The organism is Paraburkholderia silvatlantica (assembly GCF_003096715.1).
GTDB lineage: Bacteria > Pseudomonadota > Gammaproteobacteria > Burkholderiales > Burkholderiaceae > Paraburkholderia > Paraburkholderia silvatlantica.
The window spans coordinates 1-57377 of record NZ_QEOL01000013.1 but is presented as its reverse complement, the minus strand read 5'-3'; the positions used below and the strand labels follow the sequence as shown (position 1 = coordinate 57377).

At 61.4% G+C, this 57377-nt stretch carries 53 protein-coding genes and 8 pseudogenes (1 of these 61 running past the window's edge); 36 read left to right on the top strand and 25 right to left on the bottom strand.

What is annotated here, in order from left to right:
• The 11 genes and pseudogenes from C7411_RS18295 to C7411_RS18250 form a co-directional block, all read left to right on the top strand.
• On the top strand, nt 1-578 hold the 3' portion of the coding sequence (locus C7411_RS18295; protein ID WP_110385732.1) for a M20 family metallopeptidase. It extends 832 nt beyond the left edge of the window; the window shows 578 of its 1410 coding nt (coding positions 833-1410); the start codon falls outside the window, past its left edge; it ends in the stop codon at nt 576-578.
• A gap of 44 nt (nt 579-622) precedes the next feature.
• Entirely contained in the window at nt 623-1387 is a 765-nt protein-coding gene (locus C7411_RS18290; RefSeq protein ID WP_309147582.1) for an amidohydrolase, read from the top strand.
• A 326-nt stretch (nt 1388-1713) separates the two neighbouring features.
• A complete protein-coding gene (locus C7411_RS18285; protein ID WP_110385795.1) occupies nt 1714-3123 on the top strand; it encodes a sigma 54-interacting transcriptional regulator in 1410 nt (469 codons plus the stop codon).
• Entirely contained in the window at nt 3023-3232 is a 210-nt protein-coding gene (locus tag C7411_RS38260) for a hypothetical protein (protein ID WP_243413220.1), read from the top strand. The genes C7411_RS18285 and C7411_RS38260 overlap by 101 nt, the downstream gene beginning before the upstream one ends.
• A pseudogene (locus C7411_RS18280) lies at nt 3222-4151 on the top strand (ABC transporter ATP-binding protein). Before C7411_RS38260 ends, C7411_RS18280 begins: the two are co-directional and overlap by 11 nt.
• Before the next feature lie 51 nt (nt 4152-4202).
• On the top strand, nt 4203-4652 hold the full coding sequence (cynS, locus tag C7411_RS18275) for a cyanase (protein WP_110385734.1): 450 nt from the start codon (nt 4203-4205) through the stop codon (nt 4650-4652).
• A 120-nt stretch (nt 4653-4772) separates the two neighbouring features.
• A pseudogene (locus C7411_RS38965) lies at nt 4773-4993 on the top strand (transposase); the annotation flags it as partial.
• 858 nt (nt 4994-5851) lie between these two features.
• Nucleotides 5852-6100, top strand: a complete 249-nt coding sequence (locus C7411_RS38250) for a hypothetical protein (protein WP_243413219.1) — start codon at nt 5852-5854, stop codon at nt 6098-6100.
• A 271-nt stretch (nt 6101-6371) separates the two neighbouring features.
• Nucleotides 6372-6602 (top strand): CopG family transcriptional regulator, encoded by a 231-nt coding sequence (locus C7411_RS18260; protein WP_110385735.1) that lies wholly within the window; start codon nt 6372-6374, stop codon nt 6600-6602.
• Entirely contained in the window at nt 6602-7042 is a 441-nt protein-coding gene (locus tag C7411_RS18255) for a TA system VapC family ribonuclease toxin (RefSeq protein ID WP_110385736.1), read from the top strand. The genes C7411_RS18260 and C7411_RS18255 overlap by 1 nt, the downstream gene beginning before the upstream one ends.
• 485 nt (nt 7043-7527) lie before the next feature.
• Nucleotides 7528-8522: pseudogene (locus C7411_RS18250) on the top strand (TrbL/VirB6 family protein); the annotation flags it as partial.
• Nucleotides 8523-8812: 290 nt separating this feature from the next.
• On the opposite strand, the pseudogene C7411_RS18245 reads toward C7411_RS18250, so the two are convergent.
• From C7411_RS18245 to C7411_RS18205, 7 genes and pseudogenes are all read right to left on the bottom strand, one after another.
• Nucleotides 8813-9499 (bottom strand): annotated as a pseudogene (locus C7411_RS18245) (IS701 family transposase); the annotation flags it as partial.
• 761 nt (nt 9500-10260) lie between these two features.
• Nucleotides 10261-10692 (bottom strand): GNAT family N-acetyltransferase, encoded by a 432-nt coding sequence (locus C7411_RS18230; protein ID WP_110385738.1) that lies wholly within the window; start codon nt 10690-10692, stop codon nt 10261-10263.
• Between the two features lie 15 nt (nt 10693-10707).
• Complete coding sequence (locus C7411_RS18225; RefSeq protein ID WP_110385739.1) at nt 10708-11613, bottom strand: EamA family transporter; 906 nt, start codon at nt 11611-11613, stop codon at nt 10708-10710.
• Complete coding sequence (locus tag C7411_RS18220) at nt 11610-12884, bottom strand: aspartate aminotransferase family protein (RefSeq protein ID WP_110385740.1); 1275 nt, start codon at nt 12882-12884, stop codon at nt 11610-11612. The genes C7411_RS18225 and C7411_RS18220 overlap by 4 nt, the downstream gene beginning before the upstream one ends.
• On the bottom strand, nt 12884-14383 hold the full coding sequence (locus tag C7411_RS18215) for a hypothetical protein (protein WP_133253677.1): 1500 nt from the start codon (nt 14381-14383) through the stop codon (nt 12884-12886). The genes C7411_RS18220 and C7411_RS18215 overlap by 1 nt, the downstream gene beginning before the upstream one ends.
• A 24-nt stretch (nt 14384-14407) precedes the next feature.
• Nucleotides 14408-15415: a heme oxygenase-like domain-containing protein gene (locus C7411_RS18210; protein ID WP_110385742.1), complete on the bottom strand. Its 1008-nt coding sequence runs from the start codon at nt 15413-15415 to the stop codon at nt 14408-14410.
• 23 nt (nt 15416-15438) lie between these two features.
• A complete protein-coding gene (locus C7411_RS18205) occupies nt 15439-16434 on the bottom strand; it encodes an iron-containing redox enzyme family protein (RefSeq protein WP_243413218.1) in 996 nt (331 codons plus the stop codon).
• A gap of 521 nt (nt 16435-16955) precedes the next feature.
• Between C7411_RS18205 and C7411_RS18200 the strand changes: the two genes are divergently transcribed.
• Nucleotides 16956-18353 (top strand): aminotransferase-like domain-containing protein, encoded by a 1398-nt coding sequence (locus C7411_RS18200; protein ID WP_110385744.1) that lies wholly within the window; start codon nt 16956-16958, stop codon nt 18351-18353.
• Nucleotides 18354-18437: 84 nt separating this feature from the next.
• On the opposite strand, the gene C7411_RS18195 is transcribed toward C7411_RS18200, so the two are convergent.
• The 3 genes from C7411_RS18195 to C7411_RS18185 are packed head-to-tail and all read right to left on the bottom strand — an operon-like array spanning nt 18438 to nt 19481.
• On the bottom strand, nt 18438-18923 hold the full coding sequence (locus tag C7411_RS18195) for a hypothetical protein (RefSeq protein ID WP_133253676.1): 486 nt from the start codon (nt 18921-18923) through the stop codon (nt 18438-18440).
• A complete protein-coding gene (locus C7411_RS18190; RefSeq protein WP_110385746.1) occupies nt 18895-19179 on the bottom strand; it encodes a hypothetical protein in 285 nt (94 codons plus the stop codon). The genes C7411_RS18195 and C7411_RS18190 overlap by 29 nt, the downstream gene beginning before the upstream one ends.
• Nucleotides 19176-19481 (bottom strand): hypothetical protein, encoded by a 306-nt coding sequence (locus tag C7411_RS18185; RefSeq protein ID WP_133253675.1) that lies wholly within the window; start codon nt 19479-19481, stop codon nt 19176-19178. Before C7411_RS18185 ends, C7411_RS18190 begins: the two co-directional genes overlap by 4 nt.
• A 401-nt stretch (nt 19482-19882) precedes the next feature.
• Here C7411_RS18185 and C7411_RS18175 point away from each other — a divergent pair.
• The 6 genes and pseudogenes from C7411_RS18175 to C7411_RS18150 all read left to right on the top strand — a co-directional run.
• Nucleotides 19883-20290 (top strand): annotated as a pseudogene (locus C7411_RS18175) (IS21 family transposase); the annotation flags it as partial.
• A 301-nt stretch (nt 20291-20591) separates the two neighbouring features.
• Nucleotides 20592-21014, top strand: a complete 423-nt coding sequence (locus C7411_RS18170; RefSeq protein ID WP_133253673.1) for a hypothetical protein — start codon at nt 20592-20594, stop codon at nt 21012-21014.
• A 203-nt stretch (nt 21015-21217) separates the two neighbouring features.
• Entirely contained in the window at nt 21218-21640 is a 423-nt protein-coding gene (locus C7411_RS18165) for a hypothetical protein (RefSeq protein ID WP_110385750.1), read from the top strand.
• Nucleotides 21641-21768: 128 nt separating this feature from the next.
• Nucleotides 21769-22512 (top strand): Pr6Pr family membrane protein, encoded by a 744-nt coding sequence (locus C7411_RS18160; protein WP_133253672.1) that lies wholly within the window; start codon nt 21769-21771, stop codon nt 22510-22512.
• Nucleotides 22513-22540: 28 nt separating this feature from the next.
• Complete coding sequence (locus C7411_RS18155) at nt 22541-23050, top strand: DUF1697 domain-containing protein (RefSeq protein WP_110385752.1); 510 nt, start codon at nt 22541-22543, stop codon at nt 23048-23050.
• A gap of 95 nt (nt 23051-23145) precedes the next feature.
• Nucleotides 23146-23337 carry an FCD domain-containing protein gene (locus tag C7411_RS18150; RefSeq protein WP_243413217.1) on the top strand — a complete coding sequence of 64 codons (192 nt, stop codon included), beginning with the start codon at nt 23146-23148 and terminating at the stop codon, nt 23335-23337.
• Nucleotides 23338-23561: 224 nt separating this feature from the next.
• Here the strand turns inward: C7411_RS18150 and C7411_RS18145 are convergent, their stop codons facing one another.
• Nucleotides 23562-24758 (bottom strand): NnrS family protein, encoded by a 1197-nt coding sequence (locus tag C7411_RS18145; protein ID WP_243413216.1) that lies wholly within the window; start codon nt 24756-24758, stop codon nt 23562-23564.
• Between the two features lie 338 nt (nt 24759-25096).
• On the opposite strand from C7411_RS18145, the gene C7411_RS18140 reads away from it, so the two are divergent.
• Complete coding sequence (locus tag C7411_RS18140) at nt 25097-26083, top strand: aldo/keto reductase (RefSeq protein WP_110385755.1); 987 nt, start codon at nt 25097-25099, stop codon at nt 26081-26083.
• A 235-nt stretch (nt 26084-26318) separates the two neighbouring features.
• Here C7411_RS18140 and C7411_RS18135 read toward each other — a convergent pair whose 3' ends face one another.
• Both C7411_RS18135 and C7411_RS18130 read right to left on the bottom strand, forming a co-directional pair.
• Complete coding sequence (locus tag C7411_RS18135) at nt 26319-26867, bottom strand: carboxymuconolactone decarboxylase family protein (protein ID WP_110385756.1); 549 nt, start codon at nt 26865-26867, stop codon at nt 26319-26321.
• A 182-nt stretch (nt 26868-27049) separates the two neighbouring features.
• Nucleotides 27050-27967, bottom strand: coding sequence for an AraC family transcriptional regulator (locus C7411_RS18130; RefSeq protein ID WP_110385757.1), 918 nt, complete (start codon nt 27965-27967; stop codon nt 27050-27052).
• Nucleotides 27968-28068: 101 nt separating this feature from the next.
• On the opposite strand from C7411_RS18130, the gene C7411_RS18125 reads away from it, so the two are divergent.
• The 3 genes from C7411_RS18125 to C7411_RS18115 all read left to right on the top strand — a co-directional run bounded on the left by C7411_RS18125 (nt 28069) and on the right by C7411_RS18115 (nt 30374).
• Nucleotides 28069-28818 carry an SDR family oxidoreductase gene (locus tag C7411_RS18125; RefSeq protein WP_110385758.1) on the top strand — a complete coding sequence of 250 codons (750 nt, stop codon included), beginning with the start codon at nt 28069-28071 and terminating at the stop codon, nt 28816-28818.
• Nucleotides 28819-28837: 19 nt separating this feature from the next.
• Nucleotides 28838-29596 (top strand): SDR family oxidoreductase, encoded by a 759-nt coding sequence (locus tag C7411_RS18120; RefSeq protein WP_110385759.1) that lies wholly within the window; start codon nt 28838-28840, stop codon nt 29594-29596.
• Between the two features lie 421 nt (nt 29597-30017).
• The gene (locus C7411_RS18115) at nt 30018-30374 is read left to right on the top strand and encodes a SpoIIAA family protein (RefSeq protein WP_110385760.1); all 357 of its coding nucleotides are present in this window, start codon (nt 30018-30020) and stop codon (nt 30372-30374) included.
• 155 nt (nt 30375-30529) lie between these two features.
• Here the strand turns inward: C7411_RS18115 and C7411_RS18110 are convergent, their stop codons facing one another.
• Nucleotides 30530-31543 (bottom strand): hypothetical protein, encoded by a 1014-nt coding sequence (locus tag C7411_RS18110; RefSeq protein ID WP_110385761.1) that lies wholly within the window; start codon nt 31541-31543, stop codon nt 30530-30532.
• A gap of 267 nt (nt 31544-31810) precedes the next feature.
• Between C7411_RS18110 and C7411_RS18105 the strand changes: the two genes are divergently transcribed.
• Nucleotides 31811-33760 carry an ArnT family glycosyltransferase gene (locus C7411_RS18105; protein ID WP_181431350.1) on the top strand — a complete coding sequence of 650 codons (1950 nt, stop codon included), beginning with the start codon at nt 31811-31813 and terminating at the stop codon, nt 33758-33760.
• A 43-nt stretch (nt 33761-33803) separates the two neighbouring features.
• Here C7411_RS18105 and C7411_RS18100 read toward each other — a convergent pair whose 3' ends face one another.
• Nucleotides 33804-34295: an aminoacyl-tRNA deacylase gene (locus C7411_RS18100; protein WP_110385762.1), complete on the bottom strand. Its 492-nt coding sequence runs from the start codon at nt 34293-34295 to the stop codon at nt 33804-33806.
• Between the two features lie 170 nt (nt 34296-34465).
• Nucleotides 34466-34783, bottom strand: a complete 318-nt coding sequence (locus C7411_RS18095; protein ID WP_110385763.1) for a DUF4148 domain-containing protein — start codon at nt 34781-34783, stop codon at nt 34466-34468.
• Nucleotides 34784-34978: 195 nt separating this feature from the next.
• Between C7411_RS18095 and C7411_RS18090 the strand changes: the two genes are divergently transcribed.
• The 5 genes from C7411_RS18090 to C7411_RS18070 all read left to right on the top strand — a co-directional run bounded on the left by C7411_RS18090 (nt 34979) and on the right by C7411_RS18070 (nt 42702).
• Nucleotides 34979-35668: a response regulator transcription factor gene (locus C7411_RS18090; RefSeq protein ID WP_110385796.1), complete on the top strand. Its 690-nt coding sequence runs from the start codon at nt 34979-34981 to the stop codon at nt 35666-35668.
• Nucleotides 35658-36938, top strand: coding sequence for a sensor histidine kinase (locus tag C7411_RS18085; protein WP_110385797.1), 1281 nt, complete (start codon nt 35658-35660; stop codon nt 36936-36938). Before C7411_RS18090 ends, C7411_RS18085 begins: the two co-directional genes overlap by 11 nt.
• Nucleotides 36939-37073: 135 nt before the next feature.
• Nucleotides 37074-38471 (top strand): TolC family protein, encoded by a 1398-nt coding sequence (locus C7411_RS18080; RefSeq protein ID WP_110385764.1) that lies wholly within the window; start codon nt 37074-37076, stop codon nt 38469-38471.
• Nucleotides 38468-39535: an efflux RND transporter periplasmic adaptor subunit gene (locus C7411_RS18075; protein ID WP_110385765.1), complete on the top strand. Its 1068-nt coding sequence runs from the start codon at nt 38468-38470 to the stop codon at nt 39533-39535. Before C7411_RS18080 ends, C7411_RS18075 begins: the two co-directional genes overlap by 4 nt.
• 53 nt (nt 39536-39588) lie before the next feature.
• Complete coding sequence (locus C7411_RS18070) at nt 39589-42702, top strand: efflux RND transporter permease subunit (protein ID WP_110385766.1); 3114 nt, start codon at nt 39589-39591, stop codon at nt 42700-42702.
• Nucleotides 42703-42753: 51 nt separating this feature from the next.
• Here C7411_RS18070 and C7411_RS38640 read toward each other — a convergent pair.
• Both C7411_RS38640 and C7411_RS18060 read right to left on the bottom strand, forming a co-directional pair.
• Nucleotides 42754-42843 (bottom strand): annotated as a pseudogene (locus C7411_RS38640) (type II 3-dehydroquinate dehydratase); the annotation flags it as partial.
• A gap of 67 nt (nt 42844-42910) precedes the next feature.
• Nucleotides 42911-43978: a purine-nucleoside phosphorylase gene (locus C7411_RS18060; protein WP_110385767.1), complete on the bottom strand. Its 1068-nt coding sequence runs from the start codon at nt 43976-43978 to the stop codon at nt 42911-42913.
• A gap of 426 nt (nt 43979-44404) precedes the next feature.
• On the opposite strand from C7411_RS18060, the gene C7411_RS18055 reads away from it, so the two are divergent.
• Nucleotides 44405-45610, top strand: a complete 1206-nt coding sequence (locus C7411_RS18055) for a metallophosphoesterase family protein (RefSeq protein ID WP_243413215.1) — start codon at nt 44405-44407, stop codon at nt 45608-45610.
• A gap of 425 nt (nt 45611-46035) precedes the next feature.
• Here the strand turns inward: C7411_RS18055 and C7411_RS37560 are convergent, their stop codons facing one another.
• Both C7411_RS37560 and C7411_RS18045 read right to left on the bottom strand, forming a co-directional pair.
• Nucleotides 46036-46188, bottom strand: a complete 153-nt coding sequence (locus tag C7411_RS37560; protein WP_165822839.1) for a hypothetical protein — start codon at nt 46186-46188, stop codon at nt 46036-46038.
• 1142 nt (nt 46189-47330) lie between these two features.
• Nucleotides 47331-48164: an oxidoreductase gene (locus C7411_RS18045; protein WP_110385769.1), complete on the bottom strand. Its 834-nt coding sequence runs from the start codon at nt 48162-48164 to the stop codon at nt 47331-47333.
• A gap of 94 nt (nt 48165-48258) precedes the next feature.
• Here C7411_RS18045 and C7411_RS18040 point away from each other — a divergent pair, with 94 nt between their 5' ends.
• Nucleotides 48259-49230 carry an AraC family transcriptional regulator gene (locus C7411_RS18040; protein ID WP_110385770.1) on the top strand — a complete coding sequence of 324 codons (972 nt, stop codon included), beginning with the start codon at nt 48259-48261 and terminating at the stop codon, nt 49228-49230.
• A gap of 147 nt (nt 49231-49377) precedes the next feature.
• Here C7411_RS18040 and C7411_RS18035 read toward each other — a convergent pair whose 3' ends face one another.
• Nucleotides 49378-50043, bottom strand: a complete 666-nt coding sequence (locus C7411_RS18035; RefSeq protein ID WP_110385771.1) for a DUF799 domain-containing protein — start codon at nt 50041-50043, stop codon at nt 49378-49380.
• 94 nt (nt 50044-50137) lie between these two features.
• Nucleotides 50138-50269, bottom strand: a pseudogene (locus C7411_RS38240) (ShlB/FhaC/HecB family hemolysin secretion/activation protein); the annotation flags it as partial.
• A 445-nt stretch (nt 50270-50714) separates the two neighbouring features.
• Between C7411_RS38240 and C7411_RS37550 the strand changes: the two are divergent.
• On the top strand, nt 50715-50882 hold the full coding sequence (locus C7411_RS37550; RefSeq protein WP_165822838.1) for a hypothetical protein: 168 nt from the start codon (nt 50715-50717) through the stop codon (nt 50880-50882).
• 277 nt (nt 50883-51159) lie between these two features.
• Complete coding sequence (locus tag C7411_RS18020; protein ID WP_110385774.1) at nt 51160-52047, top strand: hypothetical protein; 888 nt, start codon at nt 51160-51162, stop codon at nt 52045-52047.
• A gap of 172 nt (nt 52048-52219) precedes the next feature.
• On the opposite strand, the gene ubiM is transcribed toward C7411_RS18020, so the two are convergent.
• From ubiM to C7411_RS18005, 3 genes are all read right to left on the bottom strand, one after another.
• Complete coding sequence (gene ubiM, locus C7411_RS18015; protein WP_110385775.1) at nt 52220-53416, bottom strand: 5-demethoxyubiquinol-8 5-hydroxylase UbiM; 1197 nt, start codon at nt 53414-53416, stop codon at nt 52220-52222.
• A gap of 23 nt (nt 53417-53439) precedes the next feature.
• Nucleotides 53440-53871, bottom strand: coding sequence for a hemerythrin domain-containing protein (locus C7411_RS18010; protein ID WP_110385776.1), 432 nt, complete (start codon nt 53869-53871; stop codon nt 53440-53442).
• Between the two features lie 273 nt (nt 53872-54144).
• Nucleotides 54145-54354, bottom strand: coding sequence for a hypothetical protein (locus C7411_RS18005; RefSeq protein WP_110385777.1), 210 nt, complete (start codon nt 54352-54354; stop codon nt 54145-54147).
• Nucleotides 54355-54574: 220 nt separating this feature from the next.
• Here C7411_RS18005 and C7411_RS18000 point away from each other — a divergent pair, with 220 nt between their 5' ends.
• From C7411_RS18000 to C7411_RS37835, 4 genes and pseudogenes are all read left to right on the top strand, one after another.
• A complete protein-coding gene (locus C7411_RS18000; RefSeq protein ID WP_110385778.1) occupies nt 54575-55618 on the top strand; it encodes a D-cysteine desulfhydrase family protein in 1044 nt (347 codons plus the stop codon).
• Between the two features lie 52 nt (nt 55619-55670).
• Complete coding sequence (locus tag C7411_RS17995) at nt 55671-56057, top strand: SgcJ/EcaC family oxidoreductase (protein WP_110385779.1); 387 nt, start codon at nt 55671-55673, stop codon at nt 56055-56057.
• Nucleotides 56058-56302: 245 nt separating this feature from the next.
• Nucleotides 56303-57157, top strand: a complete 855-nt coding sequence (locus tag C7411_RS17990) for an alpha/beta fold hydrolase (RefSeq protein WP_110385780.1) — start codon at nt 56303-56305, stop codon at nt 57155-57157.
• A gap of 121 nt (nt 57158-57278) precedes the next feature.
• Nucleotides 57279-57377, top strand: a pseudogene (locus C7411_RS37835) (3-oxoacyl-ACP reductase); the annotation flags it as partial.

Sequence of the window (57377 nt, the reverse complement as noted above, 5' to 3'; positions counted from 1 at the left end):
CGAACGATCCCGCCATCGATCCGGACTGGGGCGAGCAGGACCTCACGCCGGTCGAACGGGTGTTCGGCTGGAACAGCTTCGAAGTGCTGGCGTTCAAGACCGGCAATCCGGAAAACCCGGCCAACGCGATTCCCGGCCACGCATACGCGCACTGCCAGATGCGCTTCGTGGTCGGCAGCGACGCGGCGCATTTCCTTGATCGCCTGCGCGCCCATCTGGATGCACACGGATTCACTGACGTGCAGGTGTCGCCCTATACAAGCTTCATGGAAGCCACGCGCCTCGACCCGGACGACCCGTGGGTCGAATGGGGCACGCGCTCGATCGCGGCGACCCTCGGCACGGCCCCGGTGCTGCTGCCGAATCTCGGTGGCTCGCTGCCCAATGACGTGTTCGCCGACATTCTCGGGCTGCCAACGCTGTGGGTCCCGCATTCGTATCCGGCCTGCTCGCAACACGCACCAAACGAACACCTGCTCGGCAGCGTCGCCCGGGAAGGCCTGCAGATCATGGCCGGACTGTTCTGGGATCTCGGCGACGAGGGCGAGCGGATTCGGGCAGCGCGACAGGCCCGATAAACGAAGCTCTGTCATTCCATCGGGAAGGGAAAAACCTTACCCCCATGAGCGCAATCTGTTACTGCGAAATCGCTGATCTGGCCGAAGCCGGGACGCAGCTCGACGAGATCCGTCACCACCTGCACCGCCATCCGGAACTGTCATACGAGGAAGCCGACACGTCGCGCTTCGTCGCGGAGCAGCTCGAAGCGTGGGGATACGACGTGACGCGCAGCATTGGTGGACACGGGCTCGTCGCGTCGCTGAAGGTTGGCATCGGTACGCGCACGGTCGGCGTGCGCGCCGACATGGACGCGCTGCCGATCCACGAGCAGACCGGTCTCGACTACGCGAGCATCCACGACGACAAGATGCACGCGTGCGGCCATGACGGCCACACTACCATTCTGCCCGGCACTGCACAGCAACTCGCGAAGACGCGCGATTTTGACGGCACCGTGCATCTGATCTTCCAGCCGGTCGAAGAGGCCGGATCGGACAGCGGCGCGGAATGCATGATCGCCGACGGGCTGTTCGAGCGCTTTCCGTGCGATGCGATCTTCGGGCTGCACAACCATCCGGGCGTGCCGGCCGGCACGTTCGGCTTTCGCGCCGGCCCGCTGATGGCCGCGTGCGATACGGTGAAGCTGCGCACCGTCGGGCGCGGCGATCATGCGGCGCGCCCGCACCTCGCAGTCGACCCGGTGGTGGTCGGCAGCAGCATCGAGATGGCGCTGCAGTCGATCGTCGGGCGCAACGTCGATCCGAACGAAGCGGCAGTGGTCACGGTCGGCTCGTTCCAGTCCGGCCACGCGCCGAACGATAGATGAGCGTGCGCTCGTTCTCGCCGCAGGTGCGCGAGACGCTCGACGCGCGCATCCGCGCGCTCGTCGACGCACGGGCGCACTCATATGGCGCGACGGTCGAGATCGAATTCATCCTCGGCTATCGCCAGCAATTTTGTTCCAGCAGACATTGCCGGCCAGCTGATGGAGAATTGGCGATGTCCAGCTACAACGGCACGCATACGGCTGTACTGTGCGCCGACTTTTCCGAACCCTTTACCAATCGAAAACAGTTCTCCGCCGCCATGTCGTCGCGTGTCAGCACACTCATCCACGATACCGATTCCCCAGCCTTCTGGCGCGAGCAGGAAATGCTGCCGCTCCAGCAAACCATGGCACTGATAGGAAAGAGCCTGTCGCCTGACGTTGTGCTGCGCGAGATTCTTCACCTGATGTCCGAACTGCTGGGACTCAACCGCGGACGCGTGGTGCTGCAGGACGTCTCGAGCAACACGTCCCGCATTCGCCATGCTTATGGACTCACCCAGGAGGAAATCGCCAGAGGCTGCTATGGACCCGACGAAGGCGTGACCGGCCATGTGCTGATGCACGGACAATTGGTCATTGTCCAGGACATCGACCAGGATGACACCTTTCTGGCCCGCGCCGTTACTCGCGACAAACTTCCTCAAGGTCAAGGGCCGGTGTCATTCATCGCGCTGCCGCTCCGGATCGAAGACAGGACGGTCGGCGTGCTCGCGTGTCATCGCATCCGCGGCCGCAATCGCGCGTTATCCAGCGACATTGCGATCTTGCGAATCATTTCGACGCTCGTCGGTCAGCTTCTTCAACTGAATGCGATGCTGGAAGCGAAAACGCGCGCGCTTGAAGAGCAGAACCGGATTCTGGTCCACGCCCTGGAGCACGAAAACGCGCGCTACGGCATCGTCGGCACGTCGCCCCCACTGCTGCGCGCGATATCGGAACTGGAACGGGTTTCCGACGCGACGGCCAGCGTGCTGCTGCTGGGCGAATCGGGCACCGGCAGGGAATTGTTCGCCCGCGCGCTGCATCTGGCCGGACAGCGGCGCGACAAGCCGTTCATCAAGGTCAACTGCGCGGCGATCCCCGATACGCTGTTCGAATCGGAACTCTTCGGCTACGAACGCGGTGCATTCACGGGAGCCAGCAGCAGTCGCGAGGGCCTGTTCGAGCAAGCATGCGCGGGCACGATTTTTCTTGATGAAATCGGCGAGCTGCCGCTGTCGATGCAAGGCAAACTGCTGCGCACGTTGCAAGAAGGTACGCTCACGCGTCTTGGCGGCAAACAGGAGATTCGTGTCGACGTCAGGCTCGTCGCCGCCACCAACCGGAGTCTTGAAACCGAAGTCGCCCATGGACGCTTCCGGCAAGACCTCTACTTCCGCCTCAACGTGATTCCAATCCGTCTGCCGTCGCTAGCCGAGCGCCGGGGAGACATCCGAGAGTTCGCGCTGCATTTCCTGAGCCGCGCGAACCAAGCCAATCAACGCAATGTAAGTCTCGCGCCCGACGCTTTCCTGCAGCTCGAAGCCTATCGGTGGCCCGGCAATATCCGTGAACTCTCAGCTCGAAGTCGCGCCGCTCCGCAAGGCGTTCCGGATCGTCCTGCCGGCGGCCGCGCCGACCATCCTCACCGGCATGCGCATCTCGATGGGCATCGCATGGCTCGTGATCGTGGCCGCCGAAATGCTCGTCGGCAGCACCGGAATCGGCTATTTCGTCTGGAACGAGTGGAATAACCTGTCGTTGAGCCACGTGATCTTCGCAGTGCTGGTCATCGGCGTGGTCGGCATGCTGCTCGACCTCATTTTCGCCTCCGTTCAAAAGAAGGTCACCTATGTCGAGTAATCATGGCCAGCCATCGGCAGGGCATGCGTTCGTCGAAGTCGATGCGCTTTCGAAACACTATCGCGAAGACCTTCCACCCGTTTTCGACGATGTGAACTTTCGCATCGAACGCGGTGAATTCATCTGCATCATCGGGCACTCGGGCTGCGGTAAGAACACGATCCTGAACGTGCTGGCCGGCCTCGAAAGGGCTACGGGCGGCGGCGTGATCATGGACGGCAGGGAGATCGACGGGCCGAGCCTGGATCGCGGCGTGGTGTTCCAAAGCCACGCACTACTGCCGTGGCTGACAGCCCGGCAGAACATCGCGTTCGCGGTCCGCTCGCGGCACCCCGAATGGTTCCGCCAGCAAGTCGATGCGCACGCGACGCGCTTTCTCGACATGGTCGGGCTGTCACATGCCGGTGACAAGAAACCATCGGAGCTCTCGGGAGGGACGAAGCAGCGTGTCGGCATTGCGCGCGCGTTCTCGGTCGAGCCAAAAATGCTGTTGATGGACGAGCCGTTCGGCGCGCTCGACGCGCTGACTCGCGGCGTCATCCAGGACGAACTGCTGAGAATCTGGTCCGCTACGCACCAAACCGTTTTTATGATCACGCATGATGTCGACGAGGCAATCCTGCTGGCCGACAGGATTTTCCTGATGAGCAATAGCCCTCGCGCGCGCCTCGCAGAAATCGTGGTCAACACGCTGCCCCGCGATCGAACTCGCGACTCACTTCATCACGACCTACAGTTCTAACGGATCCGCAATCATCTGATCGATTTTCTCGTACGCCGCTCGACCGAGATTCAGCAGGACACCGGGCGTGCAGAGGCAACACGATCACCACCTCATATCGTCCACCCGGGTCTTGCGCAGACCGAGGTTGTCGATATGAACGCCAGCCGTACGGTGCGTCTCACCGTGACCGGCTAGCCAATGCAGTAACGCAGTCATTCCATGTTTTACTTTATACGGAGCCAACTCATGATTTCGAATCGCAACCAGGTAACCGAGATGATCCTTGCCGCGAAGGTAAGCAAGGGAATCAAATGGTCCGAAGTATCCGAAAAAATCGGCTTGTCCAAGGAATGGACAACCGCCGCCTGCCTCGGCCAGATGACACTGGACAAGAAGCAGGCCGAGACGGTCGGTGCGCTGTTCGGACTGCCCGACGAGGCGGTAGCGTGGCTGCAGATCGTGCCGTACAAAGGCTCACTTCCGACGGCAGTACCGACCGATCCGCTGATCTACCGCTGGTACGAAATCGTCAGCGTCTATGGCACGACGATCAAGGAACTCATCCATGAAGAGTTCGGCGACGGCATCATGAGCGCGATCGACTTTTCGATGGATATTCAGCGCAAGGCCGATCCGAAGGGTGACCGTGTCAACGTGGTGCTGTCAGGGAAGTTCCTGCCATACAAGACCTACTGAGTATCCCCAAGCACTCACGTAGCCAATGTTGGCCCGCTCCCGATGGGCTTATCGATAAACGTGGAAGTCGGGTGACCGAAACAGACGGTCGCACGCCCGAAACGCCCGCGTAGGAATTAAGAAGTCGAGCCGACCAAGTATTTCCTGAGTACGTGCCGGCCGACACCCCAATCAAGGAACTGGTACGGCTTGCAAAACTGTGCTGGCGTATCGAGCGCGATTATCAGGATCTCAAGCAGGAGCTTGGTTTGGGACATTTCGAGGGTCGCAGTTGGCGCGGCTTTCATCACCACGCGACGCTGTGCATAGCGGCTTATGGCTTTCTCGTCACCGAGCGACTCCGCCACCGCGTAAACCGTGTGACCAGGCCCGATAGCATGACATGCGCAACCGATGCGAGCAGCGTGCGCGAAGGTGTACGGGAAGATGTGCGCTCAAGTGCGAATGTGCGACGTCATCCCATGCGCACATTATGCGAGATACGTGCGCCAAGCCTACGCGACCGGTGACTAACCGGTTGCGTCCGGACGGCGTATCGGCGTGCGTTTCCAGGTGCGTACCGATGTGCGTATGCGTGATGGTGTTATATCAAGATGTCAACGGGGTGCGTAAAGGTGTGCGCTGTGGTTACGCGATGAAATGCGCATGCGCGGTCGACAGCGTGTGCCTTCCCGATGCGTATCTCCTGCGAATTGGCGTGACGCGTGCGTATGGGCAATGAACCGGCTGAGCCCCGCAGGGTCCTTCTTCATGTGCAGCGGAATACACAACGCGTCAGCATGGCATGCGCGCACGTGGTGCAGGGCTTGCACTTTTACTGCTCATTGCACGCGTCTTTTTCTTTCCTCGCAGCACGCAAGGTCGCGATAACCGGTGTGCGTACCGATTGCGCACATTCTGCGAACGGTGGTGCGTCAAGGCAGATGCGTTGCGTGCGTACGACGTGCGAAAAAAGTGCGTTGTGCTCTTGGTTTCCCACGGCGTCCGTGGCAGTCCCCCTGCGTTTCGCGTGCGACAAAGCGGCGTTGACAGGTGCGCTGCGTGTGCGCAGGATGAAGTGCTGGTGGCGTGACGCGGATGCGTTCAGAAGGCGCGGATGTCTGTTGCCACGAAAGCGTAGTGGGAGGCGTTTGCACGCGATTTCGATGCGTTGCCGGAAAACCCCGAGGCGCGGCGGGGGCGTGACGGTGCGCGACGCAATGCGCGTTCTGCGTGTCCATATCCGCGACGCGCAGACGAAGGGCTACAGCCTGGAGCAGATCGCCGAGCAGGCGCGCGGTGCGGGCATCGGGATCGCGGCGGGCACGATCCGGTATGCGCTGCGTGCAGCCGGGAGAGGCGGCGGCGCGGGTCATGCCGCGCGCACGGCGAACCGGGCACCTGCGCAGAGCCCCGAGACGACACTGAAGGACGAGGGCCAGAAGGCAAACCGCAACCCACGCCAGTGAAGGGCTCATCCGCATTTGCGATCCAGCCTGATCCCGACGATCTTTGAGGATGGACGGTGGGGCGTGCATTTGTGAATTCGGTGCGCTGTGGCTGAGGCCTGATCGGGAGCCGGAGGATCCACTGCCGGATGGATCGGAGCGGCAGTGCGCGGGACGCTGGGCACGTTCCACAGCTTGCTTCGCGGCAACTGCCGTGTGGTAGGGATGATGACTGATGCTTGATGTTTGATGCGATCGGCGTTATCCTGACGATGTGCCACAGGAGGACGTCATGCGAACCACCCTCGATATCGACGACGATGTGCTTGCGCTCGCGCGTGCCCGTGCCGAGCGTGAGCGCGTCTCGATTGGCCGTGTGCTGTCCACCCTCGCCCGTGCGGCGCTGCAGCCGACGGGGACTTCGCCAGCCATGCGCAACGGGCTGCCCGTGCTGCCGAACGCACGCACTGCGCGTCCGGTCACGCCCGAACTCGTCAACCAGTTGCGCGACGAGGCGCCCTGATGGCGTATCTGCTTGACGTGAACGTCCTGATCGCGCTACTCGATGCCGGCCATGTGCAGCACGAAGCGGCGCATATGTGGTTTGGCCGGGTCGGGCGGGGCGCCTGGGCGACCTGCCCGCTCACCGAAAACGGCGTGCTGCGCATTATCGGGAACCCGCGCTACCCGAACACGATGGAAACGCCTGCAGCGGTCGCGCCGCTCGTTGCGCAGCTGCGCGCGCACCCCGGCCACGAATTCTGGCCCGACGACGCGAGCCTGCTCAATCCGGATCATGTTGACGCGAGCCGCCTGCTCGCGACCGACCAGGTCACCGACACTTATCTGCTTGCGCTCGCGCGCCTGCACGGTGGCAGCCTGGCCACCTTCGATCGCAGGCTGGTGGTGGATGCCGTACCGGACGGCGTGCGCCATCTTGAGGTGATCAACCAGGCGGGATGAAGCGGCTCCCGGGGCTACGCCCGTTATCCTGCCGTCCGGTGTTCCTTGTTGACGGAACCCGTCTATAAAGAAAACACAACTGGATCCGGCCAACGTGCGAAGCACGACCGAGTACACGTTAGCGGCCCGTGATATCGATGTGTGGATGTACTCGCCGTAACGTAACATATGAAAGCCTGCGCAAGCAGGCTTTTGGTTTTCTGGAATCCGGTCTCTTCCGGTGGCGTGCTCTCCTGGCATTTGCGCCGGCGCGGTGAGGAACATTTCCCGCCTGCCACTGTCGATTTCCCGGGCCTCCTGAAGACGGAGGCTGTCCATGAGATTGTCCACGGTACAGTACCCCTTACGGCCTATCCCGGCCATCGCGGTGCCTGCGCACATCGTTGAAGGGTGTGGTCCTGCAACCGCCTGTCATCTGAGATCGCATTCCAGATTGGTTTGCAGTACGAATTAGTAACCTCTGGCTACGCGGCGGGAGGTGTCCGATGAGCGGCTTCTTTACCGCAGTGGGCGGCATGCTGGAAAACGGCATGTCGACCTACGTGACCAGTGTGTCCTCGGCCCTGTCCAGTGCGATTGTGCCTGTGGTGACAACCGAGGTGACTGTCTGGATCGTCGTCTATGGCATTGCCGTGATCCGTGGCGAGGCGCACGAGTCTGTGCTGGCATGCGCATGGCGAAGCATGAAAATGGCCGTGATACTGTCCATTGCGCTGGGTTCCGGGATCTACCAGTCGCAGGTGCTGACGGCAGTGGAAGGGGCGAAGGCGGGACTGGCACAGACGATTCGGAAAGCGGCTGCCAGTGCCGGTGCAGGTAACGCGGGCTGTGGCACCGTCAGTGCGGGTAGTGTGACGGGCAGCAGTGCGGCAGGGATCTACCAGACACTCGACTGCTACGACCGGCAGATCGATCTCGTGGTGGATGCCTATGGTGAAAAGTCGACACACGAAGGCATGAGCATCGCCGGCATCGTCGCGGCGGTCTGTGATGCGGTCAACGGCTGGCTGGCCGGGCTGGGTGGTGCCATCTTCCTGATTGTCCTTACTGTCGAGGTGATGATGGCGAGGATGCTGCTGGATCTGGTAGTGGCGCTCGGGCCCATCTTCATCGCGTGCGCGGCGTTCTGGCCCACCGCGCGCTTCTTCGAGGCATGGACGGCGAAGATCGCAAACTATGCGTTGCTCCAGGTGCTGGTGGCGGCATTTCTTGGACTCGCGCTCGCGGCGTTCTCCGCTGACCTTGCACCGTTCCAGGTCACGACAGCGGCGCCCGATGCCAACGCGTCGGCGCTTCCGGCGTCGGCGCAGACGACGCTCGAAACCGTCTCGCCGGCTGCTGCTGTGCTGGGGATGCTCGTGACGGGGCTACTGTTTGCAACAATCGGATGGCAACTTCCCGCAGTCGCATCGGGGCTCGTGGGCGGGGCGACGATGTCGGGGTTCGGCGCCTTCTCGCGGGCTATGTCTCGCGTGGTGCGGTCAAACCCTGCTGCTCAAGCTCATCGAACCGCTGCCGAATCAGAACGTCATTTTTCATTTTGTTCTGTGCAGGAAGTCGCGGCGTGAGTCCGATTTTGTAGAAACGGGCCAGCTTTTGTAGAAAGCAAAAGGGCTTGCATCGCTGCAAACCCTTTAAATACGAGTGACTCGAACACTCGACCTACGGATTAAGAGGGTATGGTTCAATAAAAATTTCTTTTTAAATCAATACCCTGCTTCGCTCGCCAGCTTGGAACGTAGCCTCAAATAGTCACAATTCGGGTGACTGTAGCGGCTCATTCTTTGCTACTGCCAGCACGAAGGCCTGCCCGCGTGACTCAAGCCACAACCGCAGGTCACGATCACCACCATAAACCTCGTCACCTGTGACCCAGCCGCATGGCAGACCGGCATCCAGCGCACGCTCAAGCATGTTGCGCGCGAGCCGTGGCTTCGTTGCAAACTCCAACGTCGGTGGGATGCCGGCTGCCTTGCAGCGAGATGGGTCATCGGTCCATGCCCGCGGCACATACAGCGCGCGATCGATGAATGCACTGCTGCCGTGACCGGCATAGCAAAGGAATACGCCAACCTGGCAATTCTCGATTCGGCCCGCCGTGCCGCTGTATTGGCGTTGAACGCCGGCCGAGTGCTCACCTTTCTTGACGAAACCAGTTTCGTCCACAATCAGCACTGCATCATGCTCGCCGAGTCGTTCAACCACATATTGGCGTAGTACATCACGCGCAGCATCGGCGTCCCATTGCGCCCGCTCGAGAAGGTGTTGCACGCCGTCCAGCGTTGCCTCGCCAATCCACTCGGCAAGTTGCCAGCCGTTCTTGCGCTCGACTGTGCCCAGCAGCCCCTTCATATAGGCCAGTGAGCGCTGCCGAGGTTCGGGGCGTCTGAACAGCTGTCCGAGACGTTCATGCAATGCGTACAGTTCACGTTCCCACGATTTCGCAATCGCCCGCATCGGCTTATACTCATGTAGTAGTACTGAACAACTATAGCAAAGAAATATACGGCTGTAGTACTAAGGATATCGAGTCGTCGGGCAACTATTACAACAGCCAGCGCGCTTATCTGGGCCAGCGCTATATCGATTTGGCTTTCACCAGGTATTACCAGCACCGCTTTGATCGCGGCCAGCTCGCCGAGTATTTGAACCTGAAGCCGAAGAACTTGCCGACCTTCGCAGAGAAATTCGCGGGGGGAGGTCTCTGATGTACGTACTTGACACCAACGTCATCTCGGACCTACACAAAAACTACTATCGCAAGCGCTTTGTCTCGCTGTGGAAGGAGTTTGACCAACTCGTTGCAGACGAGATGGTGAAAGTAATGTGACAACACGCAACCGGATCGAACATCCACTGCGGTACCTCCGATACGCGCGCCGTCTCGAGCGAATCCAGCGCGCAGCGCAGAACAGTCGCTCCGTTCTTCTCTACAGAGTTGAAGATCCACACCGTACGTCCGTACCATGGGTGCCAGCGATAGAGAACTTCCCGCGACTCGGTAATATGGGTGTTGTGTTGACGGCTTGTACAACCGCAGTCGTCGTCATTCGTCGCTCGGCTTTGCTTCTCCGGAGCGGTTCCTTCGGGACTGGATCGAAGCCCAGCAGACCAAGGACGCCGCTGCATAACTCGGGACCCTTGGAAGGCGAAAAACCGAGGGAAGCTCAGTCAATCCGACGACTACGGAAAAGACCGATCAAAAAAACAGATGTGATTCACCCGGAGTAGATGTCTGGCCTATATAACTCCATGTACCGCTCCGGGTTGGCTAGCGCACCGAACCCATGAGGGCGATAGACTTCATGTGCGTTTGTCGTGACAAGGACAATCCTGCGCAAGTGCTTAAGCAAATTGGAGCCGAAGATGTGGTCCATCAGTGCTGCAGCATACCCCCGCGATCTGTATTCCGGCAGAATAAACACATCGCAGAGGTAGCCGAATGTAGCCATGTCGGTCACCACGCGGGCGAAGCCGATCTGGCTACTACCCACATATGCACCGAAACAGAGCGACGCTTCAATGGCTCGCTCGACAGTTTCCCTTGAGATACCCTTTGACCATGCGGCATGGTTGTGCAGAAAAGTGTGAATGATATCGATATCCAATTCTTTTTTGTCGCTTGATATACGCAATACGTCGATTGTCATTCCGTTGACTCCGCATTAGGTCGAGGTTTGTACTCGCCGATTATTAACGGGATGCCGGTTACTCCTCGACACATAGGTGTTTCCGGCGAGCGCTAGCACGATTAGGCCCGATGCAATAATGCTTACCGCATCGTAGCGTTCACCGAGGACGATCCAGCCACCGACCATACCGAAAACTGGGCTAATCAGTGAAAATGGTGCGACTACCGCAGCGGGATACAGGTTCATTAACTTTCCCCAAGCTCCAAGCGAAAATAGTGTCCCCGCTACGGCAAGGAAGAGTAGTGCCAATATGCTCATCCAGGTCAGGTGCTCCAGCGCATTGAATAGCCCTGTCGTCCCTCCTTCCATTAAAATAGAAAGAAGCAACAAAGGAATTGGTGGGATTAGACTCATCCAAACAGTAAAAGCGAACATATCGACTTTTCCCGCGCGTTTTAACTCAATGTTTCCCCACGCGAAGCCTGCGGCTCCAAGAAGTGCCAGAATGACTGGAGTGATCGGAAGCGTAGCGTGATATCGCGCATAGCCAAGTAGCAGTACGCCAAACAATGCAAGTGCCATCATGCTTTGCTGCATCGAATTGGATCGTTCTCTAAGTACGATACCCGATAATAGCAGCGTGATGAATACCTGTAACTGTGCGAGCACCGACACAATGCCAGCGGGAACACCCAAATGGATTGCTGAAAACATACATGCAAACTGGATGACACCCAAACATAAGCCGGCCCGAATGTATAATTTTAGTGGCAATGTTGGCCTTGAAAGAAAGGCGACGCCAAATACAAATACAATCATGAAGCGTAGTGCAGCTAATAGCAGCGGCGGGCAGCCGCGCAAACCGATAGCGACTACGACAAAACTTAGTCCCCAAATTGCCGCGACAACGCAGGCTAATAAAATATGCCTTATTTTCATGCGGCCCCCTCTTCACTAAAAAGATCTTGCAGTACATCGTCGAATATACGTAAGAACAGATCCACTTCATCTGCGGTCACGTTTAAGGGCGGCAGAAGGCGCACCGATGTCAGGTCGTGAGCAGCGGGAATCGTGAGCACATTCCGCGTCAGCAATGCATGCCATAGTTGGACTGCTACATCGTCTCCAAAGCGATGCACGCATTCCGGCATTGCGTGTATCGAACGGGCAAGGCCGATGCCTTCGCAACTGAAGCCAAGTTTCGAGCCTAATCGATCGATACCGAGCTTCAGATACTCACCACGTATTTGCACGTTTGAGCAAATGTCAAGTTCGTGTAAAAGGGAAAGCACATGCGAACCGCAACGCATGCCAAGTCGGTTGCCGCTGAATGTCGCCCCATGAATTTTGGCAGCGCTATCCCTTGCAAACACAGACCGATAGATCGCATCTTGCATCAAGACAGCGGATACGGGGAAGATGCCCCCGGTCAGTGCCTTCGATATAAGTACTATCTGCGGTGCGGGAACATCCAATGTCTGGTAGGCAAACCAATGCCCCGTTCGCGCGATGCCGCAAAGAATCTCGTCGAAGATGAGCACCGTTCCATGCTTTGCGCACAGATCTGCCACTTTCATCAGGTCACACTGTTTCCATACGCGTGCTCCGGCAGTTCCCTGAACGGGTTCTAGCAAAACGGCAGCCACATCATTGTTCGCAAGCAGAGACCCGATAGAATCTGTATCACCCAAAGGCGATTGTTTGAACTGCGCAGGCGGTGCAGGCAAGTCACGACGCCAGAAATCGGACCCAGCTAGCCACGTGGCCGTCAGCGAGAGGCCATGAAATCCCCCCTCAATTGTGACGATGCCGGTGCGTCCTGTATGAACCATTGAAAACTTGAGAGCGGCTTCGACTGCATCGACACCACCGTTACCAAAATACACTTTGCCATCAACTATGCCGGCTAACTCGATCAGCTTCTTGGCTAACTCGCCGGCATCTGCGGATATGCCAAGCGGATTCAGGTTGGGGAGCAGGGTCTGCAGATCCGAACTGAAGCGTTCGAGCAATGCAAACGGGTTATGACCCAGCGGCATTGCTCCGTACCCCGTGACGAAGTCCAGAATCTTTCTCCCGTCCTCCATATAAAGCCAGCTACCTGAAGCGCGTACCGGTTTCATGTCCAACCCGGTAGATCGAACGATGTTCGACCATGCTGGGTTGACGAAACGCTCATAGATGGCAGCGTCGGCCGCTTGATCTTCCATCACTTAAGCGCTGTCGCATAGGTTGCGAGCGAGCACATCGTCAGGTCGCTCTGATCGCCATAAAAATCAGCAGCCTGATCCATCGCGCGGAAATTTAGTTCGATAAGGAACGCAAGACTAGCGAGCGCACGTTCCTGGGCCTCGGGTGAAATGGCCCCCACTTCTTCGAAGAACAATCGAGATAGCGAGGCATGATTCAATTCGACATTCAGATCATCATGTCGCTTCGCGACGCGCTGATAGTCGACTTTCGAGGATGCCAGCACTTCGAGACGGTGATGAACTGGATTGTCGACGCCTAGCATGCCCTCGGTGACCATGATCGAACTCATGTAGCCGATGGAGTCGTAACGACCAAGTACTGTGAATGCATCTACGTAAGCCTGAAACAACGGGAGCGGCAATGCTGCGTCGAGCTGCTCTGCACCCACGCCAAGCGCGATGCATGTGGCACGCTCGAAGGCCTCGTGCCCAAGTTCTTCCTGAAAATAACGATAGGCACGTTGCTTGACCGGCGAGCGGGTGCGTTTGGTCATCAGTGGGGCTATGATTTCGACGAAGCGCTGAGTCACGTGATACTGCTCGATGAAAAGACCTTGTACGACTGGACCAAATTGCGCCGCATCGTCGTTGATCCTCTTGACGAAACGTGACTCCCCGAGACGAGTGAGGCCGGATAGGGCAAATTGTTCGGCGCGGCGCATGAAATTGAGGCCAGTGTCAACATGATCGCACGACGTTTCTATCTTGATGCGGCGAACGCAATCTTCTGTCGTCGCAAGGTGCACGAGATCAACGAGACACATCAAGTAGGTTTCTACGTGCGCGGTGCAATAGAGCCCAGCACAGATCACCGTTGTTTGAGTGGGAGGGGAGAGTCCATCATCGGCGAACGTCATACCGAGTCGACGTCCTGTCATGCGTAGAACTTGTCGCCAGAGCGGTGCTATGATCGGCAGATTTTCCTCCACATAAATTCTCTGTAGGAAGAATGTCTGTATGGCGAAGTTATCTCCACCGTTGCCGTTGACTTTGGGGATGTCTGAGACAGAAAACGCGTCGGCTTGCGGCAGCGATAGGTCGAGGATACGAACAAAGGTAGAAATCGCTTTTCGATACGCGTCAGGTCTATCGCCTGATATCTTGACCAGCGTTTCGGCGGCATTCTGTACCAATCGTTCGTAAAGGCTACCCAATTCGTTCAGCACGTTTTCGTCGGCTGGCTTGCTCTGCACGAGCGACAGTTCATCAAGCTGCTTCGCTAACGATTGTTGCCAAGGGAGTGCCAGCCCATCTTTGATGTCGGACCAAATCTGAGCATTTGGATCGCCCATTGAAAGGAGACTATCGAGCAGTCGCGGGCCATCGACCTCAGTCGACGCAATCTCATATTCGTTCGATTCCGCACTCAGTAGTACCGTCTGTCCGTCTTCATCGAGTTGGGCCGAAAGTGGAACGAGGCACGGCTTGTCATAGCGATGGATCTGCCAAGCTTCCATGATTTGAACTCCCTGCATGCAGAATCACTGGAAAATTCGGGGAATGACTGCGTTTGGCTGCCCGTAATAGTTGATGATCTCTTCTTCCTGCTGGGCCATCGTCTCAACTGTTAGTACAACGTTTTTCTCGACGACAAGTTGTTCTTCTCGCGAGATCGCAGTCAAATCGTTTAGCAAATCTGCGGTCACGTCTTCATGATCAAGCGAGTCGTTAATGTTCGCGTGGTTGAACAGCGGCGCTGAGAAGCCGTCAGGGAGACCTACCTTGGAACAATATGTAGAGAGCATATCGTTGAAGCGAATACTTGGTATTTCGAATAAAAAGAGAATGCTTTTGAAGGAAAGAAGATGTTGCTTGGCATATACACCAAGCGCTGCGCAAAGTGCGAATGTGGAGGGAAGTGGTATCAGATAATCGAGCTTTCCTTGTGAAATATCGATTCCGGCTGCATTGAGGCAGTCGGCAAGCATTAAGTCGTGATCGAGTTCGGACACCAGAAAGCGCTGAACCGCCTGCCTGTTCCTTCGACTATCGGCCTGCGAAAGCGCAGGTGCGATGAGCCCAGGCGCTTCGCGAACGAGGTAATAGTATTCGAGCGCGTACCCGATAAGCATTTCGCGTGTCAAGGAACCATCTTTCATCATTGAGAACAGCCTCGACTTGCAACGGGTACGCGTGGCACGGATAGCAAGGTCACGAATATGTGAGTTGAATTCTTGGCCGGAACGTGCGTCAAGTGGCCATTCGAATTTCGACTCCGTAACCAGCCCCAAGCGATCCAGCTCTTCTAAAAGCGGATCGATTGATGTTGCAAGCGATTGGTGACGAACGCGTAAATCGTCAATAGACGAATTTCCGTCCTTTAAGGCGTTAACCAATGCGCGCATCGACTGTTTGGCGTCACCGCTAGTAGAAATATCACATGACTGATTGCCGTAGATCAGCGCAATGCCGTCCTCGCTGCCCTCGATTTCGACACCCGAGCGCAACGTCGGAAAATTGAAGAGTTCTGTGGTTCCCGGTGCTTGCATGATATTCTTACCTCAAAGGATGATCAAAGCTTGTCGATCCGCCGAAGGAGTTCGCCAGTACTCGAATAATGCTGCCAGACAGAGGAGTAGAATGCGTCGTAAAGTTCGATGAACAGGTGTGTCAGTGCACGCATACGCCGCATCGTTTCGTTGTCGACGACCGGAATTTTCGAGAAAATTTTTCGCGTGAGGCTGCCGTGCTCGCCTTGAAGATTGATGTCGGAGTGTGCTTTCACCGGCTTCAGAAAATCAGAGTCTATGCCAATGCGATATGCGGCGTCGAGGAACGAGTCTTGCCGGATATCCTTGCCCTCCAGAATTCCGAGCGTCGTGAAAAAAAAGAGCGGATCGTTGTGAGACCAATAGGCTAAACTGTTGCAAAGCGCCATGGTCTGAGGTAGCGGTACTGTGTGAGCCAAGTCTTCTCGCGAAATACCGATCTGATTGAGCGATTTCAAGAGTAGTTCATCGTGACCGTATTCCTCGGCGAAGAACTCGTTCATAGCGAGTCGGACATCAGTATTCGGAACGTATGACAGAACCGGAGCATCGAAGTAGCTTTCCCGGAAGAGAAAGTGATAGTTCTCGATGACCATGCCGTAGATCACGGATTGGGGAATATCACCTGGCTTCGTAGCATTCGAGCAATTGATCCAGAACTCGTTGCGGTAAAGCGTTTGATATAGCAGACGGTTCGAGAGGTCCTCTATTTCGAGCAGTGCATCCAAGCCGGTCCTTCCGATTGATGGCACTACAGGACGGATTATTCCGTGCACAGCCAAGTGGTCAACGAGCGTGTGAACATACTCTGTTGATCGAGTGGGGAGAAGGCTTGCGAGTTGGGCTACATCCCTCTCTTCAGTGAGGCTGTTCAGCAAACTAGCCGTTTCATCCGCCGTGATTGCACCCGTCTCCAGTTCAAATTCATCGCCGGCCGCGGTTCTGACTATGAGCGGCGTATGCGAAACCACGGACGAGTTCAGGCAGAATTTTCGCGACTCCGAGATGATTTGATCCACGCTATGCTCCAAGCATATTGATCGTACAACCGGAGCCATCAATGTTTCGATGGCGCCGGGTCCTATCGGAGAGCCGTTCTTTTACAGATGAACGGGGATCAGTACCGGACGCGTGTTGCGCGGTTTGACCAGAATGACCGGCTGTTGCGTAGTCGTTTGCGACATGACTTTCTCCTAAAAACAAGATTGAAGAACGCTCGCTGGAGGCCGGCGAGCAGCGGCCTTGCCGTTTTACTGGCAAATCGACATATCGTTCCGAGGCAGCACCGTGATTAAGACCATCATGCAAATGGCATGATTACTTGACCCTGACGCGTCGTCGTTTTTTGCTCGAATTCAACGGGGATATCGCCATTTCCACGTCGCCTTTCTGATTTAGCCCAGCACGGGGCACGGGTTGATTGTTCCGCTAAAATTTGACAGATGGAATGAACAGTAGTGAACTATCTTGTATAAACTGTTTACATAGTTTGTAGAGACTGTTCGTTGACTTATGGTCAACAGTTCCTTCGGGGATGGAAATGAAGATCAACTTGGATGCGGGATCGAGTCTGTCTCTGACAGAACAGATTGTTGGGCAGATTGAGGCGCTTATTCGAGATGGGCGCTTGCACGCTGGGGAGAAGTTATGGTCGATCCGGCAGCTTGCAGCGGAGCAACAAATCAGCCGCTTCCCCATCTTGGAGGCGTATGACAGGCTGGTTAACCGTGGCCTGCTTTATTCTCGACATGGCTCAGGCTACTATGTGGCTGATAGTGTCGACCTCGAACGCTCAATCGGTGGGGTGAATCCCGACCTTGCTGCCCCGGAGTCGAACCAGGTTCGAGAACAGTTCGCTTCGCCGGATTACACACTTAACCTTTCCATCGGCTTGATTCCAGAAGCATGGCGCGATGTAGACGGTATTACGCAGGCAATCCGCCAAGCAATGCGAAAGGATTCGCGTAGCTTGATTGACTATGCGACGCCGCAAGGCGACGCAGGTTTGCGTAGCCAGATCCAGCAACGTTTGCGCTTCTTCGGGCTAGCAGTTGAGCCTCAGAGCATTATGCTAACCGACAGCGCGAGTGAGGCATTGGATTTGGTAGTTCGGCTGATATTGAAGCCGGGAGACACCGTTTTTGTTGAAGATCCGGGTTACTTCAATTTATTCGGCCTTTTGAAAATGCAGGGGATAAGGTTGATCGGGATTCGGCGGTTGCCAACCGGACCCGATATAGATGTGGTCGAAGATCTATTGAAAGAGAATAAGCCAAAGGTCTTTTTCGTTAATACGGCTTTGCATAACCCGACAGGATCTAATGTTGCCCCAAACGTGGGATTCAGGTTACTTCAGCTCGCGCATGAGCATGATTTTATGATCGTTGAAGACGATGTGTTTGCTGATTTTCAATCAATCCCATCGGCTCGCCTCGCGGCGCTTGATCGGCTAAATCGAGTGATCTATGTCGGCGGTTTCTCGAAGAGCTTATCTTCATCTTTGAGGTTAGGATATCTGGTTGCTACGGCCGATCGAATCAACCGGCTTGTAGATGTAAAGGTCCTCACCCGGCTAGGTGGAACGCGTTTCAGTGAGCGAGTGACTGCTGCCTTGCTTGAACATGGAGCGTATCGTAAGCACCTTGATAGGTTACGCCGCAGAGTCAACGGCGCACTGTCTACCGCGTTGGGGCATCTTCACGACGCCGGTTGGGAGGTGCTTGGAGAGCCATGCGGTGGAACGCTTATTTGGGCGAAATTCCCAGGAATTGATAATTCGGAGGTCATGGTGAATGAGGCCGCAAAGCTTGGAATTGCGCTCCAGCCCGGGAGTTACCATAGGCCCAACGGTGAAGCTACGCCGTGGATTCGCTTCAATACAGCGCACTTGAACGATGAACGGGCGATCCGGTTCTTGCGAGCAATGAAGAAGGGTTAATATTAGATATTCTGAGCTTCTTCGCCTACCAAGCGTTCCGAGTCGTGCCGTGGCTCATGTTGCACGAATGCCCAATGAATGAAGCTATGAGATGTTATGTTCGGCTCGTTTTGGTGCGCTGCATGCCTGCGAAGTACCTCCGCCCGTCATATCGTGGTGCGTACTGAAAAATACTACTGACCGGGCCATCAAAACCGTGGATAACGCGATCGTTCCGATGGCCACATACCCCGTGTTGCGGACGGCCCGCCACATCGAGGCGGCGGCTGCTCTGCGCGAGGCGTCGTCGATCCGGGCGACCGCTGCATCGATCGACCTGATGAGCTTCTGCCCGGCCTCGTCGAGCGCAGCCGAGTGCCGGGTCGCGCTGCCGACCAGCAGCCCCTCTTCGCCGGTTAGTCGTTCAACCATGTCCTGCACGATGCCGTCCGTACTGTCGTCGATCAGTTGGCCGATATGCTGATCCGACAACCGGGCCAGGGCGGCCCGATATTCCGTGAGCGAAGCCCGTTCGATGTCGAGTATGGCCGAACGCAGTTCCTCAACCGCTTTCGACTGTGTTTCCATCACGGCTTGGACCTGGTTGCACGTTGCGCGCGCTGTTGCCGATCCGGCGCAGGGCGAGATCGGCCGCTTCCTTCATCGCTGCGGACGCGTCGCCGACTTGATCCTGCAATTCGTCCAGCGTCATCTGCGTGATCGCAAACGGTATCCAGGACGGGTCATCGAAGGTCAGCCCGTAGGCAATCGCCATCTCCCGGATGCGGTCGCGGTCCTCGGGCTCCAGGCGCGAAAGCAGCTCATCGAATGCCTTGCTGCTCATCATCCGTTCTCCGTCAGGCCCAGAGAGGTGGCAGCCCGGTCCAGTTGGTCATCGAGCGCACGCATCCAGCGATGCAGGCGTGAGCGTTGCGGCGTCGTCAGTCGAGAATCTTCACGCGCAGCCGAGAAGGTCAGCATCAGTTCATCGAGGGCGACGAGCACGCCGGCCTGAAGTTGGGGCAACGCGATTTCGACGCCGCCGAACTGCGGCAGCATCGTGCGTCCAGAACTGGGCGCATTGTTCGCGTTGCCATACCACATAAAAAAATCTTCCCGATCTCCGAACCACTGATTGACCGCGACCACGTAATCTGCTCGCCCGCGAGTTCGATCATTTCGCGCACCGTGCGGGTACTGGCACTGAACGGTGACATGACATTGACCAGGGTTGCGCGGTAGCCGTTGCGATCCAGCTCCGCGAAGAATCCGGTATCGGTATCGGCGTCGAACTGTCTGAGTTGCGTGAGCGAGGCAGCGGGCAGATCGGCCAGGATCAATGCGCGGCCGTGATCGACAGCCGCGAGCAACTGGTCGCGCTCCCGTTCCGGGCCAGTGAAGCGGATCGGGACCCCGATGGGCGGGCAAATTCCCCCACCTGTGGGCACCTCAAAATCCCCCACCTAGAGACACGCGGAGCATGATGCTGGCGTGGTCTGGCAGGACGTTACCTTGCACCCCTCGAAGAATGAAGAAGAGGGGTTGTTGGAGTGAATGTCTTGAAGCCGCATCTGCAAACAACCATCGCCACGCTCGTCGCCGCAGGCAAACGTCAGCGGGAGATCGCCCGGATCACGGGCGTTGACCGGAAGACGATCCGTAAGTACCAGGAGCAATTCGCGGCGGCGCAGGCAAATTCCCCCACGGTGCCCACCGGCGCCGAGCTGCAAATTCCTCCACCCTGCCCACCGGCAAGCAGCCAGGTATCGGCTTGCGAACCACACCGGGAATTCATCGAGGCCCAGTTGCGATTGCGGCGCAACGCCATGGCCATCTACCAGGATCTGGTGGACCGGTTTGGCTTCGCCGCTGGATACGACAGCGTCAAGCGGTTCGTGCGGACGTTGCGTCATCATGAGCCCGCCCAGTTTGACCGGCTGGACTTCCTGCCCGGTGAATAATCGCAAGCTTGCGATTATTCACCGGGCAGCATGCGCAGACGCAGGAAGGCCTCGGCCGGCGGGCGAGGACGGTATTCACGTCGATGGCCGGACTCTTCTGCGCTTGTGCGGGCCAAATTCGATGACTATGGGCGATCTGGACAGTTAGTTGCATAATTATGCCTCAGCCAGGCTGCCGGAAGGCTGCACCACTGCACCAGTTGCCTTGCTGCCGCGAAGCATACTGTGCGACGGCGCCCATACCGGCACGCCAATTGCGGCCACAATAGTGCCAGATGACTCGACACCGGGAGCCGCAATGCGGGTAGCTAAATTAACGTTGGCCGTGCGCTGCATCGCTGTGTGTGCTGGCTTTGCTGGCGGAATACCCGCGACTCACGCCGCCGGCACCTTTGACGGCGACTGGAACGTGACGCTCACATGCCCCAAAGGCGCTGACGGTACATCGGGCTACCGATATCGATTCCCCGCCGAAATCCAGCAAAACATCCTGCACGGCGAGCATGGCGAACGAGACGCGGGCGGCTGGCTCACGCTGGACGGCAAGCTTGAACCCGATGGGTCTGCCACGCTCGTCGCCCAAGGCCTGAGCGCCTCGTCGCTCCACGCCAACACTCGATCGACCTATTCGTACGAAGTCAGCGCGCAGTTCGACGCGACTTCAGGCAGCGGCTTGCGCACGACCGCACGCAAATGCGATTTTGTGTTCGTAAGGGAATGACGGCAAGCGTAGCTGGCGGCTCGCGCAAACTGGCGCCAGAAAAGAAAAAACCCGCTGCGAGAGCGGGCTGAATCCATATCAGAAAGAGACATGGAGGAGACGGTTGAAGTATAGGGTTTTCCCCTAATCCATGCAACTGCTTTTTTCATCGCCGCAGGCTTGCTTCGGCCTCAATCGGCGAGAAGGGTTACGACGACGACGCCATGACCGCAATTGCGGCGCGCCTCATCGACCGCTATCGGCTCGCTGTATCGCTTCTTTCCGACCAAGGGGCGCCGGCCGAAGCGCCGTTGCCGCGTTACGCACAGCAGACAAAGAACGGACTCGCCGAACCGGAGCAGCAGGTTCCGGAGATAACGCTCGAGGCCGTAGCCGACGCGCTCGTCGATTTCGTGCTGCTGTTGCAATCGCAGCGCAGCTTTGCCGTTGCACTCGTCGACGCCCGTAGCGGCAGCGACGACCACCGCAAGCGCTTTCGCAAAGCGATGCGTGGCGGCGTTGCCGACATCCTGAGCCGCTCAATAGCGCATCTCAAGCCGGCCAGGGCAAAAATCATGGCGATCGTGCTGATCCACATGCTCAAGGGCGTCGCCATGCCAACGAGCCGTCGGCGCGGGCCGCGCTGATGGCCGAACTGCGCGATCTCATACGCCTGTATCTCGTTTCGGCTTCGGCGCGCGCCCACGTCAAATAGCCCGCCGCCGGGGAAGAGCAGCTTCAGACGCGCATGATCTTTGTGCGCTACCATCGCTGCATGCCCGAACAACCACTACCCGCACGCGCGGCTGCCGCGCCGCTTACCGCCACAACGCAACCCCCAAGCCCCTACGGCACCGCGCTGGCGGGCGTCATCGCGCTGCTCGCGTGGGGAGCGCTTGCCGCGCAAACCGACGTTACGATCCAGCGCATGGTGCTGCGCGGCTTCGACACGTTCGAGGCCATCGGCAGGCTTTCGGCCTACCTGACCAACCTCACGGTGTTGCTCGTCGCGCTCACCTTCACCTGCGTTGCGCTGCGCGTGCGCGCGTGGCCGGCACGCTTGCTCCGCGCTCCGGGCGCAGTGAGCGCAGTCACGGTGTATATCGTGTTCGTTGGCGTTGCTTATAATCTGCTGCTGCGGCATCTCTGGACGCCGCACGGTTATCGTGCGCTGCTCAACGAGAGCCTGCACAGCCTGATCCCGCTGCTATGCGCGGCGTATTGGCTGCTATTTGTCCCGCGCTTCACCCTGAGTGCTCGCGATCGCCTCGCCTGGCTCGTCTATCCGCTGGGCTATCTTGCCGTCACCTTCTGGCGCGGCAGCGAGACCGACTTCTACCCCTATCCGTTCATCGACGTCGCACAGCTCGGCTATGCACACGTGCTCGTCAACAGCGCCTTGCTGCTCGCTGCCTTCATGGTGCTGATGGCGGTCTTCGTGACAATCAACGCGCGCAGGCGCCCCGCCATCGTGTCAAACGAAGGCCTCGCCGTAACCGACTTGCAGCGCCCTGACTAACTGACTCGCGACTTCCCGGAACAAACCGATGCCCGTCTATATCGCCCTGCTACGCGCCGTGAATGTCGGCGGAACCGGCAAGCTCCCCATGCCCGAACTTCGCGGCATGTGCGAAGCGCTCGGATTCACGCAAGTGCGCACCTATATCGCGAGCGGCAACGTGGTCTTCGAGAGCCGGCTGGCCGAAGCATCGGTGAAAAGGAAGCTCGAGCAGAGCCTGGAGGCTTATGCAGGCAAACCCGTTGGCGTGGTGGTGCGCACTGCCGCGGAACTGGCCGCAGTGCTGCAGGGCAACCCGTTTCCCGCTGCCGCGCCTGATCGCACTGTCGCCATCTTTCTTGACACGCCGCCGCCCGCTGATGCATTCGACAACGTGAGCGGCCAGCAGGCGGAAGAATTCCGCCTGGGCGAGCGCGAGATCTATGTGTTCTACAAGGACGGTATCGGGCGCTCGAAGCTCAAGATCGCTGCGGCGAAGACCGGAACGGCGCGCAACATGAATACCGTGGCGAAGCTTCTCGAGATGGCGCAAGCGTGAGGCGCCCTTGACTGGCGCTGGGCATTGAAGCACAGCGCAAGCGCTTTCACCTGCTGATCGCACAGGCCTCGCGCAATCCTGCGATCATTGCCCTCATGGAAGTGATCGACGGCATGCGGGTCAAGCCGACCCAGCGTGAAAAAACCACGGATCAGGCCACGCGCCATCCTTTCGCGCAGCAGCACCAGTCCATCGTCGATGCGATTCTCGCCCGCGACGGCGAAACCGCAGCACGCTGCATGCGCGAGCATCTGTTGAAGGTACAAGGGTACGGCTCGCCGCATTGACTCAAGAAGCGATGGCGCCTCGCACGTTCACTTCACGGTGGAAGCCGCAGCCTTGCACGTTACGGCGTCCTGATCACCCTGGCCGCCGCCGCAGCCGAACGCAGGTTAAAGAAAACGCGCGGCTAGCGGCGAAACCGCGTGGACGGCGGACCCAAGGCGTTGCGCGCGTCCAGCGCTCGCCAGTCAACATACTCGCGCGATACGCCGTGCGCAAGGCCGATGGATCAGCCCTCCTTACCATCGACACGCGACGCAATGAGCCAGCCGGCATAGCGATAGCAATAGGCCGCGAACGCAACGACCCAGCACGCGCCTGACGCTTCGATCCAGAACGTGAGCCACCGCGGTGCGAGCCACGGTCCGACCACGCGAATCACCGCGGCGATCACGAGCAACGCATAGCAGGCGATATCGAAGCCGCCGGCCACCAGCTTGCGGCCCGTATGTCCGCGCGCCGTGCGTGTGATCATCGCCATGATCGCGCAGCCGATGGCGCCCACCGTGAACGCGTGAATGGCGAGCGTATGCGCGACGAGCCCCAATGCGGCGAGCGCGAGCAGCACGAAGCCGACGGGTATCCACGCATAGGCGATGTGCAGTATGGTCAGGATCGGCCGGTTACCGACACGCCACGAACGCCAGCCCCAGATCCGCGCGCCTTGTGCGCACGCCGCCGCGAGCGCGGCCAGCGCGACGGGCACGCCTGAGCCGGGCGCGGCGTCGAGCACGAACGCCAGCGCGCTAAGCGGCATCACCGCATGCTCGACCGCATGCCAGCGCTGTGCCGTGTAACCCGGCACGGCATTGGCCGTGAAGGACGGAATGATGCGCCCGCCGATGATCGTGATGAAAAGCACCAGCATGCCCACGGCGAGATACGCGCTGTGCAGCGCCCAGTCCGCGCGACCGGCCTGCATCGAAAGATGGAACGCCACGTTCAGCGTGGCCAGCATGCCGAGCGCCACCGGCAAAAAGATGTTGTGGCTGTTTTTTGCGCCGATGAGCACGCGCAGCAGGACGGGCGTACATACGGGGAGAAAGAGGCTGTCGACCACGGCGGCGACGCCAGACGGTGCCCAGGCAACGGCGATGCGCCCCGCGAGCCACAGCAGCCATAGCGCCGCCAGCGACTTGCCCTGCGCCGGCGTGACCGACGTCCACGCGCGCACGGCGGTCAGCAAAAAACCCGCCACGATCGCTGCGCCGAAGCCGAAAATCATCTCGTGCGCGTGCCAGAACATGCCCGGCAGGTACGAACTGGGGCCCGGCAACGGATGGCCGGCATACGTGGCCATCCAGGCCAGCAGCGCCGCGCCGCCAAAGAGCGCACCGCCAAGGTAAAACGGCCGGAGGCCGAGCGCCCACAGCGCGAAACCGCCGCGAGCCGCGGGGGTGGGTTCTTCGATCCGGAAGACGGTCATGATCGCTCTCGCCAATACATTCATTTTCAATGCATCTTATATGGACTGGCGGAGAAATGCCGCTGGGAAACCGAAAACGCGATGCAATGCCGCAGGTTTGACACTGGGCTGTACCGGGGCAGCGCCTGGCGCGCTCGTGCGTGCTTGTACGTCAGCAAAGGCTGCCGCGTGCGATAACCGCCGCAAACCTGGCTATGCGTCTGCGGGAAATGCGCCTGGCGTGTTGCCGCCCACGCGAGACAAGCATCGAAGAATCGTGCAAGGAATCAAGAGTATCGTGCTAACACGTATTCGACGCGCGTGCCATTGTAGACAGCTAGCCATCACAGGAGGGCAATATGCTGAACACGCGCAAGCTTGGACGTGAAGGACTCGTCGTCTCGGAGATCGGGCTGGGGTGCATGGGGATGTCCTACGCCTACGGCACGCCCGATGACGCAGAGTCGATCGCCACGATTCACCGGGCGATCGATCTGGGTTGCACATTCCTCGATACCGCAGAGATCTATGGCCCTTTCGCCAACGAGGAACTGCTCGGACGCGCGCTAAAAGGGCGTCGTCACACGGTGACGATCGCGACGAAATTCGGCTTCAGGTTCGACAACGGAGTACGCGGCCTCGACAGCCGCCCCGACCATATCAGGGAGGTGATCGATGCGTCGCTGGCCCGATTGCAGACGGATCACATCGATCTGCTTTACCAGCATCGCGTAGATCCCGCCGTGCCGATCGAGGACGTGGCGGGGGCGGTCAAGGACGCGATCGCCGCAGGCAAGGTTCGCTATTTCGGCTTGTCGGAAGCGAGCGTCGATACCATCCGGCGCGCCCATGCCGTGCAACCGGTCTCGGCCGTGCAAAGCGAGTATTCGCTATTTGAGCGCGGCGTCGAAGACAAGGTATTGCCGGCGCTGCGCGAACTGGGTATCGGCTTTGTTCCCTACAGTCCGCTCGGCCGGGGCTTCCTGACCGGCAACGCCAGGCGCGCGGAGGAACTTCCCGCCGACGACTGGCGAGCAGCCAACGATCCGCGCATACAGGGCAGCAACTTCGATACGAACGTCAAGCTCGCAGATTTCGTCAAGGCCCTTGCCGAAGAAAAGTCCGTGACACCGGGCCAGCTCGCACTCGCCTGGCTGCTCGAGCAAGGTGACGATCTGGTGCCGATCCCCGGCACCAAACGGCGCAAATACCTTGAAGAAAACGTGAACGCAGCTTCAGTTCGCCTGACGCCAGCGGAACTGGATCGCATCCGGAGTTTCCTTGCCGGACACCAGACCGCGGGCACACGTTATCTGCCGCCCATGCTGTCTCATCTCGACCGCTAGCGAACGCCAATGATCATCGCGGACGACCAGACACCCGCCAGCGCGGCAACGCCCAGGGCCTGTTCACATTCATAGCGGGCTTGCGGACGTACCTTGCCGGTCCAATGCGGCCAGCAAGGTGCGTTCCCCCAACAATTTCGTTCCCGGTCGTGCAGAATCCGCCCTATCACGAAGTCATCGGCTGAAGGCAAGGTGTCTTTGAAGAAGCCTCGCCGGGTGCATCAGCACGTGGTGATTAGGCATGCCAGGCGTATTGCCGGAACATCTCCTCGAGCGGCGGATTGGCGACGCTGCCGGCGTAGTTCGTCATGGTCGACGCAGCGACAACCAGGATGACGTCGAGCACCAGGGCCGGGGCAAAACCGGCGGCCGTGAAGGAAGCGACGTCCTGATCGTCGAGACGGCCGCGCTTGTCGATCAACGTGCGCGCGAGATGCGAGAGCGCCGCAAGCTTTTCGTCGGCCGGCAGACGACGGGCACGAATGGCATGCACATCGGCTTCGCTGAGCCCTTCCTTGAGTGCGAGGAAGGTGTGAAAGGCGACGGCCCAGGTGCAGCCATTGGTGACGGCATTCGTGAGCAACAGGGCCTGAATCTGTGCCTCCGTGAAGCTGCCGCTGTGAACCTGCTGAAACACGCCGGTCAGGCCGTTGATCAGTTTCGGCGAGCCGGCCATTGCGCCGGCAATGTTGGGGACCATGCCGAATGCTTCAGCAAGACCTCGAAGCGCGAGCTTCGAGCTTTCCGGTGCCGATTCGAGTGTATATACGGGGAAGTTAGCCATTATCTTTCCTTGGGAGTTGGACGCGCGCATCAAGGGGCGATGACACGACAGCCAAAGCGTAGTGACGCGCCGCAGCCTCGCCAATTACATGGCGTGTAATAGAAAAGAGTCGGGGCATCGTCGGTGTCTCGACGCCCGCAATGCGCACACCCCAGCGCTGTCGGCAACCCGCTTGAGCCCGCCTATGCGCCATCCGGGGTCACCGGCTCCTCACGCGCGTACTGCGTCGGCGGCCGGCCGACGTGCCGCGTGAAGGCAACACTGAAGGTGCTGGCCGAGCTGTAGCCGACACGTTGCGCTATCTCGGCGATACGGCCGTGATCGCGACGCAACAGATCCTTCGCGAGCGCCATGCGCCAGGTCAGCAGGTATTCCATCGGCGCGACGCCAACTGCGCGGCTAAAGCGCTCGAAAAACGTCGAACGTGAGAGCGCCGCCTCCTTCGCGAGCGCGGCAACCGTCCACGGTTTCGTCGGGTGCTCGTGCATCTCCCGGATCGCAGCCGCGAGGCGGCTGTCGGAGAGGCCACGCACGAGGCCCGGTGGCGCACAGGTTCCCGCCGTGGAGCGCAGTGCTTCGATGAGCAGGACTTCCAGCAGACGTGAGAGCACGACTTCGCGCGCAGGCCGCTGCTCTCCCGATTCCTCGCGCACGAGTTTTACGAGTGTGGCCAGCCGTTCCTGGCCGCGAACATGCACGAGTTGCGGCAGCAGCGAAACCAGCAGGGATGAATCCGGCGACCCGAAGCTGCAGTGGCCCGCCACCATGCGGGAGTCGATGGGGTCCTCTGGCGCGCCGATTCTGAATTCATTGTTGCCCAGCGCGACGGGCACGACTGGCTCGAGGTCCGGCGGGGGAGGCTCGAGGCTGCTCATCTCGATTCCATAGGACGCGGGAATCAGGACGAAGTCACCGGCCACGAGTTCGAGCGGCGCCTGATCGCCGATCGTGATGCAGCACCCGCCATCGAGGATGACGCAATAGAAAGGCTCGCCTGCACCCGAACGACTGATGCGCCAGCGGCCGGCGCCGAGGACGAGTTTGGAGTAGCGCGCACTCGGCTGCAGCAGCGTCACGACTTCCGCCAACGGATCGATCATTGCCGGACTCCTGCAAACGAAATTCGGATCTTTGATTGTAGCAAGTACGGTCTGCGCGATCTATTGTATGAACACACGCAAACCATGCCAAAGGAGATTCCATGCAAACCGTGTTGATCACCGGCAGCTCTTCCGGATTCGGGCTCGAGATCGCTCGCTACTTCCTGGCCCGTGACTGGCGGGTCGTCGCCACCATGCGCACGCCGCGTGAGGACGTGCTGCCGCCTTCAGAACACCTGCGCGTGCTCGCGCTCGATGTCACAAAGCCGGAAAGCGTACGCGAGGCCGTCCTGGCCGCGGGTCCGATCGACGTCCTCGTCAACAATGCGGGCTTCGGCGCAGCTTCCCCGGCTGAGCTCGCTCCGATCGAGGCTGTGCGCGAGGTCTTCGAGACCAACACGTTCGGCACGATCGCGGTGACACAGGCGGTGCTGCCCCAGTTCCGCGAGCGCAAGGCCGGCGTCATCGTGAACGTTACGTCGAGTGTGACTTTCAAGGCGCTGCCCCTGATCGGCGCGTACCGCGCGAGCAAGGCTGCGGTGAACGCGTTCACCGAGTCGATGGCGCTGGAACTAGAGCCGTTCGGCGTTCGGGTGCGGCTCGTGCTACCGGGCCGTTCGCTGGAGACGCGCTTTGGAGAGAACGCACGTGCCCACATCCACGGCTTCGACAACGAAGCCTACGCCGGTCTCGTCAAACAGGTCCTCGCGCATCTGGAGGACACAGCATCCCCCCTCACCCGGGCACAGGACGTCGCCGAGGCTGTGTGGCGCGCGGCGACCGACCCCTCGACTCCGATGCACATTCCCGCCGGCGCCGACGCCGAAGCATGGGCAGCTGAGGTGAACTAATCAACACCAGGAGATTTGCATGCAGGACAACGTCATAGCCCTCGTCACCGGGGCCAATCAGGGAATCGGTCTTCAGATCGCGAAAGATCTCGCGTCACATGGCCTCACCGTACTGGTCGGGTCGCGCAATCTCGAACGCGGTGAGGCCGCGGCCAGGGAGGTTGGGCCGAACGCGCATGCGCTCCAGCTCGACGTGACGGATCAGGCTTCGATCGCCGCCGCCGCGCAGCGCATTCGCGACGAGCACGGCCGGCTCGATGTGCTCGTCAACAACGCCGCGATTTCGGGCATGAACCGGCAGCCCGGCCAGTCCGTCGAGGACTTTGCGAAGACCACCCGCCCGAGCAATGCCTCTCTCGATGAAATGCGCGCGGTGTGGGACACCAATGTGTTCGGCGTGCTGGCCGTTTATCAGGCGATGCTGCCACTCCTGCGCAACTCGACGGCCGCCTGCATCCTCAACGTGTCGAGTGGCCTCGGGTCGCTCACGACGAACGCGGACCCTGCGTTCCCGTGGCGCTCGATCTTCGGTCCGGTATACCCCGCGTCGAAGACGGCGCTCAACGCATTGACCGTTGCCATGGCGATCGAACTGGAGCCCGAGGGAATCAGGGTCAACGCTGTCTCTCCGGGCTACACCCGCACGAACCTCAACGGCTATACGGGCACCGAAACCGTCGAGGAAGGTGCCCGCGAGGCGGTGCGCGTCATTCTGCTGGGCCCGAACGGCCCGTCAGGGACATTCACCCGCTGGGAAAATCAGACGATTCCGTGGTAAGCGACGGGTCCGGTGAAGCACCTTCACTAAAGGCGACGCGGCCGATCTAACCCAGACTGCAGTGCGCCGCAAGATTCCCTGATTTTGCTGTTGTGCTGTATCGACACGAAGCGCATTCTTTTTTGTCGGCTGGATGAATGTCACACGCCTTGAGTAATCTGGCGATGCGCCTGGATACGGAATAGCCTCCCGTTAGGCGCACCCCTCGGCCGCATCCTTGTATGCGGCTTTTTTTATGCACTTGCAAATATGTGATTCGTTTTGCAAAGTTTTGCAAAACGGCGTGGAAGGAAAACCGTGGCACACCGCGTGGTTGCGGGAAGCATTGGGGCGCGTGAAAAGGAGTAGCATGAGAAAGCTATCGAACGCCAGGCTTTACCGCGCCTGAGCGTGTAACGTCTCCGTACCCAGGGGGCCCGTCATGATCCAGTATCACACCACTCCCGATTCGCCGGTCGTCGAAATTACCGTCGAAGGCAAAATCACCGACCACGAACTGCGCGAAACCATCGAGCGCATGCGTGGCGATCTTGAACTGAACGGCAAGACCCGTGTGCTCGAACGCATCGAGCATTTCAGCGGTATCGAGCCGAAGGCGCTGTGGACCGACATGACGCTCGGCGTCTCCGTCGCCCGCGAGGTCACACGCGCCGCGGTGGTGGCGGACGCGGCCTGGATTCGCGCCTCGATGCATTTTGCGCGATTCTTTACCAAAGCTGAAATCAAGGCGTTCCACATCAACGAACTGGAACAGGCGCGCGCCTGGATCAACGCTTAAGCGGCCCCCGCCGGCCCAGTCGAGAAACGCAGCGCGGCAACGAACGAGCCGGCCGCGCCGACATGTGACCATGCACTCGTAGCGCGCATAAAATCTGCCCACGTTTGCGGATTGAGGCGCGCGGTTATTCAAGCCACAAGTATTCGAGCTCCAAACTAGCCGCCGCCTCTGACACGTTCCCAGCCGTGTCTCACGGCCGTCTTGAAGCGCTCCCATCCGCTTTCCGGATATCGCGACTCCCAGTTCGCGCGCGCATTCGCTTCCACGCCCTGCCAGTCGGTCCCGCGATACCGCTCGTCGCGTCCGAGCGTGGCGCCGTGTGAGTAGGCACGCCGATACTCGTCGAATGACGCCCCCGTGTTCGCAAAATGTGCGTCGTAGTCCTTCCTGAATTCGTTGTCGTTCGGGTATGGGTCGTCATGCTGCCCGCCGAGACCCGGGTCGCCCATGAAGCCCGTCCCCACTGGACGCTGGGCGTTTGACGCAGCGGCGTTGGCGTCGGGCGCCTGCGCGGTGTGCGCCTTGACGCCGGCATCCGCACTCGTGCGCGCGAACCCGGCTTCAGACGCGCCCGCTGCGTGCGGCTGCTTCTCCACGGGCGGTGCAGATCCGCGCGCTGCAGCAGCAGGAGTGCCTGGGGAAGCCGTCGGCCGCGCCGCCGACGCGGCCCGCGTGTCGCCTTGCCATCCGTGTGTTTCGTGCGGCCTGGCACGCTCGCCGGTCACCGCGCTGTCCGGATGCGCTGCGTGTTCCGGACCTCGCGCCTTCGCAGAACCAGCGTGCCACGCGTTGGCGCGCTCCTCGATATCGGCGGCACCTGTGCGGAGCATCGTTTCAATCGCCTGATCGACTTGCGATTCGGAAACATCGACGCTGACTACCGTGCCGCCGCGTCGGATGAATTCCCTGTAATCCTCTGCATCCGGTGGATACTGTCCGCTCGTGAAGATGCGCGCGAACAGTTGCTCGAGCCGATCGAAGACTTTCTTGTGGTGGTGCACATCGACAGCGCCCTGTACGTAGACACGTGGCCCCTTTTCGCGGGGCGCATCGACCGATATCGAGTAGATGGCAATATCGGCTTGCGTTATTCCAGCCTCACCCAATGCGCGCTGCGCCGAACACGCATCCGCGTAGCTGTCGTACACGCCTAGCACCGTTGGCCTCATGACTTTCCCCTCCGCAATTGGCGGGCGGCGTCCTCGCCGCCGTATCGGCGCCATGCGCACAATGCGTGCCCGTAATCGCCGCGCAAAGTGTGGATGACCATTTCCCGCCGTTTACGGTAGGAAGCAAACCTTTCAAATGCGCTACGCCGACCTGTAATGTTTGGTAATAATTCGCGCATACAATCGTACTCGTGACAGCTGTCGCGTCGACGGCACATAACGAAAGGTGCTGACCAGATTGTCGCGCGCCGGGGAGCGGAGGGTTACATGCAAGAAAGCAAGGATGGCGCCGGCGTCGCAGAAGTTGGCATCGGACAGGTTGCCCTCTCCAATGACGCGGTGCGGTTCGACGTGCCGCGGGAGCTGACCACGGGCAGCCAGCCGGCGACGCCCGCCACCCCGTTGACCCCCGAATTGCCGCGTGCGCGCAAAGACTCGCGGGCATTGGCAACTTCAGGTCTGTTCGTCGGGCTGTTTGCGTTCGCGCTCGTTTGCGCCTGGCTCCTGCCCGGCACGCTTGGCCACGATCCGTGGAAGCAGGACGAAACCTACACCTTCGGCATCATCGAACACATGCTCGACACCGGCGATCTGGTCGTGCCGACCAACGCCGGGCAGCCCTTCGTGGAAAAACCGCCCATCTACGATTGGGTGGCAGCCTCACTCGCCTGGATGTTCGGCCGGCTTCTGCCGCTGCACGACGCGGCCCGTCTCGCAAGCGTCGTATTCGCTGCGCTCACGCTTGCCTGCACGGCACGCCTCGCCCGCCGGGGTACCGGCGCCGTGCGCTGGTCCGACCCGCGCGTGCCCGGAATGCTCGCACTTTTCGCCAGCACGCTGGTAGTCGTCAAGCATATCCACGACATGATGACGGACGTCGCGCTGATGGCCGGCGCTGCGCTGGCATTCTGCGCACTTTACGATCTTGTCTGCGCTCATTTGCGGATGGACGGCGCGTTGCATCGTTATCCTGACGAAGACCGCGGCGCCGCCAGCGCCTGCCAGGACACGCGCGTTCAAGGACACGCTGCCCGGCATGCCGCTGCCATGTTCGGCGTTGGCGTCGGAGTCGCCTTTCTGGCAAAGGGCCTGTTCGTGCCGCTCGTGTTCGGTGCAACCACCTGCGCGGCGATGCTGCTTTACCCGGCGTGCCGTAGCAGAAGCTTTGCGCGCTCGCTGGCGCGCTCGGCCCTGTACTTCGCTCCGTTCGCGCTGATCTGGCCGCTTTGCCTCTATCTGCGCTCCGAAACGCTATTCAGGATCTGGCTGTGGGACAACAACATCGGCCGCTTCTTTGGCTTTTCGGTGCCGCAACTCGGCTCGGAAAACGTCGGGCACCTGTTTGTGCTGCGTACGGCGTTGACAGTCGGCTTTCCGGTCGTCCCGCTCGCGCTCGTGGCGCTTGCGGCCGGTGCATGGCGACGCCTGCGCGAACCCGACGTTGCACTGCCGGTGCTGTTTTCCGGGATCGGCTTCGCGGTATTGCAGACGTCGGCGACAGTGCGCGAACTCTACATCCTGCCGTTCATCGCCCCGCTCTCCCTGCTGGCCATGCAGTCAGTCCGCTATCTGCCGCAGCGGGTGCACCTCGCGTGGGACATGACAAGCCGTATCGTGTTCGGCTCGTTTGTGGTGCTTGCATGGGCCGTATGGTGGACGATGACGGGTTCCCCCGACACCCACGGTGTCCTGCATGTGCTTGGCCGTTGGCTGCCGCTCGAATGGGTGATGCCAATTCAGCCGAAGCTGATCGTCGCGGCGCTCGCCCTCACGCTCGGGTGGCTATTGCTGCTGCCCCTGCTCAAGTCAGCGGGCGACTGGCGCGGCGCATTCAGCTGGTGCCTGGGCGCCATCGTCACATGGGGGCTCGTCGGCACGCTGCTGCTGCCCTGGCTCGATGTCGCGAAGAGCTATCGCGCACCGTTCGAGGATCTGCGTGCCAAACTGAACGGCACCTGGAGTGCGGGGGACTGCATGGCAAGCAGCGGGCTCGGCGAATCCGAGGCTCCCATGCTCTATTACTTCGCCGGTGTCATGCACGTGCCCACCGCGGACACTCGGGCCACCTCCTGCAACTGGCTTATCGAACAGGGTCGTCCCTCGCAGGGACAGCCGCCCGAGGGAGGCTGGCGACTGTACTGGGAGGGTAGTCGTCCGGGTGACAACGACGAGGTGCTGCGCGTCTATGTGCGCATGGCGGCGGCGACGTCTTCGTAATCGGTGCCGCGCCTGCCTGAAGGAACGCCGTTCGGCGACTCGCTCACGCACGCACGCCCATGCCTCGCATGCGTCTTGCGAAATGGGCTCGCTCCGCGTCGTCCATCAGCGCCAGAAACTGGTCCCCTTCCATATGAACCAGTTCTTCGTGATCGCCCGCCTCGAAGTAGACGTCCGGTTGGCCGGCCAGGTTCGTCTCGAGATAGGTTTTCATTCCATAAGCCGCGCAGATCGGCGGCAGCGCCCCTGCATCGCAGTCCTTGAACAACTCGCGCAGTTCGTCCTCCGTAGCAAGGGCGAGCCTGCGCCCTGTCTTGTTCCAAAGCTCGGACAATTGCACGGCATAGGTTGAGGGCAGCACGGCGGCCACATAGCCGTGCTCGTCCTCGAGCAGCACCGTTTTTGCAAGACGGTCACCGGGAATATGCGCCGCAGCCGCACTTTCCATGCTCGAATGACTGTATGGGTGGCGCACGATTTCGTAGCGTGAGCCCTTGCTGCGCAGGCGCTCCTGCAAAGTGATCGACATCGACATGACACACCTCCCGTCGAATGCGTAGAAGAAAACCAGCCTCCACTGATCCTTTCAGGATAGGCCACTCGCGCGCAAATAGCACGCCGGCACCGGCGCCGTGGACCTGCAGGACAAGGACCCGGCAGCAGGACTCAACGTTGTCGCCGGGACGTGGAGCGAACCCGCCTGTCTCACTGGGGTTGAAACGGGTGACACTCCGTGTTGAACCAGTAGTCGACCAGACGCTGCGCCGCCTGTAGATCGTCGGGGTAGTATGGGTCGTCGTACCATGGCGACGGATCGTAGCCCGCTTTCCTCAGGGCCGCCAGTTCGCTTTGGTGTTCCGCCATCGTCGGAGGCGCGTTGCTTCTGAGCGCGGCCAGGTCACGGCACTCCGTTGGGCTCAGATGTGGCCCGCTTTGTGACACGCCGCCGACGGCACATCCGGCCAGGGCCAGCAGGAGCGTCAACGCAGTCAGCGTCAGGGGGATTTCCGGAAGGCTCTTCATGGCGCATCTCCACGCGTCTGATGGGCGCAGCGCAACCTGGGCTTCTATCGCACTGCCACTCCATGGTACGTCCATGCGAGCCATCGGTCAGGCGAAGCGGGAAACACGAACAATCGCGGCCTACGCAGCCGCAACGCATAAAAAACTGCGGTAGCATCAGCCTTCCCGATACCCGAGGATGGCCAACTGATGTCCGTGAAGGTGCTCATTGTCGAAGACGATTCTTCGATTGCCGCGAACCTCTACGACTATCTCGAGGCAGGCGGTTACGAGGTCGACGTGGCCTCCAGTGGCAACGCGGGGCTGCAGATGGCCCTCGCCGGCTCATGGGACGCCATTTTGCTCGATCTGTCACTGCCGGGCATGGACGGGCTCACACTCTGCCGCAGGCTGCGGGAAGAGGCGGCCCGGGACACGCCCGTGCTGATGCTGACTGCACGGGATGCACTTGACGACAAGCTCGCGGGATTCGTGCACGGCGCCGACGACTATCTCGTCAAACCTTTCTCCCTCAAGGAAGTGGGTGCGCGGCTTGGCGCCATGATCAAGCGCTATCGCGGCCAGGTCGCCACGATGGATCTTCGATTTTCGGATGTGCGGCTCGACCTGTCGTCGATGACCGCCGAACGTGCCGGACGCCCGGTGAAGCTCCCTCCCAAATGTCTTCACCTGCTGCGTATCCTGATGCAGTCGCCCCACCGCACCTTGACTCGCGCCGAGCTCGAGTCCGAAGTCTGGGGCGAAGCACTGCCGGACAGCGACACGCTGCGCACGCACATCTATACGCTGCGTCGGGCCCTGTGCGGGCCAGGTGAACCGGATGTGATCGAAACGCTGCATGGCGTCGGTTACCGGCTCGTGGCGGGTTGTGATGATGCGAAATAGCCTGCGCTTCAAGGTCGCCCTGTTTTTTTCCGTGCTGACCATCGCGCTGCTGGCCGCTCAGGCGCTGGGCGTGCGCGCACTGGCCGAGGCGCAGGAGGAGAGGCTGATTGCGGCGCTCATCCGCGACGACATGGCAAGCGTGCTCAAGAGCTACCAGGCCAATCCTGCGTTGCTGCCCCCCTTCGACGTGCGCGTGAACGGCTATGTTTCGGGTGCGGACCGCGGTTCCATTGTTCTGCCCGAAACCGTCAGAGCCCTGCCGTTCGGCACGCACGAAATCATTATCGACGACCGGGAAATTCACGTGGAGATTGCCCCCCTTGGCACCGCACGCCTGTACCGGGTGTACAACTTCAACATCTACGAAAAGCATTTCAAGGAAGTGATCAACGCCCTGATGGGCGGCACCGGCATCTTTGCACTCCTGACGATCTGGCTGTCCTTTGGCCTTTCCGGACTGCTCGTACGTCAGGTTGCAGGACTCGCCCAGCAGGTCAAGACACTGCGGCTGGGTGAATCGGCGGCGATTCATCCCGGCAAATACGACGAAACGGAGCTCGTCGGACTCGTGGAGGCGTTCAACGACTACCACCAGCGCATGGCCGACATGATGGCGCGCGAGAAAGAGTTCACGGGCAATGTCAGCCACGAGCTGCGCACGCCGCTCACGACCATCAAGACAGGCTGCGAACTGCTCGAACAGGATACGGCGATCCAGGGCAAATCGCGCACAAGGCTGCAGCAGATCGAGCGGGCAGCAGACAACATGCGCGAACTCGCCAATGCACTGCTCATGCTCGCGCGGGAGGATTCTGCACGCGAAGTCGAGCCGGTGGCCGTGGCGAAGATGATCGAAACCGCGTTGTCACCGTTTGCCGCCCGGCTCGCGCAAAAGGGACTCGACTCATTCATTGAAATCGACGGCGAGCTTCGCATCGTGGCGAACCGCCCTGCGCTTGCGATCGTACTCTCCAACCTGATCGACAATGCCGTGCGGCATACCGACCACGGAAGCCTGCGCTTTCGCTACGCCAACGGCTGGCTTTACATCGAGGACACGGGGCCAGGTATTCCGGCGCACGCGATCCCTCATGTCTTTGACCGGTTCTACCAGGCTGCATCGCCCGACACCCCGACGCCCGGGGTTGGGATCGGCTTGTCGATCGTCAGAAAGCTGTGCGAGCGCTACGGGTGGGCAATCGAGATTGGCAGTGAGCCCGGCAAGGGAACCAGCGTGTCGCTTCGGCTGCCGGCGGCAAGCCGGACCTGAGCGGACCTGAGCGGACCTGAGCCAGTTTCACCCGGATCGGGTGGGTTCTTGACGAAAACTTCACAACCGGTGGCGTAGCCTCCAACCCGAAAACCGTCCGCGTGGGCGGCACATCGTCCGGGATGGAATGCCAGCATGCGGCGCGCGTTATCGATTGTCTTCATCGTGTTGAGCGGGGTGGCCGGTTGTACGACCTATCATCCCCAGCCTATTGCCCCCGACCAGATTGCCCGGCAATTCGAGCAGCGCACGCTTGCGAGCGAGGAACTGCACGCCTGGATCGCGCGCGAAGCTGGTCACGATGTCAGCCCGTGGCCACCGGCAGCATGGAACCGCGAGTGGCTGACCCTGGCGGCCTTCTACTACAGCCCCGCCCTCGATCTGGCCCGTGCGCAATGGGGCACGGCCAGGGCCGGCATCGATGTCGCCAACGCAACGCCCAACCCGGTTCTGCAGTTGCCGTTCCAGTACAACACCCCTAATCCGGGGCCCGGAGCGCCCTTTACCTGGGGCCCTTCGCTCGATATTCCGATCGAGACCGCACACAAGCGCGGCTATCGCGTCGATCAGGCGAGCCACCTTTCCGAAGCTGCGCGGCTGAACATCATCACCGCAGCGTGGACGGTCAGTGCCCAGGTCCGCGACGCCATGCTCGCCCTATTTGCCGCGCGTACGCGCATCGCCTTCCTGTCCACGAAGGCGCAAGCCCAGCGGCAGATCACGACCATGAGCCGCCACCGTCTCGCAGCCGGCCAGTATTCGCAGCCCGATGTCGATGCGGCGGTCCTTGCCGACACCCAGGCCCAGAGCGACCTGGCCGCCGCGCGAACTGCCGAAGAAGACGCACGCGCGCAACTGGCCGCCGCCATCGGCGTGCCGGTCGCCGCGCTCGACGGCGTGACGCTCGACCTGAGCGCCTTCGGCACGTCTGCCCCGGCTCCACCTCCGGATAACGCGCAGAGAGCGGCACTCTTCCATCGCGCCGATCTGCGCGCCTCGCTGGCCGATTACGCCGCCGCCGAATCGGCGCTTCAGCTCGAGGTCGCGAAACAGTATCCGGACATCCATCTCGGCCCCGGCTACACATACGACACCGGCACCAACAAGATCGCCTTCGGACTGGCCGGCATCACGTTGCCGATCTTCGACCAGAACCAGGGGGGCATCAAACAGGCCGAGGCGAGGCGCAAGGAAGCAGCGGTCCGCACCGGCGCGCTGCAGGACAGGATCATTGGCGAGCTCGCGCACGCACTGGCGCGCTATCAGGCGAGCAGCGAAGCGCTGCAGATCTCCGACGCCCATCTGGCGAGCGCCCGCCGCCAGCTCGACAGCCAGGCGGCTGCATTCGCGAGCGGCAATGCGGACCGGCTGACCTACACACAGGCGAAAGCCGGCTATCAGACGAGTGAAATCGCCCGTCTCGACGCCGAAGTCGCGCTCCAGCAGGCTGCCGGCGCACTCGAAGATGCGATGCAGTTACCTCTCGTCCACGAGGCAGCGAGGCCTATCCTCAGTGAGGGGACAACACGATGAAATTCCGGCTGATCCTCCTTATCGTCCTTTCGCTGGCGCTCTGCGCTGGCGCAGGCTGGTACATCGTCAACCAGGCGTTCGACGACTCTGGCGCATCGACATCCACCGCCACGTCGTCCGCACCGCAGACCACGGTGCAGACGCTCAACGGCGAGACAGTCGTGGTCGTGAGCCTCGACGCGCAGCGCGCCGGCCACATCGAAATCGCGCCGCTCGCGGCCGTCACGAGCCAGTCCGGCATCAGCGCGGATGCCACGGTCATCGATCTGCAACCGCTTTTCGATCTGCGCAACCGCCTCGCCAGCGCGCGTGCCGACGTTGACACGTTCGCCGCACAGGCAGCCAGTTCACGCGCGCAGTACGAGGGCAGCCGTACGCTCTTCGCCGACGACCGCAATGTTTCGAAGCAGACTCTCCAGGCAGCGCAGGCGACGATGCAGGGCGATGCGGCAAAACTCCAGGCCGCCCGGGTCACGCTGGACGGTCTTGACGGCACGCTGCGGCAGCGGTTCGGCGATGCGCTCGCGAACGCGGCAACGGCGCCGGCCTCTACGTTGTTTCAGCGCCTCCAGGCGGGTCAGTCGGTTGTGTTACGCGTGACGTTGCCATCCAGCTTCGGCAAGACGCCACCCGGGAGCATTGCGGTCGACACACCCGGCGGCGGCACAGCGGCCGCCCAGAGGCTATCCGCTTCGCCCCTCGCCGATCCTGCCGTACAGGGCACGCCATGGTTTTACGTCGCCGGCATCACGCTGCCCGCGAACCTGCGCACGAGCGCGCGCGTGCCCGCATCGAACGAGGCCGTTTCGGGGCTGCTGATCCCGGTGCAGGCTGTGGTGTGGTACGGCGGCCAGACCTGGGCATACGTGCGCACGGCGCACGACCGCTTCACGCGGCGCTACGTGCAGGCGGCCAACGAAGGCGATCACGGTTTCATCGTGACAGCTGGCTTCCAGGCTGGCGACCAGATCGTGACGCAGGGCGCGCAACTGCTGCTCTCCGAAGAAATCAAGCCACAGGGCATCGGCACCGCCTGCAAGGATCCGCCCGAGTGTGACGACTGATCCCGCGACTGAACCCTACATGCACCGCCCGGAACAACGCCACCCACAGCCCCATGCTCGACGCGATCATTCGCTTTTCGCTGCGCTTTCGCGGCGTCATTTTCTCGCTGGCCGTCATGGCGGCTGGCTACGGGCTCTTTTCCCTCACGCGCGCCAGGCTCGACGTCTTTCCCGAGTTCGCACCGCCGATGAGCATCGTGCAGACGGCCGCGCCGGGCATGACGAGCGAACAGGTGGAGACCCTCGTGACACAGCCGGTCGAAAATGCCCTTGGCGGCATGACCGGCCTGCAGTCGATCCGCTCGCGGTCCATGCAGGGCCTCTCTTCGATCACGCTCGTGTTCGACGACCATGCCAACGTGATGCAGGTCCGGCAGCTCGTCACCGAGCGCATCAGCGGACTCGCGGGCACACTGCCGGCCGGTGTCGCGGCGCCCCAGCTCCTGCCGCTCACGACGACGACGAGCGTCGTGCGCACCATCGGTCTGACGTCGAAGACGCGCTCGCTCGCGGACCTCTACGACATCGCGCAGTGGACCATCAAGCCGCCGTTGCTTGGCACGCGAGGCGTGGCCGATGTGATCGTGTTCGGCGGTCAAACGCGCCAGATGCAGATCCAGGCCGATCCTGTCAGGCTGATGCACCATGATCTGTCGATCCAGGATGTCATTGCCGCGGCGCGCCAGGCCACAGGCGTGCGCGGCGCCGGGTTCATCGAAAACAGCAATCAGCGCATCGCCGTCAACGCCGATGGCCAGATCGCGACGCCCCAGAAACTCGCTGGTGTCGTGATCCGCTCCAGCAACGGCGCAGCGGTTCGCCTGGGCGACATTGCCGGCGTGACGTGGGGAAGCGCACCCGCCGTTGGCGCAGCATCGATCATGGGCAAGCCCGGCGTGATGGTCGTGATGGAAAGCCAGTACGGGACCAACACGATGGCCGTGACGCGCGACATCGAAAGGACACTCGCCGGGCTTGCGCCGGTGCTCTCCCGTCAGGGCGTGGACGTGAACACGAACGTCTTCCGGCCCGCCAACTTCATCGAGGCATCCGTTGCTCACCTGCGCACGGCGCTTGTCGTCGGCGCCTTGCTGGTCGTCGCGGTGCTGTTCCTGTTTCTGCTCAACGTGCACACCGCCGTGATCTCTGCCGTTGCGATTCCCATGTCGCTGCTGGTCGCGATCATCGTCCTCACTTCGTTCGGGGTCAGCCTGAACACGATGACCCTGGGCGGCCTCGCCATCGCCCTGGGCGAAGTGGTCGACGACGCGATCATCGACGTCGAGAACATTTACCGGCGTCTGCGTGAAAACCGTATGCTGCGTGAGCCACTGCCCGCATTTCATGTCGTGCTGCGCGCCTCGCTCGAAGTGCGCAGCGCCGTGGTCTTCGCCACCTTCATCGTGATGCTGATCTTCCTGCCCGTGCTCACGCTCACCGGTATCGGCGGACGGCTCTTTGCCCCGCTGGGCATCGCCTATATTCTCGCCGTGCTCGCGTCGCTGGGCGTCGCGCTGACGCTCACGCCCGCGATGGCGATCGCCCTGCTGGCGAAGGGACGGTTACCCGAGCGGGAGCCGCGCCTGATGGGGCGCCTCAAGACACATTACGTCGCACTGCTGCAGAAAGTCGAGCAACATGTGAAAGGGGTCATGGTCATCGTCGTGGTGATGTGTGCCGCGGCGCTCGCCTCTGTGCCCTTCATGAGCGGAAGTTTCATTCCTCAACTGCGGGAAGGACATTACACCGTTCATATGGGGCTCGCGCCGGGCACCTCGCTTGCCGAATCGATGCGCATCGGCAGCCAGGTCTCGCTGGCGCTGCTGCAGGTGCCGGGCGTGCGCCTCGTGGCGCAGCGCGCCGGCCGTGCGAACGGTGTTGTCGACCCGACCGGCGTGCAGCTCTCGGAATTCGAAGTCGACCTGGAGCCGATGGGCGCATCGGGCCAGAGCTGGGCGCTCTACCGGATTCGCCAGGCCCTGACGCGCTTTCCGGGCCTCTCCACCTCGGTCAACACGTTTCTCGAGGAACGCATCGACGAAACCATTTCGGGGACGACAGCCCCCGTGGTCGTGAACGTCTTCGGCAACAATCTCGACGTCATCGATCGCACCGCGCAGCAGATCGCCCAGCTCATCGGTACGATCCACGGCGTTGCCAGTGTGCGGGTGGATTCTCCCCCCGGGATTCCCGAACTCGATGTGAGGCTCAATCCCGACGCACTGAGCCGCTGGGGCTTTCGCCCGGTCGAAGTTCTCGATGCGATCCAGGCCGCCTATGCCGGCGTGACCGTCGCGCAGATTTACGAGGGCAGCCGCAGCTACGACGTTGCAGTCGTGCTCGACCCCGCAACGCGCAGGTCGGTCGGCGACGTGGGCAAACTCATGGTGCGCAACGCCGACGGCTTTGCCGTGCCGCTCTCCACGCTCGCGACGATCCGGCAGGTCGCCGGCCGCTACCAGATCACGCACGACGGCGGCGAGCGCGTGCAGACGGTGTCGGTCAATCTCGGCAACCGGGCGGTCAGCGACTTCGTGAAGGAAGCGCAGGCGCGCGTGAATCGCGGGATCAGGATGCCTTCGGGCACCTATGCCGTTTTCAGCGGAGAAAGCGAAGCGCGCGCGCAATCGCAGCGCGACCTGCTCGCGTACGGCGGGATTGCTCTGGTGGGCATCGCATTGCTGCTGTTCCTGGCGTTGAAGAACCTGCGCGCCGTGCTGCTGGTGATGATCAACCTGCCCTTCGCGCTTGTGGGCGGCGTGCTGGGCGTGGTCCTCACTGGTGGAAATCTTTCGCTCGGCAGCATGGTGGGCTTCGTCACGCTGCTCGGCATTTCGCTGCGCAATTCGATCATGCTGATCAGCCACTACGAGCATCTTGTGTACACAGACGGACAGAACTGGGACATGAACACCGTGGTGCGTGGCGCATCGGAGCGGCTGGTGCCAATCCTCATGACGGCGCTGGTTACCGCGCTCGCGCTGGCGCCGCTCGCTGCGACGAGTGGCGCGCCGGGCAACGAAATCGAAGGGCCGATGGCGATCGTCATTCTTGGCGGACTCATCACGTCGACCGCACTGAACCTGATCGTGCTGCCCACGCTGGCGTTGCGTTACGCGCGCTTCACGCGCGACGAAGTCGCCGAACCGGGGACAGCGAACGGGTGAGCCGGGTAAAGGGGGATGCCGGGCGAGAAGAACCCGCACCTCCATCCCCAGGCCGCGGATCTGCCCTTTGACGATATCGGCGAACTCCGGATGGTGCCGGAACGGCTCCCTCGCATGGATGCTGGACATGTGCACTTCGATGAGCGGACAGCCTCACCGTGACAATGATGCGAAGGCGTCGGTTACGCGTCACCCCATCGCAAACGCGCTACCGCTGCGGTACGCCATTGCGCCACTCGCCCCAATGCGTGACGATGTCCTGCACTAGCGGATTGCCCGCGAGGAACAGATTGTCGATCGCGATCGTGAAGCCGCCTTGCGACGCGTAGTTGAGCAGATTATCCGCGCTTGACTGGCCCGCATACGGCCGGTCGAAGTCCGAGCCCGCACGCAGCACCGCGACACGGCTCAGGTCGACGCGATGCACGTTCGCCGCACGCGTCAGCGCCTCGAAGGTGGCGTTGTCTTCCTGCTGCGTGGTGCAGTAAGTGCCCTTGCCGTCGGTCAGGATCTTCGTCCATTGCCGCGCTCGCTCGCCGAGTTCGGTGCCCGACCACCAGGTATCGCCCGCCAGCGTATCGCACTGGATCACCGTCGGCGGCCGATTTGCGGGTGCATAGCTGTATTTTGCGCGTGCGGCCTGCGCCTGCGCGTCGTCGCTCAGCGTCACGTTGCGCGACAGCGCGAATGCCGCGTTCGTCAGCGACGGATTCAGCTGGAACACTTCGGTGCGATAGTCGAGCGGCGGCTTCTGCGTCGGGCCCGTCGTGTTGATGCCGAGATAGCCGGTGTTCCAGCCCGACGGAATTTCGCGTCCGTCGATCTCCCATTGAATGCCGAAGTCAACGAGCCAGTTCGCCCAGGCAGCGGAACCGACGGTCCCCTGAAGCGGATCGATACCGGCGATGCCCGCCACCATGAAGTACGTATGGCGCAAGTCGAACCGCGGCGAGAACGTCAGCGCCATGATCGACGCGGCGGCGTTTGCGTGCCCCATGCCTGTCGTCATCACGCAGACATCCTGCCGGTTGCAGTGCACGGCCGGGTAATCGGGGGACAGACCCGCGACGGTGATGTCCTGCCACGGTCCGAGATGATCCAGCCACACCTGCCCTTCCGGGCCGAACATCGAAACGATCATCACCTTGACCGCACGGCCATGCGACGCGCCTTCGTCCTGCGCGAAGCTGTCGTCGGCATGCGAGATAGCCGGTACAACGGCCGCGCCGGCCGCGAGCAACGATGAAATCACTGCGCCAAAAGCACGATTTAGCATAATAGGTCCCACCCGTTATGTAAGAACCGCGGTTGCGAAACGTGAATCGCGTGCCGTGTTGTCGACTGATGTCGTGGTTTTTTCGGCGTGCAGCGTGGGACCTGGGCGTAAGCCATTCAGGCGACAGTGAGTATAAACGGAGAAAAAAATCGCCTGTTACGACCTGCAACGACTGCGACTGAACCTCTCCCGCAAGCCACCGTCTCACCCGGAGCATTCGGCAGGAGGCCATGCCGGTCAGGCGCGGTCCCGCTTTGTATCCACGATTGGAGGAAATAGAACATGCCAAAGAAGCGCCTGGTTCGAACGCCAACCAGCAGTGACAGCGGCCGCGTACTCGCCGCCCCCGTCTTCTCGCAGCCGCAGCCTACGCCAGATCCGCAAACCTTCATCGTCAGGCATGCCTCCGACGTGGCGGCCTACCGGATGATCGACGAACTCAACCGCGAGCACAAACTCAAGGCCCTTGCGTTTCCTGCGCCGCGTGGCGGCGTCGAGCCCCGCCTGACACTCGCGGACGTGATCAGCAACGATCAGACCATCCTCGACCAGATCAGTACGAACGGACAGATCGTTTTTCACTCGACGGGCGATTGCGGCAGTACTCGCGGCCCGAAAACGCAGAACGAAGTCTCCGACAAGATGGTCAGCGACTTCGACGAAACCGATCCTGCCGAAGTGCCGCAATTCAATTTTCTGCTGGGCGACATCGTCTATAGCTTCGGCGAAGCGCAGTACTACTACGATCAGTTCTACGAGCCCTATCGCGACTACCACGCACCGATTCTCGCCGTCGCCGGCAATCACGACGGGATGATTTCGCCATTGCAGCACGAAAAGAGTTTGCAGGCGTTTCTGCGAAACTTCTGCTCCGACTGCTTTCAGGTCTCTCCCGATGCCGGCAACCTTTCACGTACTGCGCAAATTCAACCTGGCGTCTTCTTTACATTCGAAGCGCCGTTCGTGCGCATCATCGCGTTGTATAGCAATACGCTCGAAGATCCTGGGGTGATTTCGAACAGCGACATCGGCGACAGCCAGCTGAAGTTTCTCAAGGCGGCGTTGAAGCGGGTGAAAAAGGAAGGCTACAGGGGCGCACTCCTGTTCGCGCATCATCATCCGCCGTATGTCGCTCGCGGACGTCACGGCTGGAGTATCGAGATGCAGCAGCAGATCGATGCGATCTGCGAAGAGGTGGGCGTATGGCCCCATGCCGATCTTGCGGGACATGCGCACAACTATCAACGCTTTACCCGCACACGTCCTGACGGAACCCACATTCCGTACATTGTGTGTGGTAACGGCGGACACGGTATCCAGCGGCTGACCAGCAACGGGCAGCCGCCGCTTCGGGCACCGCAACTGATCCAGGCCGCCTCGAAGGACACCGATGCCGTCGTCATCGAAAACTACGACGACCAGAATTACGGTTATTTGCGCATCGTCGCGAACGACGCCCAGTTGCGCATCGAATATCACGCAGCCGTCGATGGACCCTATACCAAGGCGCCCGACGATCAGGTGACCGTCGATCTGGCCACCCGCCAGCTTTCCCACTTCGTGGCCCGTAATGCTGGCATACCCGCGCTGGCCGCGCGAATTCGGGAATTTGCGCGGAGCGGGAAAACCTGACGCGGATCGGGACGCCTGGACCGGCGATCTGCGCACGGATCATGCCCTCCCGGCGATTGATAAAGACTCTTGTTCAAATCCGGCACTCGACATGGACTCCACGCGTGATGTGTGGCCGGATCCGTACGTGACGCCTGGAGACTTTTGCCGATGGCAATTTTTCAAAATGCCGTCGGCGAAAACGCGCCGTACAGGGAAGCGCCGGAATCATCCCGGCTGCATCGGGCGATGCATCGCGTCGTTCGTAGTTATCCTGAATAGGACCGATTCCCCAGCTCATCGTGGCACATCGTATGCGCGAGGCAGCTGTTGGCGCACGCGCGGAATTTGAGCGCTGCACCGGCGCACTCTCGAAGCGGTTTGTACGAGGAAAGGGGCGGACGATGAACCGAGCGACGAAACACACGGCGACATGGGTGGCGGTTTTAGCGCTGTCCGGTGCGGCTTATGCAGCGGCGGGCGGCAATGGTGGCGGTGGCGGCCACGGTGGGGGCGCGGGTGGCAACGGCGGTGGTCACGGTGCGGGTGCGGGTGCGGGCGGCAATGGCAATGGCAATGGCAACGGTAATGGTGGCCACGGTGCGGGCGTCGGGGCGGGTGTAGGTGGCAACGGCGCAGGCGTCGGGGCCGGTGTCGGCGCAGGCGTGGGTGGTAACGGCGCAGGTGCGGGCGCGGGCGTCGGCGCTGGTGTGGGGGGCAACGGTGCGGGCGTCGGGGCGGGGGCGGGCTCCGGAGGCAATGGTGCCGGGGCGGGCGGCAACGGTGCGGGCTCGGGGGGCAGCGGTTCCGGCTCCGGTGGCGCCGGTGCCGGTTCAGGTGGCAGCGGTGCCGGCTCCGGTGGCAGCGGTGCCGGTTCGGGTGGCAGCGGTGCCGGTTCGGGTGGCTCCGGTGCCGGTTCGGGTGGCTCCGGTGCCGGGTCCAGTGGCAGCGGTGCCGGTTCGGGTGGCAGTGGCTCCGGCTCCAGTGGTAGCGGTGCGGGTTCTGGAGGCGGCGGCCACGGTGCCGGTAGCTCCGGGGCCGGCAGTTCCGGCACAGGCAGTTCCGGCACAGGCAGTTCCGGCGCAGGTAGTTCGGGCACTGGCAGTAGCGCAGGTGGAGGCGCCGCCGGCGGTGGTAACGCGAGTGCAGGTGGCCCTGGCGTAGCTTCCGCCAGCATCCTGGGAAGCAGGTTCGCCCAGTTGCGCATGAGGCAGAACGTGGTCGCGGTAGTCCCTGGGACCGCGCCAGGCGCGAACTCCATAGCGCGTGCCGCGCCGGCAACTTACCGCCAACCGAGGGCAACGGGCACGAGCGGCAACACAAACGCCTCGGCGACGGCTACCTCTGATACCGGCTACGGCCCGCCAGGCGTCATTGGGACGGGGACCGGTTCTCGCGGTACAGCAGCCGCGATACCGGTTAGCAGCGACTACAGCCCGCCGGGTGACATCGGCCCGAGTGTCGGTTCGGGCCCCTGGGGCGGCTTCGCCGTGGATACAGGCGGTATTGAACCACCAATCCTGACCCCCAATGGGCCGGTAAAATGATCAAGGCAAGTCTGCACATGCCGAGAGCGTTTGCACCGCCGAAATCATCCCCGCGCCTGATGATTCGCAGGCATGGAGCGACCCATCCTGCCCCGAGAATCTACAGGCAGCGCAGCGCCCGGTCGGCCATTGGTTCGCAACGGAGTGCCAGCCGTTTCAAGCCGGGTGAAAAATCTCGATGCGCCCCGCGATCCTCAGCCGTCAGTCGAGACCGTCACGCTCTCCCAGGCGCGGATTTCGGCCTCCAGCATCGACAGCTTGTCCCTCACGAGCCCGAGTGCATCGCTACCGAGCAAAAGATGCGCGGGCGGGTGCTCCGCGGCAATTGCGGCAAGCATCGCGCGCGCCGCCTTCCGGGGATCGCCCAATTGTTTGCCGCTTTTCTCCTCGCGCGCCTTGCGCACGGGGTCGAAAATCGCGTCGTAATCCGGGATCGAACGGGGCGTTCGTCGCATCGAGCGACCCGCCCAGTCGGTGCGGAATGAGCCGGGTGCGACGGCTGTCACGGCGACACCGAAAGCCTTGACCTCTTTACCAAGCGCCTCGGAGATGCCCTCCAGTGCGAACTTGCTACCGCAGTAATAAGTGATGCCCGGCATGGTGATATAGCCGCCCATCGACGTGATGTTCAGAATGTGCCCGCGTCTGCGCGCGCGCATGAACGGCAGAACCGCCTTCATCATGGCGACAGCGCCAAACACGTTGACGTCGAACTGTCTGCGCATTTCGGCCAGGGGCGATTCTTCCATGACGCCTTCGTGCCCGTATCCGGCATTGTTGACCAACACGTCGACCGGCCCGACGCTCGCCTCGATTTCCTCGACGATGCCGTCGATCGCATCGAAGTCGGTCACATCGAGCACGCGTGCGAATGCGGCATTCGCGGAAAGAGACTCGAACTCGCGCTTCGCCTCGGCACTTCTCACGGTACCGACGACTTTGTGACCTGCCGCCAGCGCCTCTTGCGCAAGCGCGCGACCAAAGCCGCTGCTCACGCCAGTGATGAGCAGAATTTTACTGGACTCCATTGAAGCTTCTCCCGAACGTTGTCTGGTGAGTGCATACTAGTCTGAGGACCGGGCTAAACAAAGCCTGATTCTGCTAATTTTCTTGCCTAAAACTATGAGCACGAAGCGGACCTCTACCCACCATCCTGGCTTCACGTCGCGAAGCCGCAATCGCATCATTGCGTTGCTTCGCGCGTTGGCGCCCGAGGAGGGCTACAACCTCACCGCGCTGCCGGGCGTCCGTATCCTGCGTTCGAACCGGCCGCTGTCACGCACGCCGGTGCTCTACGACCCCGGCATCGTGATCGTTTGTCAGGGGCGCAAGCGAGGCTATTTCGGCGACCATCTCTACCTGTACGATGAACATCACTATCTGGCCGTGTCTGTGCCTGTTCCGTTCAGCATGGAAACCGACGCAACCGAGGCGCGTCCGTTGCTTGCGCTCTACCTGCACCTCGATTTCACATTGGCGGCTGAACTGGCGGTACAGATCGATCGCGAAGGCGTAACGGCGCGTGTGCATGCGCCTCAGAGCATGATGTCGACGCCGATGGATGACGCGATGCAGGTCTCGGTTCTGCGCTTGCTCGAGGCGATGCATCGGCCCCTCGAAGCCACAGTATTGGGCCCGTGCCTGCTGCGTGAAATCTATTTCCGGGTGCTCACCGGCGCACAAGGCAGCTCGATGCGCGAGGCTTTGGCGATGCGAGGTCAGTTCGGCCGAATTGGCAGATCGCTACGCCTTATCCACGCCGGCTATGCGCAGCCGCTGGACGTGACGCAGTTGGCACAGGAAGCGGGAATGAGCGTTCCGAGCTTCCATAGCCACTTCAAGGCAATCACCCAGGTTTCGCCGATGCAGTATGTGAAGTCGACGCGTTTGCATCAGGCTCGCCTGTTGATGGTCCGCCAGGACCTGACCGCGGAGGCGGCGAGCTTCGCTGTGGGCTACACGAGTGCGTCCCAGTTCAGCAGGGAGTTCAAAAGACTCTTTGGCCTGACGCCCGCGGCAGAAACGAAGCGGATGCGCACAAGCTTTGCCATTCCGGAGCCGTTTGCGGATGCGATTTATGTGTCGTCGCACTGAGTCTGGCACGCAATCGCGATGAGCGGTGAGCATCAACAGCTGCGGCTTTCCGGGATCGTTAATCCCAACGATGTGGAGGCTGATAATTACGAACCCGCCAGACGCGATACTCGCCGCAGCGAGCATCGCGTATGACGACCAGCACGGTCAATCTGTGCCGTATTTCGGCGATCTCGGCCCATATAGCAGACCATTAGGCGGTCCCGCATGCAGAAGCCGATAGCTCGTCGCAGCAGCAATATCGTGGCTCTTCTCCGTGACCGAGTTCGCAATCTGCTTGACCGCCGCGGTTACGAGCATGCCGATCAAGCTCCCCCCGCCGTAGTTATTCCCCTCGTTGCTGTTGGCAGTTGCCCTGCCCTGCCACAGCACATCGCCGGTTTTCAGGTCCACCAGCCTTGCGGAAGCCGTGACGACAGTCGCACTATCGACCACCTGGTACGTGGTTCCAAATTGCGTGATCTTCGAATACAGCGCGGCGTCGGCACCGAAGATATCGCGAAGCTTTGCGGGTGACGTTGCCTGAATATCCGCCGGGACGGTCAAGCCATTCTGCCGGAATGTCTCATCCATCACCGCCACCGGCACCACGTAATAGCCTGCTTCGGCGAGCGGCATCGTCATCTGCGAGAGCATGCTGTTCGTTGCCTGTACGGAAGTCGTTTCATTTTCCGGCGGGAGCACCAGGATCGAATGCGGACGGCTGTTCCTGAAAGCCGTGTAATCAACGTGCTTGACCGGCTGCGCACACGCCGCCAGCAGCGCAAACGTAGAAAGGGCAACCCAAAGTTTGAAAGAAAAGATTCTGGACATGACGGCTCCCTTAAGGCTGTTTCGTTTTCTTCTTCATCAGGAAATCCATGTAGGTCGAGGACTCCGGAAACAGATGCTTCTCGGCATCGAAATTCTCCATGCGCGCGTAGAGAACCCGCCCGGTTTGCCCGAGCGGATACTGCAGTTCGATGCGCCAGTAGAAGCCCTTTTCGGCTGCGAGCATCGTCTTACCGCTGTAGCCGCGCACCGTATATTCATTGCTTATACCTGTGATACGGGACGAAGCCCCGCCTGACGCGATGGCGTTTTCCGATCTATTCATAACGACGCAAGGCACATGAGGGCAAACAGGCGTCGCTACCCGAATTGCTTTGAGCATGCGATGGTCGAGGCTAACGGATGGAATGCAGGATAACTATCGGATAAATCCGATTTATCGTCAGTTTTATAAAAAATTAACAAAATCCTGCAGTGCTAATAAATGTCGCAGTAGCCCGGCCGGAATCACGTGCGCCCTCGATCCAAAGCGTTCCGCGAACCGCTTGCGCCTCGTCGCTTCGATTCCCGTACAGGCGCAAGCGGCACGTTCCTTACGTCACGTCCTCATCGCGCTCTGCAGCCGCCTGCAGAGCGCGAATATCGTACGCGCAAATCCGTCATATTGATTTGTGATCCTTATTAATGTGTTGATTCTGGCGAAGCCGCCGCACGTGCTGGCCGGCGCCGACGATGAGGTTTTTCACGCCCGCGAATACACGGCGGCGTTCGGGAAAGCGGCCGCACACGTGCCAGTCAAGATCGTGCCCGGTGTGGGGCACATCGGCTTGACGCTGGATGCTCCTGCAATCGCCACGATCATCGGCTGCGTGAAGCCGTAAGGCACATAAGGCAGCGTCATTCGCTGGCGTTTCGCCCGTCCCTATCCGCCAAACTGGCGGAATCCGCCGATTGATCTTCGCGGCGAAGTGGCCCATATTCAAATGAGTGCGCAAATCAGGCACCGATTTTGCGGCAATACGTCAATCGAAGCGAAAGCGCGCTCCTCCCATGGTCAACGCCCCTGGTCACGACGATTCCGACGCGTCGGAGTGCCCCTACTGCGGAACCAGGTTCAATGCGCCGCTCGCACTCTGCCCCCAATGCGGAGCGAATCAAGTGGCCGCGGCAGCCCGCATCGCAGCCGCGAGCGATGGCGTGTCGGGCGAACGCACGCACGGGGTAGCCGGGCGCCTGCGGGCAAACCTGGGCGCACTGCCGGGCGCTCTTGGCGGCAATCGGGCCTACGACGGGAAGTACCCTTCGATCGACGAGGAACACGCCGCCACGCGCAAGCGGCTGCCGCGCTATGCCTGGGCGGGTCTCGGCGCGCTCGCAATCGCGCTCGCCGGTTATGCGTTCCTGCACCGCAGTGAATGGGAGCCAAAGCTCGGCGTACAGGTGATCGAGGGGGCCGTGAGCGGGTCAAAAGGCACGCAGCAGGGCATTCAAGGCACCAGTAGCACCCTCGCCGCGCTGGCCAGGCGGCCGCCCGCCGTTCCGCCGCGTGCGAATGCGACGGCGCAGCACCGCGTCGCCCAAGGGGATGCGCCGGCCGTCTCACGCCCGCCCGGCGCCCCGCGCCATGCGAGTGCGCATCCCGAGGTCGCGAGCAATCTCGCCAGCGCGCGCCTGAATCTCGACAAGAACAACCTCTGGCCCGCACGCAGGGCGCTCGCGAGTGTGCTCGCCGTCGAGCCGGGCAACCCCCAGGCGCAGCAGATGCAAGCCGACCTCGTTGCGCGCGAGCAGCAGCGCGACGCGTTGATCGGCGAGGCGCGGCAATGCGCACACGAGCGCCAATGGGCTTGTGTGCGGCAAGATGCAGGGCATGCGGTGGAAGTCGACCCATCGAGCCGCGAAGCGAGGCACCTGCTCACGCTCGCCAGTGCCGAGCGCGAGCCGGGCGCCGCAAAGCGCCATGGCCGGACGTCGCCAAGGGAAAGCCAATATGCGCAGGAAGGTGATAGCCGCTCTCGCCAGGATCCCCTCTTCTGGCATCACTGATCCTTCCGGCCACCCTCAAGCAGCGCTCGCAGACGATTTGCGGACCTGGATTGATATTGCAGGACCGCCCGAGGGTTTATGGCGTCTCGACCAGCCTGCTGCCCGCGCCCGCTGACTGGCCCAGCAACGCCTACCTGTCTATGCGGACAGTGACTGGCGAGGGAGCCTGAAGTCAGCCGGTCAGTGAAGCCGCGATGGCCTTCCTGAACGGCATCAGTTTCGAAGCCGCGCGCAGCATGAAGTCGCGCGCCAGTTTCGCGGGTGCGGTGTTGTTCGTATAGACGTCGGTGATGAACCGGGTCGCGAGATAGAGCGGCTTCGTCGCGCGTCGGTGCTGCGTTTCATAGCCCTGTAAAACCGAGGGCACCCCGATATCGAGGCCGCTCCTGTGCGCGTCGATGATTCGCTTACCTAAGGTTTCCACACCGAGCAGACCGAAATTGAACCCATGCGCAGTCACCGGATGCATGCCGACCGCGGCGTCGCCCACGGCTGCGAAGCGTTTGCCGACGAAGCGCTCCGGATAAACGGCCACGAGCGGATACACATGCCGGGTGCTCGCCAGCTTCATCGCGCCCAGCCTGTGCATGAAACGGTCCTCGATATGCCGCGCGAACGCGTCGGGCTCCAGCGCGGCGATCTCGTTGACCTGGCCCACAGGCAACGTGAGCACGACTGACGACTGATGCGCGTTCGTCGAGCGCTCCGCGTTCATGGGGAGCAACGCGAGCGTCTGACCGTAGCCAAACCATTCCCATGCGGCGTGCTCGTGAGGCGCTTCGTGCGTCATGCGGCAAACCAGCATGGCGCGCCCGAAATCGTGCATGTTGGCGGCAATGCCCATCATCTTGCGCGTGGACGAGAAGCGGCTGTCTGCCGCGACAATCAACTTCGCCGAGAACGTCTCGCCGCTCTCCAGTGTCACGCTCGCCAGATCGTCATCGGCTTTCACCGCGCTGACTTTTCGCGCCGCGAGCAGCGTCACGTCGCCATGCTCAGCCGTGCTTTGCCGCAGCGCCTCGTAGGCAGCCTTGCGAATCAGGTGATTGGAGACCAGCCAGCCCAGCTCCGTGTGGCCACTCAGGTCGTGTCCGATCTCGAGCGCCCCCGGCGAGGGACCATTGAACACCCTGGCGCTGCGCAGCGGGGCACGCGCGTGCGGGTCGATGAGATCCCAAAGCCCGAACCTGCGCATCGTGCGCACCGACTTCTGGGTCAGCGCGATCTCGCGCCCGTCGAACTGCGGCTCGCTGATGCCGGCGAGGCTCTGCTGCTCGACCATGACGATCTTGAGGCCAGCACCACTGAGCGAGCGCGCGAGACACAGCCCCACCGGACCGGCGCCCACGATTACGATATCTGCTTGCATGAATCGAACGATTGGAATGTGACTCAGACGGCTTGATCGAACTTCGCGATACCGCGTTCGCGCAGGCCTTCGACCATGAGGGCGTCCATCGACTGCACGTGCCAGGCGAACCATTCGCGCAGTTCGCCCACCAGTTGCCGCCCCGTGTCGAAACGCCCCTCATCGGCAACTTGCCTGCGCACCTCGGCGGCTACGTTCAGGACGTGCCGATGCTGGCCCGCATGGCAATGGCGCGGACCGAAGTTCATTTCCGCCATCCACGCTTCTTCCTGCGCGAAATGCTGCTTCGTATGCGCCGCCCACGCGTCGAACGCGTCGAGCCATGTTTCGTCGCTCGCGCGCGCAAGCGCGTCGAGCAGCGCGACGAACTCGGCGTGCATCGTATCGGTCATGGGTTCGCCCAGTTGCAGATCGGGCGCAAGGGTCGGCGAGGAGTGCGGCGCGGTGGAAGTCATGAAGGAAAATGACGGCGTTCAGGAACGGTCTGACTCGCCCTCTCGGGCAATTTTTCAAGATACCGGGGCAGACGAGTTTGCGCGCTGATTTTTCGCAAACGTCGCGCGATCGATCACTGAGGCCGATGGACGCTGCCGGAGTGCATGCAGACAAAGCGACCAGACGAAAGGAAACGTCGATTCCGGCGCAGCGCGGGGCGCGGGCCGCAGACGTGCAAGGATGCGAGGAAGGATGCCGCAGACGTGAAAACACGAAGCCGCGCGGCGCGCGGCTCAAACCAGTTCGGCGAGATTGACGAGGGCGCGGTCGCCGTCGGATTGTGCTTCGTTTTCGGCGCGGAACGTCTTCTCGCTGTACGCGATCACCTTGAACCCGCCGCCTGCCGAACGCTCTACGGTGATACCCCAGTGCCAGCCGCCTTCCTGTTCGAATACGTGCAGCCTCGGACTCGATGGTTGGCTCGGCGATTGAAAAATATTCATTTGAAGCCTCCCGTGGTGGGAATATCGTCTCGGACGATGGCCTGGATAAGAATCAGTCTAAAAACCTCCTTGCTGCGACGCAATACGGAATTACGTGGACGTGAGAACCCTGAGGCGTCGCGCATTATTCGAGCATTACCCCGGTTATTATTCGGCGCCTGGCAAACGCAGATGCCGCCAGCCACACTCCCATTTCAAATTGCGAGACAGCGAGAGCCCGATGACGACCGCAACGAATCCAGCAACGCATGCCGCGTCCCCGTATCAGCTCGATCTTTCGCGGCATGCTCGCCGCGCACTGCTGGAAGGACCCACGCCGATCCAGCCCCTGCCGCGGCTAAGCCACGAACTTGGGGGCGTGAATGTCTACGTCAAGCGCGACGATCTCACTGGCCTCGGCGGCGGCGGCAACAAGCTGCGCAAGCTGGAGTTTCTGGTGGGCGAAGCGCTGGCTGCGGGCGCGGACACCATCATCACCGTGGGCGCGCGTCAGTCGAACCACGCGCGCTTGACGGCGGCTGCGGCGGCGCAAGCGGGCCTGAGGTGCGAACTCGTGCTCACGCGTGCCGTGCCGCGCGAGGACTTCGAGTATCTGGAGAACGGCAACGTCCTGCTCGACGACCTGCTCGGCGCACGCGTGCACGACCTGCCCGGCGCGGCCAATGCGCTGGAATTCGCCCAGGCGCGCGCCGGCGAGCTGCGCGCCCAGGGCCGCAAGGTCTATGTGTGCCCGCTGGGCGGATCGAGCCCGGTGGGGTGTCTGGGGTACGCGGCGTGCGCCGCCGAAATCATGGCGCAGGGCCATGTACAGGGTTTGAGCTTCGCGTGCATCGTCGTGCCCAACGGCAGCGGCGGCATGCATGCGGGGCTCGCCGCCGGCTTCGCGGCGCTGGGCATCGACCCGAGCCTCGTGCTTGCCTACACCGTCCTCGCGAAGGCCGAGCAGGCCCACGCAGCAACGCTCGAAAAGGCTGGCAAGACGCTCGAGCTGATCGATCCGGCGCGGCGCATCGAGGGCCGCTCGATCGTGATCGACGGAGCACAGCTCGGCGACGGCTACGGCATTCCGACCGACGCGATGCGCGAGGCCGTGCGGCTCGTCGCTTCGAAAGAAGGCCTGCTGCTCGACCCCGTGTACGGCGGCAAGGCGTTCGCCGGTCTCGTGCAAGCCGCGCGTTTGGGACGCCTTGCACGCGGCGAGAACGTCCTCTTCGTCATGACCGGCGGCTTGCCGGGCCTGTTTGCCTATCGCAGTGCGTTTTGAAGCACCGCGATAGGCGCATTCCAGAATCGTTGAACTGAAAAGGGAGTCCACGATGACCGATGACGAACGTGCAATTCGCGAGCTGGTGCAAACCTGGATGGAAGCCAGCCGCGCCGGCGACACCGCCAAAGTGCTTAGCCTGATGACCGACGACGTGGTGTTCACGGTGCCTGGCCAGGAGCCGTTCGGCAAGGCCGGGTTCGCCGCGGCTTCTCAGGCACAACAGGACATGCGCATAGAGGGCACGGCTGAGATCGTGGAACTTCAGGTGCTGGGGGACTGGGCCTTTCTGCGCAATCGCATCGACATCTCCATCTTGCCGCCGGGCGCAACCCAGCCCATGCGGCGTGCGGGCTACACGCTCACACTGGTGCGCAAGGATGCGAGCGGACGCTGGCTGCTCGCGCGCGACGCCAATCTCGTGGCGCCGAAGGCGTAAATCTCCCGCCGCGAACGCGGCCATCGCCGCTGCAAATCGTAATTGTGCCGCCGCGCCCCGGGCCGCCAGCGGTGCGGCGCACCCGATTGCTTTCATTGCTGTAAGAGAATAGCCCCGCGCGACGGGCCTCGCGGCGTTGCGCCCCTTTTTATAATCAGAAAACCTTATCGATTCCTTCAGTTTATTGAGTTTCCCTTAATCGTGCGCTTGCGGCAAAGTGACGCTCACACGCCAGGAGCTACTCCTTGAATCAACGCATCGATCCCTCCCTACTTGCTGCGCCCGATCTGTCGTACGCGACGTTGCACTCGGGCATTGCCCTGCCGTTCCTCGAGCGCGGCGATGGCGAGCCGCTGCTGTTCGTCCACGGATCGCTCTGTGATTACCGCTACTGGATGCCGCAGCTTAACGGCCTGTCGGAGCATTTCCGCTGCATCGCGCCTAGTCTGAGCCACTACTGGCCCGCGGCGGACGCCTGCATTCAGGGCGATTTCGGCTGGGAGAGCCACGTCGCCGAGCTGGCCGATTTCATCGCCGCGCTGGGTCTCGAATCGGTGCACCTCGTGGGCCATTCGCGTGGCGGCTGCGTGGCGTGGCATCTGGCGCGCCGCTATCCGCGCCTCGTGCGCACGCTGGTGCTCGCCGACCCCGGCGGCCCGCTGTCCCGCGCGGACGACGACGAAGCCGCGCTGCCTCCCGCCACCAACACGCTGCGCACGCGCGCCGCCGACCTCATCCACGCGGGCGAAGTCGAAGCGGGGCTCGAGTTGTTCGTCGACTCCGTGAGCGTGCCGGGTGCCTGGAGAAAAGGCTCGGCGGCGTTTCGCCAGATGGCCATCGCCAACGCGACGACGCTGCCCAAGCAGTTGCAGGACCCGCTGCCGCCGTATGCGCCACGCGCCGCTGGCGAGATCAAGTGCCGCACGCTGCTGATCGACGGCCAGCGCAGCCCGCTCATGTTCCGCAACAACGTCGAAGCGCTGGAGGCGTGGATCGCGTTCGCGCGGCGCGTCACGATCAAGGGCGCCACTCACGGCATGAACGGCACGCACCCCGACCTCTTCAACACCCACGTCCATACCTTCATCACGCAAGGTTGAGGCTTCAGTCACGGCCCGGTCGACATGTCGTTTGTGGTCGAAGCGACTCGACTGCTGGCCGCAATGCCAGCCGCGCCGGCATGCGGTTCGGCACCATCGCGAACGCCGTGAGCTCCTCGATCGTCCCCTGCTGCTCATGGCGCCCGGCTGGGTGCGAACCGACATGGGCGGCCCGCACGCGAGGCTCGGCATCGAGGACAGCATGCCGAACCTGGTGAAC

Coding starts and splice junctions, on each gene's coding strand:
- C7411_RS18100 (WP_110385762.1), bottom strand. CDS start 34,295: ATGTCGATGTCGATCACTTTGCAGGAGCGCCTGCGCAGCAAGGGCTCA.
- C7411_RS18215 (WP_133253677.1), bottom strand. CDS start 14,383: ATGGAAGCTTGGCAGATCCATCGCTATGACAAGCCGTGCCTCGTTCCA.
- C7411_RS18230 (WP_110385738.1), bottom strand. CDS start 10,692: ATGACAATCGACGTATTGCGTATATCAAGCGACAAAAAAGAATTGGAT.
- ubiM (WP_110385775.1), bottom strand. CDS start 53,416: ATGCAAGCAGATATCGTAATCGTGGGCGCCGGTCCGGTGGGGCTGTGT.
- C7411_RS18105 (WP_181431350.1), top strand. CDS start 31,811: ATGCAAGAAAGCAAGGATGGCGCCGGCGTCGCAGAAGTTGGCATCGGA.
- C7411_RS18055 (WP_243413215.1), top strand. CDS start 44,405: ATGATCGACGAACTCAACCGCGAGCACAAACTCAAGGCCCTTGCGTTT.
- C7411_RS18045 (WP_110385769.1), bottom strand. CDS start 48,164: ATGGAGTCCAGTAAAATTCTGCTCATCACTGGCGTGAGCAGCGGCTTT.
- C7411_RS18060 (WP_110385767.1), bottom strand. CDS start 43,978: ATGCTAAATCGTGCTTTTGGCGCAGTGATTTCATCGTTGCTCGCGGCC.
- C7411_RS17995 (WP_110385779.1), top strand. CDS start 55,671: ATGACCGATGACGAACGTGCAATTCGCGAGCTGGTGCAAACCTGGATG.
- C7411_RS18040 (WP_110385770.1), top strand. CDS start 48,259: ATGAGCACGAAGCGGACCTCTACCCACCATCCTGGCTTCACGTCGCGA.
- C7411_RS18115 (WP_110385760.1), top strand. CDS start 30,018: ATGATCCAGTATCACACCACTCCCGATTCGCCGGTCGTCGAAATTACC.
- C7411_RS18225 (WP_110385739.1), bottom strand. CDS start 11,613: ATGAAAATAAGGCATATTTTATTAGCCTGCGTTGTCGCGGCAATTTGG.
- C7411_RS18155 (WP_110385752.1), top strand. CDS start 22,541: ATGCCCGTCTATATCGCCCTGCTACGCGCCGTGAATGTCGGCGGAACC.
- C7411_RS18210 (WP_110385742.1), bottom strand. CDS start 15,415: ATGCAAGCACCGGGAACCACAGAACTCTTCAATTTTCCGACGTTGCGC.
- C7411_RS18140 (WP_110385755.1), top strand. CDS start 25,097: ATGCTGAACACGCGCAAGCTTGGACGTGAAGGACTCGTCGTCTCGGAG.
- C7411_RS18290 (WP_309147582.1), top strand. CDS start 623: ATGAGCGCAATCTGTTACTGCGAAATCGCTGATCTGGCCGAAGCCGGG.
- C7411_RS18165 (WP_110385750.1), top strand. CDS start 21,218: ATGACCGCAATTGCGGCGCGCCTCATCGACCGCTATCGGCTCGCTGTA.
- C7411_RS18035 (WP_110385771.1), bottom strand. CDS start 50,043: ATGTCCAGAATCTTTTCTTTCAAACTTTGGGTTGCCCTTTCTACGTTT.
- C7411_RS18070 (WP_110385766.1), top strand. CDS start 39,589: ATGCTCGACGCGATCATTCGCTTTTCGCTGCGCTTTCGCGGCGTCATT.
- C7411_RS18150 (WP_243413217.1), top strand. CDS start 23,146: ATGGAAGTGATCGACGGCATGCGGGTCAAGCCGACCCAGCGTGAAAAA.
- C7411_RS18110 (WP_110385761.1), bottom strand. CDS start 31,543: ATGAGGCCAACGGTGCTAGGCGTGTACGACAGCTACGCGGATGCGTGT.
- C7411_RS18095 (WP_110385763.1), bottom strand. CDS start 34,783: ATGAAGAGCCTTCCGGAAATCCCCCTGACGCTGACTGCGTTGACGCTC.
- C7411_RS18190 (WP_110385746.1), bottom strand. CDS start 19,179: ATGATGAGCAGCAAGGCATTCGATGAGCTGCTTTCGCGCCTGGAGCCC.
- C7411_RS18125 (WP_110385758.1), top strand. CDS start 28,069: ATGCAAACCGTGTTGATCACCGGCAGCTCTTCCGGATTCGGGCTCGAG.
- C7411_RS18220 (WP_110385740.1), bottom strand. CDS start 12,884: ATGGAAGATCAAGCGGCCGACGCTGCCATCTATGAGCGTTTCGTCAAC.
- C7411_RS18005 (WP_110385777.1), bottom strand. CDS start 54,354: ATGAATATTTTTCAATCGCCGAGCCAACCATCGAGTCCGAGGCTGCAC.
- C7411_RS38260 (WP_243413220.1), top strand. CDS start 3,023: ATGCGCATCTCGATGGGCATCGCATGGCTCGTGATCGTGGCCGCCGAA.
- C7411_RS18160 (WP_133253672.1), top strand. CDS start 21,769: ATGCCCGAACAACCACTACCCGCACGCGCGGCTGCCGCGCCGCTTACC.
- C7411_RS18170 (WP_133253673.1), top strand. CDS start 20,592: ATGCGGGTAGCTAAATTAACGTTGGCCGTGCGCTGCATCGCTGTGTGT.
- C7411_RS18145 (WP_243413216.1), bottom strand. CDS start 24,758: ATGACCGTCTTCCGGATCGAAGAACCCACCCCCGCGGCTCGCGGCGGT.
- C7411_RS18260 (WP_110385735.1), top strand. CDS start 6,372: ATGCGAACCACCCTCGATATCGACGACGATGTGCTTGCGCTCGCGCGT.
- cynS (WP_110385734.1), top strand. CDS start 4,203: ATGATTTCGAATCGCAACCAGGTAACCGAGATGATCCTTGCCGCGAAG.
- C7411_RS18135 (WP_110385756.1), bottom strand. CDS start 26,867: ATGGCTAACTTCCCCGTATATACACTCGAATCGGCACCGGAAAGCTCG.
- C7411_RS18000 (WP_110385778.1), top strand. CDS start 54,575: ATGACGACCGCAACGAATCCAGCAACGCATGCCGCGTCCCCGTATCAG.
- C7411_RS18285 (WP_110385795.1), top strand. CDS start 1,714: ATGCTGCCGCTCCAGCAAACCATGGCACTGATAGGAAAGAGCCTGTCG.
- C7411_RS18075 (WP_110385765.1), top strand. CDS start 38,468: ATGAAATTCCGGCTGATCCTCCTTATCGTCCTTTCGCTGGCGCTCTGC.
- C7411_RS18130 (WP_110385757.1), bottom strand. CDS start 27,967: ATGATCGATCCGTTGGCGGAAGTCGTGACGCTGCTGCAGCCGAGTGCG.
- C7411_RS18255 (WP_110385736.1), top strand. CDS start 6,602: ATGGCGTATCTGCTTGACGTGAACGTCCTGATCGCGCTACTCGATGCC.
- C7411_RS38250 (WP_243413219.1), top strand. CDS start 5,852: ATGCGCGTTCTGCGTGTCCATATCCGCGACGCGCAGACGAAGGGCTAC.
- C7411_RS18085 (WP_110385797.1), top strand. CDS start 35,658: ATGCGAAATAGCCTGCGCTTCAAGGTCGCCCTGTTTTTTTCCGTGCTG.
- C7411_RS18200 (WP_110385744.1), top strand. CDS start 16,956: ATGAAGATCAACTTGGATGCGGGATCGAGTCTGTCTCTGACAGAACAG.
- C7411_RS18120 (WP_110385759.1), top strand. CDS start 28,838: ATGCAGGACAACGTCATAGCCCTCGTCACCGGGGCCAATCAGGGAATC.
- C7411_RS18010 (WP_110385776.1), bottom strand. CDS start 53,871: ATGACTTCCACCGCGCCGCACTCCTCGCCGACCCTTGCGCCCGATCTG.
- C7411_RS18080 (WP_110385764.1), top strand. CDS start 37,074: ATGCGGCGCGCGTTATCGATTGTCTTCATCGTGTTGAGCGGGGTGGCC.